The sequence below is a fragment of the Aeromonas sp. LsrichE-8G genome (assembly GCF_022869435.1).
In the GTDB taxonomy this organism is placed as follows: domain Bacteria; phylum Pseudomonadota; class Gammaproteobacteria; order Enterobacterales; family Aeromonadaceae; genus Aeromonas; species Aeromonas caviae.
In genome coordinates, this window is sequence record NZ_JALIHH010000028.1 from 1 (window position 1) to 41,011 (window position 41,011).

A 41,011-nucleotide genomic window follows, 5' to 3' on the forward strand; every position below is an offset into this window, starting at 1 on the left:
GTATTTATCCAAAAACGGCAAAAAGAGTAGGCAGAGAAAATCCAAGCAAAACAACACGTTAGACGGTATTATTAATTCGCTTGCCGCTTAAGGTTCTGTACATGAGTGTCTGGATGTATGGAGTTAAATCCGATCACATCGTAAGTCAATTTTTAATAAAGATTCATATGGTAATGCCGATAGTAATTGAAGACTAGATTGAATCTTAGACTCTGCGGCAAGGACACTATGTTACTCTCAATTCGCACCAATAGTACTGCAATAGCTGCACAACGTAATCTTAGTAGTCTGATGGGGTCTTTTGACTCATCTCTCAAGCGTTTATCTTCGGGCTTGCGTATCAACAGCGCAGCAGATGATGCTGCGGGACTTCAGATCAGTAATCGTCTGACAAGCGAAATCAATGGTAGCAATGGAGCGATTCGAAATATCAATGATGCCATCTCCGTTATCAATGTTGCTGATGGGGCAATGGACGAGTCGATGAATCTCATGCAGCGTATGCGTACACTTGCTCTGCAGGCTGGTAGTGGCATCAATTCGGCAGATGACCGGGCAGCACTCAATATGGAGTTCCAGCAGATGCGTTTGGAAATGGATCGGATCGCAACCAAGACAACTTTTGCTGGACAGAGCCTATTGGCCGGGACATATGAAGGGGTGTTTTCTATAGGAGCTTATGCTGGTCAAAACATGGTCATCACAGATATGAATGCGCAAACCAAAAACCTTGGAGAAATGGTTTGGCAGTCTCGCAGTCCAACCAGCAGTAAACCTGGTGCTCACAGCATTGATGGTCTTCAGTTAGGTGCCCAACCTATCACACTCAACGGCGTGACGTTCGACACAAACTATCCAACGCTAGAAGCGTTTGTTGCTGACATCAATAGCACTAGCTTCCCAAATAACCAGAGCCCGATAGAAGCTGTACAGCACCCATTCTCGGTAAGATCGTCAATCGATCTGTCCACTCTTCCTTCCTATATCGATATCGAAGGACAGACGGTGGATTTGACAACGGGCATCGACATGACTGGCTGGGATCCTGTGAACCCCACGTCGGAAAATAGTTGGTTGATGGCAACGGTCGTCCATCGGATCAACATTGCGGCACAATCTGCAGGTCTTGGATTTTCCGTCAGTGGTTCGTATAACAACAACCCTGCTAATAATCAGCTTACGATATATAGCTCTCAAGGAAATAGCCTTACTCTGGCAAATGGCAGCATTCATCCACCCCGGGAATTCAGATAATAAGTGCGACACTCATGGATGAATGGCGAGAGGTGGCCAACTGCTGATTGGTGGTACCCTTCTGCTCGCCAAAGTAAAAGCAGTATCACCATGAGCTATCAGCAGTTGACCGAGGGGCAACGATACCAGTTATCGGTGCTTCGCGCACAGGGGATGTCCATCCTTGCCACCGCACGCGCCATTGGCGTTCATCGCTCCACCCTCTACCGGGAGCTGCGTCGTAACGCCGGGCCGCAGGGCTACCAGCCAGACAATGCGCATCAGCACGCCACCCACCGACGGGCCAGTGCGGCCAAATCTCGGCTATCTGCCGATGTCATCCAGTTTGTCGAGCTGACACTCGCCTGGTGGTGGAGCCCGGAGCAGATAAGCGCGGTGGGCAAGCAGATAGGCCTCATGGTGAGTCACGAGTGGATATACCGCCATGTGGCCGCCGACAAAGCCCGGGGTGGCCAGTTGTACCGCCATCTGCGCCAGGGCCACAAGCGCTACCGCAAGGGGGCGAGCAGCCTGCGTTCTCCCATCAAGGAAGCCCGCTCTATTGATGAACGGCCGGCTATCGTCGATAGCCGGGAGCGGCTCGGTGATTGGGAGGCGGACACGGTGCTGGGCAAGCAAGGCACAGGTGCACTGGTCACCCTGGTGGAGCGCAAGAGCCGGCTCTATCTGGTCAAGCGGGTCGCGAGCAAACAGGCTGGGGTGGTGCGGGATGCGATAATCGAGATGTTAACGCCCTACATCGAGCAGGTGCATACCATCACCTTTGACAACGGCGGCGAGTTTGCCGAACACAAGGCGATAGAGGAAGCGCTGGGTGCCGAGACTTACTTTGCGCACCCTTACTCTTCGTGGGAGCGCGGTCTGAACGAGAACAGCAATGGGCTGTTGAGGCAGTTTATCCCAAAGGGAACAGACCTGAGAGAGGTCACGGACGAGGATGTCAGGAGAGCGGAGCAGTGGCTCAACCTACGACCTCGGAAATGTCTCGGATTCAGGCAGCCTGTCAAGGTATTCGAAGAGTACCGTCAGGCGGCATAGGCGAGTGTCGCACTTCGAAGTTGAATTCGCGTTCTTCTCCTATTGCCTTCCCAAGAAACGGTACAACGATGTTAATGATCATAACAAATACGAAATAGAAAGGGAGCCGGTTAGGCTCCCTTTGGTACGCTGATATCATTATGGCTGAGGCGGATACGCAGCCGGACCATTCACGGCCAAGGGCATGTGGCCAGTGCGCCCCTTATCGATTGGTCGCGGCCTTCATCCCTTCCACAAACTCCTTCAGACGGGTGAGCATATGCTCCGGGTTCTGGTGGTGGGTCTCGATGATCTTCACCACTGCCGAACCCGAGATGGCGCCGGCGGCGCCAGCCTTGATGGCATCGCGTACCTGGGCCGGTTCGCTGATGCCAAAGCCGAGCAAGGCGGGGGGGGCGTTGAACTCGCGCAGGGAGTTGATGAGGCCCTCCACCGGCATGCCGGCCTTGGTCTCGGCACCGGTCACGCCAGCACGGCTCACCAGATAGGTGTAACCGTTACCCAGCTCCGCCACCTGCTTCAGGGTTTCGGCGTCGCCATTGGGCGGGGCGATAAAGATGCTGTCGATGCCGAACTTGTCGGCCGCCGCCTTGTAGGGGGCGCACATCTGCACCGGCACGTCGGCCACCAGCACCGAATCCACCCCCGCCTGCTGGCACTTCTCGTAGAAGCCGTCGATGTGGCGCACATAGACCAGGTTCGCGTAGACCAGGAGGCCAATGGGGAGCTGCGGGTACTTGGCGCGGATGCGGGCGAGCAGGCCGAAGCAGTCGTCCGGGGTGGTGTGGCTGGCAAAGGCACGCAGGGCGGCACCCTGAATGGTGGGGCCGTCCGCCACCGGATCGGAGAAGGGAATACCGAGCTCGAGGGCGTCGGCGCCCCCTTGGACCAGGGCATCGACGATGGCCAGGGACAGTTCGGGGGTGGGGTCACCCAGCATCACGAAGGGCACGAAGGCGCCCTGATTGGCCTTGTCCAGACGGGAGAAGAGTTGAGCGTAACGGTTCATGACAAGGTTCCTTCTTTTTCAAAGATGTCGGCAACGGTGAAGATGTCTTTGTCGCCACGGCCGGAGAGGTTGACGATGAGCACCTGCTCTTTTTCCGGTTCACTGCGGGCCATCTTGAGGGCATGAGCCAGGGCGTGAGAGGACTCCAGCGCCGGGATGATCCCTTCGGATTTGGCCAGCTCCTGGAAGGCGTCCAGTGCCTCCTTGTCGGTCACCGAGGGGTACTCGGCGCGGCCGATGGCGGCCAGGTGGGCGTGCTGGGGGCCGACGGAGGGGAAGTCCAGCCCCGCCGAGACGGAGTAGGACTCCTGGATCTGGCCCTGGTTGTCCTGCATCAGGAAGGAGTGCATGCCAAAGAAGACCCCCTTGCTGCCGTGACCCAGCGGCGCGCCGTGCTCGCCGCTCTCGATGCCGTGACCACCGGGTTCGACCCCGATAAGGCGCACTTCAGGGTTGTCGATAAAGTCCGCAAACATGCCGATGGCATTCGAGCCGCCGCCGACGCAGGCGATCACCGCATCCGGCAGGCGCTCCTCCTTCTCGAAGCACTGGGCCTTGGCCTCTTCCCCGATCATCTTCTGGAACTCCCGCACGATAGTGGGGAAGGGGTGGGGGCCGGCGGCGGTACCGAGCAGGTAGTGGGCGGTTTCATAGTTGGCAGCCCAGTCGCGCAGTGCCTCGTTGCAGGCATCTTTGAGGGTGCTGGAGCCGGAGTGCACCGGGATGACGGTGGCGCCCATCAGCTTCATGCGAAATACGTTGGGCTTCTGGCGCTCGCAATCCTTGGCGCCCATATAGACCCGGCACTTGAGGCCGAGCAGGGCACAAGCCAGGGCAGTGGCGACGCCGTGCTGACCGGCGCCGGTCTCGGCGATGATCTCGTGCTTGCCCATGCGCTTGGCAAGCAGGGCCTGACCCAGCACCTGGTTGGTCTTGTGGGCGCCGCCGTGCAGCAGATCTTCACGCTTGAGGTAGAGGCGGGTCTTGGTGCCCTTGGTCAAATTGCGGGTGAGGGTGAGCGGTGTCGGGCGACCGGCGTACTCGGTCAGGAGCGCCTGAAACTCGGCGACGAAGGCCGGATCATCCTTGGCATCGACAAAGGCCTTCTCCAGCTGGAGCAGGGCGGGGATGAGGATCTGGGGCACATACATACCACCAAATTCACCGAAAAACGGATTGAGCAGGGTCATACATTATTCCTTGTGCTTATGGGCAAACGCAGTTCATTAATTCGTTGAATGAGTCACGGGGCGCTCACAGTTGGCGCAGGGCACCAAAGGCGGCCGCCAGCTTGTGGGCATCCTTCCTGCCCGGGGCACTCTCCACCCCGGAGTTGAAATCAAGGCCCACACAGCCCACCCGGGCGGCCTCGAGGGCGTTGTCGGGGTTGAGCCCCCCTGCCAGCATCAGTTTGCTCTTGTCGAGCCCGGCCAGCAGAGTCCAGTCGAACGCCTGACCGGTGCCGCCGCTCTGGCTGCCGACTTTCGTATCCAGCAGCAGGCGATCCGCCGGGTAGTCGAGGGCGGGCAGGGGCTCGCCACTTGTGACTCCAACCGCTTTCCAGATCTGGCAGCCTGCCGGCAGCAGCGCGCGCAGTGCCTCGACATAGGCGGCATCTTCATCCCCGTGCAGTTGCACGGCGGCGAGCCCCAGCGCATCCACCGTCTTGGCGATGGTGGCGGGCTGGGCATTGCGAAACACCCCGACGTAAGAGAGCGGCGCACCCGCCATCACGGCGCGGGCGGCGGGAATGTCCACGTAGCGCGGGCTTTTCGCCACAAAGATAAGGCCGCCGAACACGGCGCCCGCCTGATGGGCGGCGGCGGCGTGCTCGGGACGAGTCAGGCCGCACACCTTGTTCTGGCCGAGCACGAGCTTGCGCACCGCGGCCTCCAGATCCGGCTCCGCCATGAGGGAAGAGCCCACCAGGAAGCCCTTGGCGTGGTGGCGCAGGGCCGCCACCTGGGCGCGGTGGTTGATGCCGGATTCGCTGATCACCACCCGATCCCCCGGGATCCTGGCCGCCAGCTGCCGGGTGCGGGCGAGATCGACGCTCAAATCCCGCAGATCCCGGTTGTTGATGCCAATCACCGGGGCGCCGAGGTCGATGGCGCGGGTCAGCTCCTCCTCGTTGCTCACCTCGGTGAGCACTCCGAGGCCCAATTCTTTCGCCACTTTGAACAGGGCGCGATACCCCTCGTCGGTGAGCACGGAGAGCATCAGGAGGATGGCGTCCGCCTGATAGTGGCGGGCCAGATAGACCTGATAGGGGTCAATCATGAAGTCCTTGCAGAGCACCGGCTGCTGGACGCGGCCCCGTACCCGGGGCAGGAAGGCGAAATCCCCCTGGAAGAACTTCTCGTCCGTCAGCACCGAGATGGCGGTGGCGTAGTGGCCATAGATGTCGGCGATGGCCTCCGGGCTGAAGTCGTTGCGGATCAAGCCCTTGGAGGGGGAGGCCTTCTTGCACTCCAGAATGAAGCGGGTGGAGCCTTGGCGCAGATCCCCCTCGAAGTCCCGATCGCTCGGGGTGAGCGCGTCCTGGAAGCTCGCCAGGGGCTGGCTCTCCTTGCGGGCGGCGACCCACTCCTGCTTGGCCGCCACGATCTTGCCGAGAATGGTCTGGCTGATGGAGGCCATGTTCAGAAAGGCGTGGGGAGCAATGACATCTGACATCTCGTTATCCTTGCGAAGCTGGCTGTTGCCCGTCGGGCGTTCTGGGTGAGTGCCCCTGGGGCACGCTGTGGTGGTGGCTGACATCATGCCTCCTGATGGCTCAGGGTGGCGAGATCCCGGGCGAGGAGGGCGGCCTGGCCGCTTGCCAGCACCGCCAGCACCCGGGCGGCGGCCTGCCGAAAGTCCGGGGCCTCGCCCGCCATGACCAGGAGCGGCGCCACGTTGGCGGCGATGGCGGCGTTGTGGGCCGGGCTGCCGCGCCCTTCCAGGATGGCGGCGGTGATGGCGCGGTTCTCCTCGGGCTCACCGCCCTGGATGGCGCTGACCGGGTAGGTGTCGAGGCCAAAGTCCGCCGGGGTGAGCAAGTACTCGCGAATTTCGCCGTCGCGGATCTCCGCCACCTGGGTCGGGCCGTGGATGGCAATCTCGTCGAGACCGGCGCCGTGCACCACCATACCGGTTTTCAGGCCGAGTGCCAGCAGGGTTTCGGCGATGGGGCGCACCAGCTCGGGGGCATAGACCCCCATCAGCTGATAGCTGGGGCGGGCGGGGTTGATAAGCGGCCCCAAGACGTTGAATAGCGTCCTGGTTTTCAAGGCCTGACGCACCGGCATGGCGTGGCGCACCCCGGCGTGGTACTGGGGGGCGAACAGGAAGCAGACCCCGAGCTCGTCCAGGCAGCGGCGGGCCTGGGCCGGGCTCATGTCGAGCTTGATGCCCATTTTATCGAGCAGATCGCTCGACCCCGACTTACTCGAGACCGAGCGGTTGCCGTGCTTGGCCACTTTCAGGCCGCAGGCGGCGGCCACCAGGGCCGAGGTGGTGGAGACGTTGATGGTGTTGAGGCCGTCTCCCCCGGTGCCGACGATGTCGCAGAAGGCATAGTCCGGGCGCGGGAAGTCGCGGGCTTCGGCCAACAGCGCCTCGGCGGCGCCGGCGATCTCCTCCGGGGTCTCCCCCTTGATCTTGAGGGCGGTCAAAAGGCTCGCGAGCACGATGGGATCCACTTCACCACGAACCACCTGGCCGAAGGCGTCGCGGGCGGCGTCGCGGGTGAGAGACTGACCCTGATAGAGGGTGTTGAGATGTTGATGCATGGTCTCTTCCTTACCGCACGTGGCTTTCTGGACGGGTGACATGGGCGAGGGCCTGGGTGAGCAGGCGGGCCCCTTCGCTGGTCATGATGGATTCCGGGTGGAACTGGAAGCCCAGCACCCGCTCGTCACGCTGCTCGATGGCCATGGGCATGCCCTGATAGTGGGCAATCACCTGCAACTCTTGTGGCACATAGGTGGCCACCAGGGAGTGGTAGCGGGCCACCGGCAAGGGGCTCGGCAGCCCCGCGAAGGCGCCATGGCCGTTGTGCTCGATGAGGGAGCGCTTGCCGTGGACGATTTCCCCCGCCGCCCCGACGGTGCCGCCGTAGGCTTCGCACAGGGCCTGATGACCGAGGCAGATGCCGAGGATGGGCACCCGGCCCCGGGCCAGCTTGATGAGGTCGATGAGGCAGCCCGCCTCATGGGGCGCGCCCGGCCCCGGGGAGAGCACCAGGACGGCGTCCCCTTCGCAGGCGTCGATCTCACTCATGATGCGGCTCGCCTGCAGGCTGTTGCGGTAGATGCGCACCGGGTAGCCCAGGGTGCGGAACTGGTCGACGAGGTTGTAGGTAAACGAGTCGAAGTTGTCGAGCAGGAAGATGTTAGTCATGGCTCACGTCCTTGTGTTGTTCCTGCTGGGCGCTGAGGGCCTGCAGGGAGGTGCCATGGCTGGCAGCGATGGCGGCCAGCACGGCCGCCGCCTTGGCACGGGTCTCGTCCGCCTCGGCCTGGGGTTTGGAGTCATAGACCACCCCGGCGCCGGCCTGGACATGGGCTACCCCCTCTTTCACGAAGGCGGAGCGGATGACGATGCAGGTGTCCATCTCCCCCGCGCCGTTCAGGTAACCCACGGCGCCGCCGTAGCTGCCGCGACGCTTGCCTTCCACCATGCGGATAAGCTCGCTGGCGCGCAGCTTGGGGGCACCGGTCAGGGTGCCCATGTTCATGCAGGCCTGGTAGGCGTGCAGGGCGTCAAGGTCGGCGCGAAGGGTGCCCACCACCCGGGAGACCAGGTGCATGACGTGGCTGTAGCGATCCACTTTCAGCAGATCCTTGACGTAGCGGGTACCGGGGGCGGAGATGCGGGCGATGTCGTTGCGACCCAGATCCACCAGCATCAGGTGCTCGGCCACCTCTTTCTCGTCCTGGCGCAGCTCCAGCTCGATGCGGCCGTCCAGATCCAGGTTGATGCTGCCGTCCGGGTTGAGGCCACGGCGGCGGGTGCCGGCGATGGGGTACATCTCCACCTGGCGGCTGTTGGCGCAGAACTTGACCGCGCTCTCGGGGGAGGCGCCAAACAGGGTGAAGCCCTCGTCCTGCACGTAGAACATGTAGGGGCTGGGGTTGGTCTGCTTGAGGCGGCGATAGGCGGCGACGGGATCCGGGCAGGGGAGGGAGAAGCTGCGGGACGGCACCACCTGGAAGATGTCACCACGGCGGATGAAGCCCTTGAGCTTCTCGACCTCGGCGCAGAACTGCTTGTCCCCCTTGTCGACGGCCAGGACGCCGGTCAGCGGCGCCGAGCCCTGCGGCGCAGGCAGCGGCTGCTGACAGGCCTGCTTGAAGGACTCGAGGCGAGCGGTCAGGCGGGCGTAGCGCGCGTCCAGCTGCTCATCCTCTTCGCCGCCGAACAGGCAGGCCAGCAACTGGGTACTCTGCTTGATGTGGTCGATGGTGATCAGGGTCTCGGCCACATAGAAGCAGTAGTCAGGGCAGTCGTTGCTCCCCTCTGGCACCTCGGGCAAGTCTTCAAAGGAGGCGATGAGGTCGTAGGCGAAGCTGCCCGCCATGAAGAGGGCCTCTTTGCCCTGCTGGCATTGCAGCTCCCGCTGCAGGGTGCGCAGCACGTCCAGCACGCTGCTGCCCTTGAGGCGGCTGTCTTCGTCAAGCTCCCGATCGGACGCCGGGAAGTCGAGGTGCAGCTCGTCCGCCACCCGGGTCTGGGTGATGACGGCGGGCAGGCGCTGCTCCAGCAGGCGCAGCAGGGCGGCGCCGTTGTCGCCGAGGGGGCGCACCTGCACGGCGCGGCCGCGGCACTCGATGCGCAGGCAGGCATCCACCAGCAGCAGGCTCTGGGTACCGGCCTTGGAGTCGATCTCCACCGATTCGAGCAGCAGGTTGTTGGGTCTGTCCTGGCAGAGTCGGGTATAGAGTGCCAGGGGGTCTGTCACATAGGGGGCATTGAGCCGGATGGTATCGAATTCGCCCAGGGGCAAACGGGTCTTGTTGCCTGTCATAATGCCTTCCCTTGCATGTGTTGTGTGTCACCGATGGTCATGGCGCTGTCTCTCTTGAAAATGGGTCGGGTTCGGGTCACGTCAGCGAGTTCGCCATCGCCATGTCAGTGTGCTTCTCTGAATTGTCGGTTTCATCACAGGTCCATTTGCCGGATAATAAAAAAGCCCGCTGGGGTCAGCGGGCTTTTTCTTTGGGTTCTTAACTTGCTGTCAGATTACAGGTACAGCAACGACCACACGCCCGCATGTCAGGGAGTGTGCCACCACCAGATGGTCAGGATGGAAGTCGCTTGCATGAGATTGAGTCCTGTAAAAAGATGTTTGCAATGAAGTGCCTACAGAAAACGATAAAGCCGCGGCCAAGTCAAGTCGCTTTTTTGCCGGCCTTTTCCAGGCAGGTCCCAAACAAGAGCGAAACACGCCGATGAGATTCGATCTGCATTGCCACACCACCGCCTCGGACGGGGTGCTGAGCCCCGCCGATCTGGTGCGCCGCGCCGCCGAAAAAGGGGTGGAGGTGTTAGCGGTCACTGACCACGATACCCTCGACGGGCTTGAGGAGGTGCGCCAGACCATCTCGGCCGACCAGTTGCCACTGCGCCTGGTGAGCGGGGTGGAGATCTCCACCGGGTGGGAGCATCACGAGATCCACATCGTGGCCCTCGGGGTGGACGAGAAAAATCCCCAGTTGCTCGCCTTTCTGGCAGGGCAGCGAGCCCGCCGGGAGGCGCGCGCCGAGGAGATCGGGCGTCGTCTGGAGAAGTGCCTCATCCCGGGCACCTATGAAGAGGCCAAGCAGCTCGCCGGTGACGCCGCCGTGACTCGGGCCCACTTTGCCCGGGTGCTGGTGGCGCGCGGGGTGGCCGACAATATGCAGAAGGTGTTCAAGAAGTACCTGAGCCGGGGCAACAAGGGCTATGTGCCCGCCGAGTGGCCCGGGATGGGGGAGGCCATCGAGGCCATCCACGCCGCAGGCGGGCTGGCGGTGCTGGCCCACCCGAGCCGCTACAATCTCACCGCCAAGTGGATCAAGCGGCTGCTGGTGGCCTTCAAGGCCGTCGGGGGGGATGCCATGGAGGTCTCCCTGCCCCAGCAGAGCCCACAGGAGCGGGCGAATCTCGGCCAGTGGGCCAGGGAGCACGATCTCTATATTTCGGTGGGGTCCGATTTTCACTTCCCCTCCAACTGGACCGAGCTTGGCCGCCACCTCTGGCTCCCCAAGGAGGGGATGCCGCTGTGGCTCGGTCACCCCGGTCATTTCGGGCTCACCCCCGAGGAGCATGCGGGCCTGCTGGCCAGCCGCTGACCCCCCGGGCCGGCATCTTTGATGCAGGCGAGTCTGCGTCAAACAGGTTAAGGTAGTGTCATGGGCCAAGGGGCCCTTGACCATGAAGCGGGCAACGAGCGTGCCCCCTATCGCGAGAAGAGCATATGAGTCAGCATTTTTACGTACATCCCGACAATCCCCAGGTTCGCCTCATCAGCCAGGCGGTGCAGATCCTGCAAAACGGCGGCGTCATCGTCTATCCCACCGACTCCGGCTACGCCCTGGGCTGCCAGATGGGCAACAAGGATGCCCTGGAGCGCATCTGCCGCATCCGTCGCATCGAGCCGAACCACGACTTCACCCTGGTGTGCCGGGATCTCTCGGAGATCTCCACCTATGCCAAGGTGGACAACACCGCCTTCCGGCTGGTCAAGAACAACACCCCCGGACCCTACACCTTCATCTTCAAGGCCACCAAGGAGGTGCCGCGTCGCCTCATGAACGAGAAGAAGAAGACCATCGGCATCCGGGTCCCGGCCAACAACATCGCGCTGGCCTTGCTCGAGGCCCTCGGTGAACCGCTGCTCTCCACCACCCTGATCCTGCCGGGCTCCGAGATGGCGGAGTTCGACCCCGAGGAGATCGCCGACAAGCTCGGCAAGCAGCTGGATCTGGTGGTCAACGGCGGGTATCTGGGCGAGCAGCCCACCACTGTGGTGGACTTCTCCGACGACGAGCCCGTGCTGCGTCGCCGCGGTGCCGGGGATCCGACGCCGTTTGAGTGATCTTGCCGACCCCGTGCCCGCGCTGACAACCCCCGCGGGCACGACGGGGGAGGCTTCCCTTCCCCCGCCCATCGCCACCGTGCTGGGGCAGCCCTACCATGAGCTGCCCCAGGACTTGTTCATCCCCCCCGATGCGCTGGAGGTGTTTCTCGACACCTTCGAGGGGCCGCTGGATCTCTTGCTCTACCTCATCCGGCGCCAGCAGCTCGACATCCTCAACCTGCCCATCCTGCAGATCACCGCCCAGTACATGGAGTACGTGGATCTGATGCAGGGTCTCAACCTCGAGCTGGCGGCGGAATACCTGCTGATGGCGGCCTGGCTCGCGGAGATAAAGTCCCGCCTGCTGCTGCCCAAGGCCCCGGAGCTGGAAGACGAGGAGGAGGGAGAAGACCCTCGCGTCACCCTCATTCGTCGCCTGCAGGAGTACGAGCGCTACAAGCTGGGGGCGGAGCGGGTCAATGCCCTGCCGAGGGTGGAGCGGGAGATCTTCGTCGCCGCCGCCATGGCGCCGGATTTTGGTGCCTTGAAGCCATTGGCGCCCGATGTTTCTCTGGTTGAACTCGCCCTTTACATGCAAAGTGTGGTAAAACGCGCGACTCATTTTGAACATCACCAGATCCGCCGCGAGCAGATCCCGACCCGGGTACGGATGGCGGAGATCCTCGCCATGCTCTCCCTGGGCCAGACCCTGCGCCTGGAGCAGGTGCTGCGGGCCGAGGAGGGGCGCATGGGGGTGCTGGTGACCTTCCTGGCCCTGCTGGAGCTGTGCAAGGAGCAATTGATCTGGATCTTGCAGGCGGAGCCCCTGGGCCCCATCCATTTTGCCCTGGCGAGTCAGGGGAAAGGGGAGGAGCATGAGCATCTACACTGAGCGAGGGGCGGCGCCAGGGGCGCGGACCCAGGAGGTCCACCGTGGCGCTGCCTGCTGAACGATTGAAGACCCTGATCGAGGCGGCGATCTTCGTGGCGGGGCGTCCCCTCACGGTGAGCGAAATCAAGGGCAGCGTGCTCTCGGACTACCCGGTCACCGGCCGCTATGTCCAGCTGCTGCTGGCAGAGCTCAGACAGGATTACAGCGAGCGGGGGGTCGAGCTCAAAGAGGTCGCCTCCGGCTGGCGTTTCCAGGCCCGCCAGGAGTATGCCGAGGAGCTGTCTCGCCTGTGGAGCGAGCGGGCGCCCCGTTATTCCCGCGCCGTGTTGGAAACCCTGACCCTGATTGCCTATCGTCAGCCCATCACCCGGGCAGAGATAGAAGCCATCCGCGGGGTGGCGGTGTCGAGCCAGATCGTCAACACCTTGAAAGAGCGCGGCTGGGTGCGCAGCATAGGACACAAGGAGGTGGCGGGTCGCCCCGAGCTGCTCGCCACCACCCGCGAATTTCTGGACTATTTCAATCTGCAGAGTCTGGAGCAGCTCCCCGAGCTGGATCCCGAACTGCCCCATCCCTTGTCGCTCATGCCGGACGAGGGAGGCGATGGGCGGCCCGCCGCGGGCCGTCTTGCGCATGAACATGGTGAGGATGCCCGCGGGGCGGCCTCACAGACATCCATGCTGTCCGCGATGTCGGCGGGCAGCGATCAACAATCAGGTAAACCCGATGAGTGAAAAACTGCAAAAAGTATTGGCCCGCGCGGGTCAAGGCTCCCGTCGTGAGATGGAGGCCCTGATCACCGCAGGTCGGGTCAGCGTGGATGGCAAGGTCGCCACGCTGGGGGATCGCGTCGAAGTGAACGCCGTGATCCGGGTGGATGGCCACCAGGTCAAGACCCGCGCCGCAGAGGAAGTGATCTGCCGCGTGCTGGCCTACCACAAGCCCGAAGGGGAGATGTGCACCCGCCACGATCCGGAAGGACGTCCCACCGTGTTTGATCGTCTGCCCAAGATGGATGGCGCCCGCTGGATTGCGGTCGGCCGCCTCGACGTCAACACCTCAGGTCTTTTGCTGTTCACCACCGACGGCGAGCTGGCGAACCGGCTGATGCACCCGAGCCACGAAGTGGAGCGGGAATACGCGGTGCGCGTCTTTGGCGAGATCACCGAAGCCATGCTGCAGCGCCTGCGCAAGGGCGTGCAGCTGGAAGACGGCATGGCCAAGTTCAACAAGATCAAGCCGGCCGGCGGTGAAGGGCTGAACCAGTGGTTCAACGTCACCCTGACCGAGGGCCGCAACCGGGAAGTGCGCCGCCTGTGGGAATCCCAGGAAGTGCAGGTGAGCCGCCTGATGCGTATCCGCTACGGCGACGTCAAGCTGGATCGCGGCATCCCCCGCGGTGGCTGGCAGGAGCTGAAACTCCCCGAGGTGAACTACCTGCGCGGCCTGGTCAACCTGCCCAACGAGACCGAGTCCAAGGTCGACCTGCAGCAGGATGGCAAGAGCACCCGCCACAAGCAGGCCGCCCAGATCCGTCGCGCCGTCAAGCGCCACAAGGAGATGCAGGGCAAGGAGCCGCGCGCCCGTGCCACCACCGCCCGTCGCAAGCCGACCTCCTCCACCCGCAATTCCGGCACCGGCAGCAAGTAAGCCGCCGCCACGGGTCGCTCGCCCCGGACACGCCACAAGCCCGCACCTCAAGGTGCGGGCTTTTTTGTTTTCTGCTCCTGCCGGGCTCCTTGAGACTGAATCGCACAGGGGAGAGAAAGGGCCAGACAAGCTCCTCCCCCTTTTGAAGGGGGAGGCTGGGAGGGGGTGAGTAGTTGTTATGCTGACAGGGGTCATAGTCGGAGGAATACTGTCATGAACGAGAAGCCAGTGCGTGTTTTCAACCGCGAGGCCACGCTGGATAAACGGCGTGAACAGCGAAACAATCCAACAGAGCCTGAACGGCGATTGTGGCAGACGCTTCGGGCTGGGCAACTCGGAGTCAAGTTTCGCCGTCAGCAAGGTATAGGCCCATACATTGCGGATTTTTACTGCCCCGGGCGGTTGTTGGTCATTGAGGTTGATGGCGACAGCCATTTCGACATGCGGGGTTTGCGTCATGACAAGCGACGGGATGCCTACATGGCGGCCCTGTCGCTGACGGTACTGAGATTTAGCAACAGGGAGGTGATGGAAAATCTACCCGGGGTGGTTGTCTCTATTCGGGCATGGCTTGATCGCGTCTGACCCCACCCCAGCCCTCCCCTTGCCAGGGGAGGGGGCCAGAGTGCCCTCTGTACGGGCTGGAAAGCGTCATACACTTCCCTTTTTTGAAGGGGAGGTGGTTGCAGACGGGGATGTGCATCAGGATGGTTGCCCTGTCGGGACGGGCTTGTTAGCCTTTCGCGCACAAAGACAGGAGAAACCAATGAGCAAGGTACTGGATGAGCTGCTGGCGTTGCTGGCGCTCGAAAAGATCGAGGAGGGCCTGTTTCGGGGCCAGAGCCAGGATCTCGGGTTGCGATCCGTGTTTGGCGGACAGGTGATGGGGCAGGCCTTGTCAGCCGCCAAGCAGACGGTGGCAAGCGACCGCCAGGTCCACAGTTTCCACTCCTACTTCCTGCGCCCCGGGGATGCCAACAAGCCCATCGTCTACGACGTGGAGAACATCCGCGACGGCCAGACCGTCTCCACCCGCCGGGTAAAGGCCATCCAGAATGGCAAGCCCATCTTCTACCTCAACGCCTCCTTCCAGGTGGAGGCCGAGGGCTTCGAGCACCAGGCGAAGATGCCGGCCGGCATCACGCCCCCGGGGCAGCTCAAGAGCGAGCTGGAGCTGGTGCGTCCCTACGAGCAGATGATCCCGGCGGCCCTGCGGGACAAGATCCTGTGCGAGAAGCCCATCGAAATTCGCCCCGTGACCCTGGTGGACCCCATCCGCCCGGATGTTCACGAGCCCCTTCGCTACACCTGGTTCAAGGCCAATGGCCCGGTGCCGGATGATCAGCGGGTCCACAACTACCTGCTGGCCTATGCCTCCGACTTCCACTTCCTGTTCGCCGCCCTGCAGCCCCACGGGGTCTCCTACTGGGAGCCGGACATGCAGGTGGCCACCATCGATCACTCCATGTGGTTCCACCGGGAGTTCCGGCTGGACGACTGGCTGCTCTACGTGGTGGACAGCCCGAGCGCCAGCGGCGGTCGGGGTCTGGTGCGCGGCCAGTTCTTCACCCGGGATGGGGTATTGGTGGCGAGCACCATGCAGGAAGGGGTGATCCGCCGCCGGGGCTGAGACGCCCCCTTGCGCCAATAAAAAACGGGAGCCGATGGCTCCCGTTTTTTATTGCCTGCGCTATCAGGCTGCGTCCTGCTCGGTGCTGAGTGCTGGCTCGCCCCGGGCGAAGCGGTCGGCCCACAGGGCGATGACGCCGTCACCGGTGACGTTGCAGGCGGTGCCGAAGCTGTCCTGAGCCAGGTAGAGGGCGATCATCAGGGCGATGGAGGCCTCACCGAAGCCGAGCATGGAAGTGAGCAGGCCGAGCGCGGACATGACACCGCCACCCGGTGCGCCCGGCGCGGCAATCATGATGACGCCCAGCATCATGATGAAGGGCACCATGGTGCCGTAGCCCGGAATGGCCAGGTGTTCGGAGAGGAACATCACCGCCGTGGCGCAGGTCACCAGGGTGATGGTGGAGCCGCACAGGTGGATGGTGGCGCACAGGGGCACGGTGAAGTTGGCGATGCCGTCGCTCACGCCGTTGCGCTTGCTGGCTTGCAGGGCCACCGGAATGGTGGCGGCGCTGGACATGGTGCCAAGGGCGGTGAAGTAGGCGGGCAGCATGTTCTTGATGAGCATGACGGGGGAGCGCCCTTGGGCGAGGCCGGTGCCGACGAACAGGACGCAGAGCCAGATCCAGTGCATGACGATGGCCATCACCAGCACTACCCCGAAGGTCTTGAGGGTGGCGAAGACGGTGCCTTCCACCGTCATCTCGACGAAGACGCCGGCGATGTAGAAGGGGAGCAGGGGAATGATCACGTGTGCCAGCAGGCGGTCGATGATGTCACGGCCCTGATCGGCGACCCGGCGCAGGTCGGTGGCCTGGGTGGCGCTGATGCCGATGCCGAACACGAAGGCGGCGGCCAGGGCCGACATCACCCCGAACAGGGGCGGGATCTCGAGGTTGATGTAGGAAGTGAGCTTGGTGGCAGCCTCGGCGGTGGGTTCGGCGGCCGTGGTCAGGTGCGGGATCAAGTGGCTCGCCACGGTGAAGGCGAACAGGCCCGCCAGTATGGTGGAGCAGTAGGAGAGCCCCACCGTCTTGCCCAGCAGCTTGCCGGAGTTCTTCGGCAGGCTGGCGATGCCGCTCATGATGAAGAAGAGGATGATGAGCGGGATGGTGAAGGTGATGAGCTGGCCTATCACCGTCTTGGCGGTGAACAGCACGCGGGCGACCCATTCGGGGGCATAGAGACCGAGCAGCAGGCCGGCGAGGATACCGGCAACCAGATTGAGAACGAGTTTCATGGGGGAATCCAGGTGTTGGTGTCTGATTTGTTATTTAATTTTGATTTTAATGCCGCTTTTTAACACAAACGCCGCATCTTGTCTGCTTTATGGTGGTTAACTCAGGGTTAAATATTGTTAATGGGCTGAATGCCGTGAGGTGTCACTGTCCCCGGGGGCTTTCGCGGATCAGCACCGCACCAGCAAGGCGTGCAGCCAGGGGCCGTTCACCTCATCTTCCCCCACCCAGCCATGGTGCAGGGTGAAGGGGAGGGGAGCGATCAGGCGTCGCAGCCCCGCCTCGTCGAGCCGGGTCTGCAGGGGATATTCCCCCGACCGTGGCAGCGGTTCGCCCTTCCCGTGGGGGAAGGAGGCGTAGAGGGGGCCCCCGGCCTTGAGCAGGGTGGCCAGATGACCGAGCGCCGGGGCTATCTCGTGCTCGGGCAGACAGGGGAGGGAGCCGCTGACCCAGATGCCGTCATAGGGAACGACGCTTTGCATCTGCTCGACGCGGCAGACCCGCACCGGCTGGCCACACAGGCGCGAGGCGGCGGCGGCCTGCGCCCGGCTCGCATCGAAGGCGGTCACGGTGAGGCCTTGCTGGCGAAAGAGGCGCAGATCCTCTCCTGCCCCGCAACCGGCCTCCAGCAGATGACGGCCGTTGCCCAGCAGGGCCAGGAAGGGGGCATGGGCGCCTGCCACGAGGGCGGGGCGAGGGGCGGCGTCGTGCGCCGGCGCGGGGGCGTGTGGCAAGGGTGTCGGGCTCATCGTGGTGGGGGGGCGTTACTCTAGCAGGTTTGCCCCCGGCTGTTGAGCATTGGCGGGGGCGGCGCGTCTTGCTGACTCAGGGGTGGCGGCGAAGGGTGGGGCTCGCGATGAGGGTGAACAGGGTATCGAGGAGGAAGTCCGACTCCTCCATCAGATCGATGCGATCCGGGAAGTGCAGCCAGTTGATGATGTAGCCGTCCAGGGTGCAGTGGAGCAGGGTGGCGGCGCGGCGCAGATCCAGCCCCTCGGGCAGTTGGCCGCGACGCACGGCATTGGCCAGGGTGATCTCCAGATCCCGGAAGAAATTCATGGATTGCAGGTGCATGTGCTCGCGCATGACGGCGGCCTCTCCCTCCATGGATTCCAGATTGAACATGATGGTGAACATCTGCTGGTGGGCGGGCTCGGTGCTGATCTTGAGCATCACCTCCTTGAGAAAGCTGCGCAGCTTGCCCAGGGGATCCGGCTCCGCCTCGTCGACGCAGGCATCGAGCTGGTGGGAGAGGGGGGCACACAGCTCCTCCCACAGGGTGACGAACAGCTCTTCTTTATTCTTGAAGTGCCAGTAGATGGCGCCCCGGGTGAGGTCCGTCGCCTTGGCGATATCGGTCAGGCTGGTGCGTGCCAGCCCCTGTTGGCAGAAGAGATCCAGGGCCGTGCTCATGATGTTGCAGCGGGTTTGCTGCGCCTCTTCTTTGGTGCGTCTGGCCATTGACTCCGGTCCTGTTTAAAAGTGAAAAAAGTTTCTTACATACATACATTCATGAATGTATGTATATTGCCTCATCTTCGCCGTTTTACCAACAGGGGCCTTATAAACCCTGTGGTTTTGTCACTTCTTTTTGATTGAAACTGAGGTTCAGAGACTTGATGCATAAACATATTCTCGCACGTTCGGTCGGCCTTGCCTTGCTGGCAAGCGGCCTGCTGGCTGGCTGTGGTGACAAGGACGGGGCCCAGCAGGCCATGGGGGAGATGCCTCCCGCCGCCGTGGACGTGGTCACCCTCCATACGGCCCCCCTGCAACTGTTGTCCGAGCTCACCGGCCGCACCGCCCCCCTGCGGGTGGCCGAGGTGCGTCCCCAGGTGAACGGCATCATCCTCAAGCGCCTGTTCACCGAGGGGAGCGACGTCAAGGCCGGTCAGCTGCTCTATCAGATTGATCCCGCCGTCTATCAGGCCCAAGTGGCTTCCGCCAAGGCCAACCTCGCCAAGGCCGAGGCCAACGAGCGCAGCGCCCGTCTCAAGGCCCAGCGCTACGCCGAGCTGGTGAAGGTGAAAGCCATCAGCAGCCAGGAGTATGACGACGCCGACGCGGCCTGGAAACAGCAGCTGGCCGAGATCGGGGCCGCCAAGGCCGCATTGCAGACCGCCAACATCAACCTGGCCTACACCCGCATCACGGCCCCCATCAGCGGCCGCATCGGCAAATCGGCGGTGACCGAGGGTGCCCTGGTCACCGCCCAGCAGGCGGACAGCCTCACCTCCATCTCCCAGCTCGACCCCATGTACGTGGACGTGCGCCAGTCCACCGCCGACCTGCTGCGCCTCAAGCGCCTGGTGGCCGAGGGCAAGCTGACCCAGGGGGAGAAGGACGGGGCCGGTGTCAGCTTCCAGCTGGAAGATGGCAGCCAGTATGGCGAGAAAGGGGCCCTCCAGTTCTCCGACGTGACCGTGGACGAGGCGACCGGCATGGTGACCCTGCGGGTGATCGTGCCCAACCCGGATCAACTGCTGCTGCCCGGCATGTTCATGCGTGCCACCTTGCAGGAGGGCGAGCGCCCGCAAGGCCTGCTGGTGCCCCAGACTGCCGTGACCCGTACCCCCAAGGGCGGTGCCACCGTCATGGTGGTGACGGCGGACAACAAGGTGGAACTGCGTGAAGTGCAGGTCGGCCGCATGTCCGGCGACAGCTGGGTGGTGGAGTCCGGTCTCAAGGCTGGCGAGAAGGTGATCGTCGCCGGTCTGCAGAAAGTCAAACCCGGGGTCGTGGTGGCGCCCACTGAACGTGCCGGCAACAGCGCACAACAGACCCCGGCAACCAAGCAGTAGGATGGAGTAGTCGCCTCATGGCACGTTTTTTCATAGATAGACCCATTTTCGCCTGGGTGATCGCCCTGGTGATCATGCTGGCCGGGGCCATGGCCATCATCGGCCTGCCGGTGGCCCAGTACCCGACCATCGCCCCGCCGGCGGTTGGCATCTCCGCCAGCTACCCGGGGGCCTCCGCCAAGACGGTGGAAGACTCGGTGACCCAGATCATCGAGCAGAACATGACCGGGCTGGATCACCTGCTCTACATGTCGGCGCAATCCGACTCGTCAGGGAACGTCAGCGTGACCCTCACCTTCAAGCCGGGCACGGATCCCGACATCGCCCAGGTGCAGGTGCAAAACAAGCTGCAACAGGCCATGTCGCTCCTGCCCCAAGAGGTGCAGCAACAGGGCGTGCGGGTCCAGAAGACCTCCAGCAGCTTCCTGATGGTGGCCGCCTTCATCTCCACCGATGGCGCCATGACCAACGATGACCTGGCGGACTATGTGGTAGCCAACATCAAGGAGCCCCTGAGCCGTCTGGACGGGGTCGGTGACATCACCTTGTTCGGCAGCCAGTACTCCATGCGTGTCTGGCTCGATCCCCACAAGCTCAACCGGGTGCAGATGACCCCGGCCGACATTCAGGCCGCCATCAAGGCCCAGAACGCCCAGGTTGCCTTTGGCAAGCTGGGGGGGACCCCTGCGGTGAGCGATCAGCAATTTACCGCCACCATCATGGGCCAGACCCGGCTCTCCACCGTGGAGGAGTTCAACAACATCCTGCTGCGGGTGAACCAGGACGGCTCCAAGGTCCAGCTCAAGGACGTGGCCCGGGTCGAGCTTGCCGGTGAAAACTACGACGCGACCGCGCTCTACAACGGCCAGGCCACCGCCGCCGTCGCCATCAAGCTGGCGACCGGTGCCAACGCCTTGGACACCGCCGAGCACGTGCGGACCAAGCTGGGTGAACTCTCCGAGTACTTCCCGGCCAACATGGAGATCGTCTATCCCTACGACACCACGCCGTTCGTGAAGATCTCCATCGAGGAGGTGGTGCAGACCCTGATCGAGGCGATCTTCCTGGTCTTCTGCGTCATGTATCTGTTCTTGCAGAACTTCCGGGCAACCCTGATTCCGACCATCGCGGTGCCCGTGGTCCTGCTCGGCACCTTCGGGGTGATGGCGGCCTTCGGCTTCTCCATCAACACCCTGACCATGTTCGGTCTGGTGCTCGCCATCGGCCTCTTGGTGGATGACGCCATCGTGGTGGTGGAGAACGTGGAGCGTCTGATGAGCGAGGAGGATCTCTCCCCCCTCGAGGCGACCCGCAAGTCCATGACCCAGATCACCGGCGCCCTGGTGGGCATCGCCCTGGTGCTGTCGGCGGTGTTCGTGCCCATGGCCTTCTTCGGTGGCTCTACCGGTGCCATCTATCGCCAGTTCTCCCTCACCATCGTCTCGGCCATGGTGCTCTCGGTGCTGGTGGCCCTGATCCTGACCCCGGCCCTGTGCGCCACCCTGCTCAAACCCATGAAGCACGGTGAATTCGGCGCCCAGCGCGGCTTCTTCGGCTGGTTCAACCGCTTCTTCGACACCAACGCCAACCGTTACCAGAACGGCGTGCGCAAGGTGATCAAGCAGGGCACCCGCTACGGCATCATCTATCTGGCCATGCTGGCGGTGCTGGCGGTGCTCTTCATGCGCATGCCCACCTCCTTCCTGCCGGAAGAGGATCAGGGGGTCATCATGTCCATGGTGCAGCTCCCGGTGGGGGCGACCAAGGAGCGGACCGAGGTGGTGCTCGGGGAGATGCGCGACTACTTCCTCGAGAACGAGAAGGAGAACGTGGACTCCGTGCTGACGGTGGCGGGCTTCAGCTTCGCCGGTAGCGGTCAGAACAGCGGCATGGCCTTCATCAAGCTCAAGGACTGGAGCGAGCGCAAGGGAGAAGAGCGCAGCGCCAATGCCATCATCGGCCGCGCCATGGGGTTCCTGTTCAGCATCAAGGAAGCCCAGGTCTTCGCCTTCAACCTGCCCCCCATTCCGGAACTCGGCACGGCCACCGGCTTCGACTTCTTCCTGCAGGACCGCGGCGGTCTGGGTCACGAGAAGCTGATGCAGGCGCGCAACCAGTTGCTCGGCATGGCGTCGCAGGATCCCAACCTGGTGCGGGTACGCCCGAACGGGATGGAAGACACGCCCCAGCTCGACATCAAGATCGATTACGAGAAGGCGCTGGCCCAGGGGCTCTCCATCACCGACATCAACAACACCCTGTCGGCGGCCTGGGGCTCCTCCTATGTGAACGACTTCGTCGACAGAGGCCGGGTCAAGAAGGTCTATCTGCAGGCGGATGCCCCTTTCCGGATGAACCCGGAAGATCTGAAGCTGTGGTACGTGCGCAACAGCGCGGGCCAGATGGTGCCCTTCTCCGCCTTTGCCAGCACGGAGTGGAGCTTCGGCTCGCCCCGTCTTGAGCGCTACAACGGTGTCTCCGCCATGGAGATCGTCGGTGAGGCGGCCCCGGGCAAGAGTACGGGTGATGCCATGGCGGCCATCGAGGAGATGGTGAAACAGTTGCCGGAAGGGATCGGTATCGAGTGGACCGGCCTCTCCTTCCAGGAGCGTCAGGCAGGCTCCCAGGCGCCGGCCCTGTACGCCATCTCGCTCCTGGTGGTCTTCCTCTGTCTGGCGGCCCTCTACGAGAGCTGGAGCATTCCGTTCTCGGTCATGCTGGTGGTGCCGCTCGGGGTGCTGGGGGCCATTTTGGCCGCGACCCTGCGCGGGCTTGAGAATGACGTCTACTTCCAGGTGGGCCTGCTCACCACGATCGGGCTGTCGGCCAAGAACGCCATCCTCATCGTCGAGTTCGCCAAGGAGCTGCACGACAAGGGGATGAGGCTCGGGGATGCGGTGGTGGAGGCCTCGCGTCAGCGCCTGCGCCCCATCCTGATGACCTCGCTCGCCTTCATCCTGGGGGTACTGCCCCTGGTGATCAGCACCGGGGCGGGCGCCAGCAGCCGAAACGCCATCGGGACCGGCGTGATGGGGGGGATGATCAGTGCCACCGTGCTCGCCATCTTCTTCGTGCCGCTGTTCTTTGTGCTGGTGATGCGCTATTTCACCGAACGCAAGCATGCCGGGGAAGAGAGTGTCCACACCAAGGAGATCAACCATGACTAAGACCCTGATCGCCCTGGGCGTGACCCTGATGCTGGGGGGCTGCTCCATGGCCCCCGACTACCAGCGCCCCGAGCTGCCCCAAGGCGCCTCCTGGCAAGCTGACCTGGCCGCCAAGGGGGAACTTGCCCCCTGGCGCCAGCAGTTCCAGGACCCGGCCCTGCAGACGCTGATCGGCACCGCCCTTGAGAGCAACCGGGATCTGCGCCTGGCAGCCCTCAACGTCGAGGCCTACGAGGCGAAATACCGTATCCAGCGGGCGGCCCAGTTGCCGACCCTGGCCGCCAGTGGCAGCGGTACCCGCCAGCAGGGATCGGACGATCTCAGTAGTACGGGGCAGGGCACCATCAGCAGCCAGTACGGCGCCAACATCGGCATCACCGCCTATGAGCTGGATCTGTTTGGCCGGATCCAGAGCCTGAAAGATCAGGCCCTTGAGACCTATCTGGCGCAAATCGAGACCCAGCGCAGCACCCAGATTGCGCTGGTGGCCTCGGTGGCGAATGCCTACTTCACCCTGCTGGCGGATCAGGAGTTGCTGGCCCTGAGCCAGGCGACCCTCGCCACCGAGCAGGAGAGCTATGCCCTGACCGAGCACAAATACCGCCTGGGCGCCGCCTCCGAGATGGAGCTGGCCCAGGGGCGCACGGCACTGGAAAACGCCAAGGTCAGCCAGGCGCAATACCAGCGTCTGGTGAAGCAGGACAGAAACGGTCTGGCCCTGCTGCTTGGCACCGATATCCCGGTGCTGGCGGCACAACCGGCTACCCTGGCCGAGGTGAAACTGGCGCCGATCCCGGTGGGGGCTCCCTCCAGCCTGTTGCAGCAACGCCCGGACATCCTGGCGGCGGAGCACAACCTGAAGGCGGCCAACGCCAACATAGGGGCGGCCCGCGCCGCCTTCTTCCCGACCATCTCGCTCACCGCGACGGCGGGCACCGCCAGCAACCAGCTGAGCGGTCTGTTTGACGGCGGCACCGGCACCTGGACCTTCATGCCCCAGATCAATCTGCCCATCTTCGATGGCGGCAAGCGCGTTGCGGATCTGGACGTGGCCGAGGTGGGGACCAGACAGGCGGTGGCGAGCTACGAGAAGAGCATCCAGACCGCCTTCAAGGAGGTCGCGGATACCCTCGGTGCCCAGGCTGACTACGCGCAGCAGCTGCAGGCGCAACAGGCGCTGGTGGATGCCAACCAGACCTACTTCAGGCTGGCGGAGGTGCGTTACGAGCAAGGGGTGGACAGCTACCTGACCCGCCTCGATGCCCAGCGCTCCCTGTTCAGCGCCAAGCAGGGGCTCATCAGCACCCGGCTCGCCCAGCTGAGTAACCAGGTCGCCCTCTACAAGGCCGTCGGTGGCGGCTGGCAGGCGCCGAAGGACGCAGAGCCGCCATCAGACAAACAGGGTTGACCCCTCGGGGTTGACGTAAAAAGCATCAGGGGTGAACCACTAGGTTCGCCCCGTTTTTTATCTGTCATGTCGAGAAGCCACATCGAGGCAGATGACAACGGCGCTCCCTGCCCGGGGCAGGGAGCGGGCAGGAGGTGCCCCACGTTCATGGGCGCCGCCCTCGGCAACCATCATGACCCGCCTGGAGGTGACCACCTCATCGCCGTCATCCGTTGCGACGGACCCAGGCGATGCCATTTATCGCATAAGCTGTGCCGTAATTATTCTTTCAAAGAATAAATGGTCGACTCTTATAGTCAGTCACTCGCCCCTCATTCCAAGGATGTGAAATGAAACGACTCGTGCCCGCCACCCTGCTTATTGCAGGACTGGCTCTCGCCCCGCTGGCCCAGGCGGCCACCCTGCTCAACGCCTCCTATGACGTGATGCGCGATTTTTACAAGGAGTACAACGGAGCCTTCCTGAAGCACTGGCAGGCAGAAGGCGGGGAGCCACTGCAGATCAACATGTCCCACGGCGGATCGAGCAAGCAGGCGCGCGCCGTCATCGACGGCCTGCCCGCCGATGTCATCACCATGAACATGGCCACCGACATCAACGCCCTCGCCGAGCATGGGGGCCTGGTGCCCAAGGGGTGGGCGGATCGCCTGCCGGATCACAGCGCCCCCTTCACCTCGGCCACCGTGTTCATCGTGCGAAAGGGCAACCCCAAGGGGTTGAAGGATTGGCCTGATCTGCTCAAGGAGGGGGTACAGGTCATCGTGCCCAACCCCAAGACCTCGGGGAACGGCCGCTACACCTACCTGTCTGCCTGGGGGTATGTGCTGGAGCAGGGGGGCGATGAAGATGCGGCCAGGGCATTTGTCGGGAAGCTGTTCAAGCAGGTTCCCGTGCTCGACACCGGCGGCCGCGCCGCCACCACCACCTTCATCCAGAACCGCATAGGCGACGTGCTGGTCACCTTCGAGAACGAAGCCGAGATGATCGCCCGCGAGTTCGGCCGTGGCAGCTTCGAGGTGGTCTATCCGAGCGTCACTGCCGTGGCCGAACTGCCGGTGTCAGTGGTGGACAAGGTGGTCGACAAGCAGGGTACCCGCAAGGAGGCCGAAGCCTATCTGGCCTATCTCTGGTCCGACGAAGGCCAACGCATTGCTGCCAGCAACTATCTACGCCCGCGCAACCCGGCGATCCTCGCCGAGTTTGCAGACCGTTTCCCGAACGCCACCTTCCTCGACGTGGTGAAGACCTTCGGCGAGTGGCCTGTGATCCAGCGCACTCACTTCAAGGAGGGCGGGGTGTTCGACCAGATCTATGCCCAGCGCTGAGGGGCCCCGGGATAACGATGCTCACCCAGGTGCAGCTGGGGCGTGGCTGCCTGGCTGCCCTCTCTGATGGTGGGGCCAGGTTGGTGCGTCAGGCTCTGAAAGATGAACAGGACCGTCGCGGATGGTGGTGTCCTGGAAGGGGAGGGTGTTCTGGCGCAGTTACACCGGCGTCTTGGCCCGAGACCCGGGACAAAAAGCACGAAGGGTTGGCCTCGCACTGAGGCCAACCCTTCGTCTGTCTGGTGCCGGTAATAGGAGTCGAACCTACGACCTTCGCATTACGAATGCGCTGCTCTACCAACTGAGCTATACCGGCGGTTTGATGTTCAGAGTCGTGAAAAAAGCCGGACAAGTCAATTGAGCCAACTCGATTTTATGAGTTGGCTCATGATGTTAAGGCATATCAGAGGTCAATGAACTCCGGGATGTGAGCACGGCCGCGGCTCTCGAGAAAATCGAGCAGTGCGCGGGGGGAGCGGGCCAGGATCCGCTCATGTGGGAAGTTGGCTTCGGTGACCAGCCGATGGCAGTGATCAAAGTCGCCGAGGCTGAATGCCACGTGGGAGTCGGAGCCGAAAGTGAGGTAGGCACCCAGATCGCGCGCCGCCTCGACGATGGCGCGGCAGTTGCTTTCACTGCCTGCACGGGAGTGACTGAACGAGGAGTTGTTGACCTCCAGCGCCACTCGATACTCTGCCGCTGCCTTGACCACCGCCTGGATATCGATGGGGAAGGCGGGATTGCCGGGGTGGCTTATCATGTCGACCCGACCACTTCGAATGGCGTTGATCATGGCCTGGGTGTGGGTCGCCTGATCGCAGGGGGGAAACACCGGTTCGTGAAAGCCCGCCATGATCATGTCGAGCCGCGATTCGTAGCGCTCAGGGAAGTCTATTTCACCGTCGATATTCTTGATGTTGGCTTCGATGCCGCGCAGGATGCCGACCCCGTCCACGACCCTGGGCAACACGTGCAGATTGACGAAATGCCAGTAATGCGGGGCATCTGCCATGTCCGGGCCATGGTCCGTGGTGGCGAACAGCTTGATTCCCTTGGCTTTGGCGATGGGCAGGTAATCGTGAATGGTGCTGTAGGCGTGGGTGCTGGCGACGGTGTGCGTGTGGGTATCGACCGTATACTTCATCTTCTCTCCCCTCTGGCATGAGGCGACAGCATAGCAAGATTGGCGAAGCCGGGCCATGTGGCTGGTTGCCATACTTTGTCACAATTTGGGTCTGTGCTGACAAAGTCTGATGACGTTTCACTGCGAGGATGGCGACATCGATGCAAGCCTGAACACCCATCGATGGGTCGACACTGGATGGTCAGACCCGTTTTCCCCGCCGTCGCCCCTGCGACGGTTTTTTTTGGTTCTCTGTCGGCGCATCGGGTGACGGCAGGGTAAAAAAATGCCCAACTAGCATGACGCAGGTTGGGCGAGACTTAATGTTTAATTGCAGTGGCATAGATATAGAGTGCCGTCTCGCCGCGAAGTTCCCGCCATCTTCCCTCTTTTTTGATTAAAAACATTTAGCCAACACTTGTTCACATTCTCTTGACATGGGTGGGCGTGAAACGTACTTTTTAAACATTCGTTTAAGTGAGGTGTCCAGTGAGTAAAATCGATACCAAGAACCGTATTCTCGATGCCGCCGAGGTGCTGTTTGCCGAGCGGGGGTTCGCCGATACCTCGTTGCGTCTGATCACCAGCGAGGCCGATGTGAACCTGGCTTCGGTCAATTATCACTTCGGCTCCAAGAAGGAGCTTATCCAGGCGGTACTCGACCGTTATCTGAGCCTCTTCATGCCGGCACTGGACGGGCGGTTGCAGACGTTGATGGCGCAGGATCAGCTGACCCTGTTGCAGGTGTTCGAGAGCTTTGTCGAACCCCTGATGAAACTGTCGGCCGTCAGGGCGAATGGCCCGGCGCTTTTCATGCAGTTGCTGGGGCGCGGCTATATCGACAGTCAGGGTCACCTGCGCCGCTTTATTACCACCCATTATGGGGCGACCCTGCACGGGATCACCCAGGCCATCTCCAAGGCCAATCCGGATTTGTCGCCAGCGGATCTGTTCTGGCGCCTGCACTTCACCCTGGGCACCGTCGTCTTCACCATGGCCTCTGCGGATGCCCTGCGTGACATCGCCCAGGCCGATTTTGGCCAGCAGCTCGATGTGGAAGGGCTGGTGCGCAACGTCATTCCTTATCTGGCGTCCGGTGTCGGGGCGCCCGTGGAGTCGACCAGGCTCTCCCTGGCCGTGTAACACCTAACAATAATCAACGGAAACAGTGAAATAGAAGGAACTTCGGTATGATCACATTGCTTGTCCTGCTGGTGCTGGCGATAGCCGTGGTGCTCGGTGTCCCCGCCATCCGTAAAAAGGTGGTGACCCGCCCCGTGTTCGGCATCTTCAAGAAGATACTGCCGCCCCTGTCGGCCACCGAGCGGGAGGCCATGGAGGCCGGCTCCGTCTGGTGGGACGGGGAGCTGTTTCGCGGCAACCCGGACTGGAAGAAACTGCACGGCTACGGCAAGGCCGAGCTGAGCGCAGAAGAGCAGGCCTTTATCGACAACCAGGTCGAAACCCTGCTCGCCATGGTGGACGACTTCAAGATCGTCAACGAGACCAAGGACCTGCCGGAGCCGGTGTGGGACTATCTGAAGAAAGAAGGCTTCTTCTCCCTGATCATCCCGAAATCCTACGGCGGCCGCGAGTTCTCGGCGATTGCCAACTCCACCATCGTCACCCGTATCGCCACCAAGAGCCTGAGCGTCGCGGTCACCGTCATGGTGCCCAACTCCCTCGGCCCGGGCGAGCTGCTGATGCATTACGGCACCCAGGCCCAGAAAGATTTCTGGCTGCCGGGGCTGGCCAACGGCAAGGAGGTACCCTGCTTCGCCCTGACCGGGCCGGAAGCGGGCTCCGATGCGGGCGCTATCCCGGACAAGGGGATCGTCTGCAAGGGGATGCACAAGGGTGAAGAGGTGCTGGGCATTCGCCTGAACTGGAACAAGCGCTACATCACCCTGGCGCCGCGCGCCACCGTGCTGGGGCTGGCGTTCAAGCTCTATGACCCGGAAAAACTGCTGGGTGACAAGGAAGAGATCGGCATCACCTGTGCGCTGATCCCGACCAGTCACCCAGGCGTGCGCGTCGGCGATCGCCACTACCCCATGGGGCTGGCGTTCCTGAACGGCCCGACCTTCGGCAAGGATGTGTTCATTCCGCTCGACTGGATCATCGGCGGCCCGGATTACGCCGGCCGCGGCTGGCGCATGCTGGTGGAGTGCCTCTCCGCCGGTCGCGGCATCTCGCTGCCTGCCCTTGGCACCGCCTGTGGTCACATGGCGAGCCGCACCGTGGGCGCCTACTCCTACGTGCGCAAACAGTTCGGCATGTCCATCGGCAAGTTTGAAGGGGTGCAGGAAGCGCTGGCCCGCATTGGCGGCCTCACCTATCAGCTGGAAGGGGCTCGTCGCATGACCGCAGGTTCCCTGGATTTGGGTCAGGCACCGGCCATCGTCACCGCGATCTCCAAGTACCACATGACCGAGATGGCCCGCCAGGTGATGGATGACTCCATGGACATCCACGCCGGTCGCGCCATCCAGCTGGGCCCGAAAAACTACACCGGCTACGCCTACATGGGCATCCCGGTAGCCATCACGGTGGAAGGGGCCAACATACTGACCCGCAACCTGATGATCTTCGGGCAAGGGGCCACCCGCTGCCATCCGTATGTGTTTGCCGAGCTGGAAGCGGCGGCCGACACCGATGTGGAGCGCGGTCTCGAGAAGTTTGACGCCCTGTTGATGAAACACATCGCCTTCGGTACCGGCAACTTCTTCGGTGCCCTGTTCCAGGGGCTGACCCTGGGCCAGTTCAACAGCGCGCCGGTAGCTGGCGAAACCGCCCGCTACTACAAGCAGCTCTCTCGCATGAGCAAGGGTCTGGCCCTGTGCGCCGACGTCTCCATGCTGATGCTGGGCGGGGATCTCAAGCGCAAGGAGATGATCTCCGCCCGTCTGGGTGACGTGCTGAGCCACCTCTACCTGGCCTCCGCCACCCTCAAGCATTACGAGGATCAGGGCCGCATGGTCTCTGACCTGCCGTTCGTGCAGTACGCGGTGGAGCGCAACCTCTACCTGATTGGCAAGGCGTTCGAGGGCTTCTTCCAGAACTTCCCGAACAAGGTGGTGGGTGCCGTACTCAAGCGGGTGGTGTTCCCGTTCGGCGTCGGTTACAAGATGCCGGCGGACGATCGCTGCCATGCCATCTGTCTGGCCATGATGACGCCGGGCGAGTTCCGGGATCGTCTGACCGCGCTCTGTTATGTGGGCAAGGACGAGGCGGATCCGGTGGGGCTGATGGAGCGTGCCTTCCAGGCCATGGTCTCGGTGCAGCCCATCGAGAAGAAGCTGGTGCAGGCCCAGAAAGAGGGCAGACTGCCCCGCAAGCTGGCGCTGCCTGAGCTGGTGGCTGCGGCCCTGTCCCAGTCCATCCTCGGCAAGGAGGAGGCGGACAAGCTGCTGGCCGCCGATGCCCTGCGCTACGAGGCTATCCAGGTGGACAACTTCGCTCCTGGCGAGCTGGAAGGTTTGCCTCAAACGAGCCCGGTCGAGCATGCAGCCTGACCTCGAGCATAAACCGACAACCGGCCCTAGTGGCCGGTTTTTTGTTGTTTAACCAGGCATTTACAAGGTCGATTAATTCCAGTTTAATGCAATGGCCCCCACCCTTGGGGCAGGAAGCAAGGCCATCGGAATGGCCGATAACAACAACTCAGGAAGAGTGAATGAACCTCGCCAAAACGGCGATCGAACGCCCCATCTGGGTGGCGGTCTCGGTCGTGCTGATTTTTTTGCTGGGCCTGCTCAGCATCCGGGGACTGCCCGTCCAGCTGTTCCCCGACATAGACCGTCCTCACCTCAACATCACGGTGGACTGGCGCTCGGCCTCGCCCCAGGAGATGGAGTCGGAGATAACCGATCCCATCGAGCAGGAGATGCAGGGGGTACAGGGGCTCAAGAGCCTCAGCAGCAACAGCTACCCCGGCTTCACCGAAATCGACATGGAGTTTGCCCTCGGCACCGACATGCAGCGGGCCCAGCTTGATGTCATCTCCCGCCTGAACCGGGTCTCGGGACTGCCGGACAACATCGGTGGCCCTTACGTCAACAACTACAGCAGCAACGACACCCTGACCTTCTTCTTCATCCAGCAACTGCCCGGCGCCAAGGGGGAGATAGACGATCACCAGGCGCTGATCGAGGCGAGGGTCAAGCCCGAGCTGGAGCGGATCCCCGGGGTGTCCACGGTCGACATCGAGGGGATCAACGAGCGCCAGATCCAGATCCGTTTCGACCCTTACCGCGCCGCCGAGCTGGGGGTGGAGATCCCGGTGCTCGCCAGCCGGGCAACGACGGGCTGGGATGTGTCGGCCGGCACCCTCGACATCGGCCGCTGGGAGTACAAGCTGCGCTTTGCCGGTCGCTATGACGTGGCGGCCCTGGGGGACAAGGTGGTGGACTGGCGTGACGGCCTGCCCATCTATCTGCGGGACGTTGCCGAGATCAGAGTGGCCCGGGAGGAGAACCCGGTGCTGCGCATCCAGAACGGCAACACCGCCATCGCGGCGCAGATCTTCAAGGAGAGCGGTGCCAATGCCCTGGCGGCGCTCGAGGGGATCAAGGCCAAGGTCGGGGAGCTCAACCGGGAGGTGCTGGAGCCGGTTGGCCTGCACATGGAGCAGTCGTTTGACGCTTCTCTCTACATCAACCGGGCGGTGAGCATGGTGACCGCCAACCTGGGGCTAGGAGTGCTGCTCTCCTGCGCCATCCTCTGGGTCTTTCTGCGCCAGCTCAAGGCGACCCTGATGATCGCGATCGCCATCCCCATCAGCATCATGCTCACCTTCTGCTTGCTCAAGGTGATGGGGCGAACCCTCAATATCATCTCCCTGGCGGGCATTGCGTTTGCGGTCGGCATGGTGCTCGACGCCGCCATCGTGGTGCTGGAGAGCATCTACCGGCGCCATGAGCGGGGTGATATCAGCAAGGGAGAGGCGGCGCTGGAGGGCACCCGCCGGGTGTGGACCGCTCTGGTGGCGTCCACCCTGACCACGGTCGCCATCTTCCTGCCGGTGCTCCTGCTCAACGATGTGGAAGGGCAGTTGTTTGCCGATCTTGCGCTCACCATCGCCTGCGCGGTGACCGTCTCCATGGTGGTGGCGGTCACGGTGTTGCCTTCGGTGGCGGCGCGCTGGATGGGGCACGAGCGGCTGATTGATCCCTTTGAGCGCCTGTGGTGCCGCGCCACTCGCCATGTGATCCGCTGGACTGCCACCGCCCCCAGGCGCTGGGCCATCATCGTCCTGATGATGACGGGGCCTGTGCTGGCGAGCTGGCTGCTGCTGCCCAAGATGAACTACCTGCCGGATGTGAAGCGGGACGCCATCGACGTCTGGATGAGTTTCACCCCCGGGGTCAATCTCAAGGCCCAGCGGGAGGAGGTGATCGATACCCTGATTGCCCGCCTCGACCCCTATATGAAAGGGGAGAAGGAGCCTGTCCTCAAGAACTACTACATCCTGCGCTACCCGGGCGGTGCCCAGATCGGGGTGCGGCCAAAGGAGGATAACCAGATCAAGGTGCTGGAGCAGCTCTTGATGAAGCAATTGCTGGTGGGCATTCCCGACACCCGGGTGTTTGGCGGTCAGGGGTCCCTGTTTGGCGGTTTTGACAGTGAAAACAGCATCTCCCTGCTGATCCAGGGGGGCGGGCTGCCCGAACTCTATCAGGCGGCCCGGGAGAGCATGACCATAGTGCAGCGGGACTTGCCCGGCGCCCAGGTCAGGCCAGAGCCCGGACTCGATTTCACCGCTCCCGAGCTTCGGCTGGTGCCCCAGGACAGGCGCCTGGCCGAGGTGGGCTGGGATCGCTCCCCCATGCCCGCCATCATCCAGACCTTTGGCGATGGTCTGCGGGTCGGCGAATATTTCGACGGGGATGAGCGGCTCGACATCCTGCTGATGGGGCAGGCCTCCGCCAACCCGGACGAGCTTAAGGCGGTGCCGCTTGCTACCCCGTCCGGGCGCATCGTTCCCCTTGGGGAACTGCTGCGGGTGGAGCCGCAACTCGGGCCTGAGAGCATCTTCCGATCCGATGGGCGGCGCAGCATCAGTCTGCAGATTTCGCCCCCTGCGGGGATGAGCATGGAGCAGGTACTCGACACCCTGCAGCACAAGAGCTTTGCCGCCATCCGGCCGTTGCTGCCAGCCGGGGGGGAGCTGCGGGTCGCCGGCAATGCCGACAGCCTGCAGCAGGCGCTCGGCAACCTCGGCAGCATCTTCCTGTTCGCCGTGATGATATTGCTCATTCTGCTGTGGGGGGTCTTTGCCTCCCTCAAGGATGCCGTGCTGGTGCTGCTCACCTTGCCGCTCGCCACCGTAGGCGGTGTGCTGGCGCTGCACCTGAGCGGTCTGGTGGCGCCGCTGCCGATGGACTTGCTCACCATCATCGGCTTCGTCATCCTGCTCGGGTTGGTGGTCAACAACGCCATTCTGCTGGTGCACCAGACCAGGATGGCCGAGCGGGAGGGGATGAGCCGACAGTCGGCAGTCACCGATGCTCTGCAAAGCCGGATGCGTCCCATCGCCATGACCAGCCTCACCAGCATCTTCGGCATGCTGCCCCTGATGCTGAGTCCGAGCGAGGGGAGCGAAATCTACCGGGGGCTGGCCACCGTCATCGTCGGCGGCATGAGCTGCAGCACCCTCTTCACCCTGATCCTGTTGCCCGCCTTCCTGCGGTTGGGGGGGCAGACCGACATACCGCACGCCCTTCGGCAGCGTGCCTGAGCAAGGAGCTCATCGATGACACAAGGTTTCACAAGGATAGTGGTGGGGGCCCTGCTGCTGGCTGGCGGGCTGCCTGCGCTTGCACAAAGCAAGATGGTGACGCTGGCGGAGGTGGCCCAGGGAGAGGCGGGGGCCAGCATCTGGGTCAGCGGCACGGTGGCGAGCCGCCAGCAGGCGGCGCTCAGCGCCGAAGTGAGCGGTCGGGTGGAGTGGATAGCCGAGTTTGGCAGCCGGGTGAAGGCGGGGGACGAGTTGCTGCGCCTGGACAGCGCGACCTTGCGCCTCTCGCTGGAGCAGGCGAGGGCGGAACAAGCCAGAGAGGGGAGCAATCTGCGTTACGCTCGCGCCGAGTTCCAGCGCCTGGATCGTTTGCACCAGCAAAAGAGTGCCTCCCAGAGCCAGTATGACAAGGCGCGCTATGACGTGGAGCAGGCTGAGCTGGCCGAGCAGCTGGCGCGGGTGCAGGTGCGCCAGATTGAGGAGCAGCTGCGCAGAAGCCGCATCTTTGCCCCGTTTGACGGAGTGGTGAATGAACACTTCATCCAGCCGGGGGAGCATGTGGATGCGGGCGAACAGGCGCTTGAGCTGGTCAATCCGGACCAGCCGGACATCCGGTTGCGTGCGCCTATCGCCTGGGCCCGGCAACTGGTCACCCAGACCCGGTTGCGGGTGGAAGGGGAGCAGCTCAGCAGCCACGCCATCTATTACCAGCGGGCGGCGAGCGCCGATCCCAAGTCCCGGCTCATCGAGCTGCGCCTCAAGCCGGAAGCGGGCACGTTCATCATCGGCTCGCCAGTGCGGGTGGCGCTGCCAATGGGAGAGCAGCACACCATGCTGCTGCCACGGGATGCCCTGGTGCTCGGCACCGAGGGAAGCGTGGTCTATCAGGTGGAGCAGCGCGGCGAGGCGCTCACGGTGAACCGGGTGCCGGTCACCGTGCTCTTTGGGGACAGCCGGGAGGTGGCGGTGAGCGGCGCTCTCAAGCAGGGAGACAAGGTGGTGGTGCGCGGCGCCGGCAGCCTGCAGGATGGAGACAAGGTGGAGCTGTTTCGCGGTTGAACCTGGGCTGGCCCCATAAAAAACGGCTCCCGCGGGAGCCGTTTTTGTTTCAGGGAGAAGGGGCGATTACTCGACCATCATCACCTTGCAGGTGTTGGTGCTGCCGACGGTCTCCATCTTGTCGCCGTGGGTGAGCAATACCATGTCGCCGCTTTGCAGCAGTCCCTTGGCCTTGAGCACGTCCAGCGCGTCGCGGCACACCTCGTAGACCGGCTTGGTCTCGTCGCCATCAAACAGCACGGGAGTGACGCCGCGGTAGAGGTTGGCCCAGGCCAGGGTCTTGTTGTGAGGAGACATGGCGAAGATGGGCAGGCCGGAGCTGATGCGGGACATCAGCAGCGGGGTGGTGCCCGACTCGGTCAGCGCCACGATCGCCTTGACTCCTTCCAGGTGGTTGGCCGCATACATGGTGGACATGGCCACCGCCTCTTCCACCGAGGTGAAGGTGTAGCTCATGCGGTGGTTGGAGACGTTCAGGCTCGGGTGCTTCTCGGCGCCCACACAGACGCTGGCCATGGAGGTCACGGTCTCGATGGGGAACTGGCCGGCGGCGGTCTCGGCGGAGAGCATCACCGCATCGGTACCGTCAAGCACGGCGTTGGCCACGTCCATGACTTCGGCACGGGTCGGGAGCGGCGCGTTGATCATGGACTCCATCATCTGGGTCGCGGTGATGACCACGCGATTCAGGCGGCGGGAGTGGCGAATGAGCTTCTTCTGCACACCCACCAGTTCGGGGTCGCCGATTTCGACGCCGAGATCGCCACGGGCCACCATGACGGCATCGGAGCCGAGGATGATGTCTTCCATCGCCTCGTCGCTGGCGACGGTCTCGGCGCGCTCGACCTTGGCCACGATCTTGGCGTTGGAGCCAGCTTCGCGGGCCAGTTCGCGGGCGTAGCGCAGATCATCGCCGCTGCGGGGGAAGGAGACCGCCAGGTAGTCCACGTTCATGCGGGCGGCGGTCTTGATGTCTTCCTTGTCCTTCTCGGTCAGGGCGGGGGCGGAGAGGCCGCCACCCTTCTTGTTGATGCCCTTGTTGTTGGAGAGCGGGCCGGCCACGGTCACCGTGGTGTGGATGCGGGTGCCTTCGACCTGCTCGACCTTCAGTTGCACGCGGCCATCGTCCAGCAGCAGGATGTCACCGGATACCACGTCCTGCGGCAGGCTCTTGTAGTCGATGCCAACCTGTTCCTGGCAGCCTTCTCCCTTGCCGAGGGCGGCATCGAGAATGAACTTGTCACCGATGGCGAGGTAGATCTTGCCATCCTTGAAGGTGGAGACGCGGATCTTGGGGCCTTGCAGATCGCCCATGATGGCCACGTGGCGGCCCAGCTTGGCGGCGATGTCACGCACCTGGTTGGCGCGCTGGATATGATCTTCAGGAGTGCCGTGGGAGAAGTTCATCCGCACCATGTCGGCACCGGCGCGAATGATCCCCTCGAGAATGCCGTCGCGATCGGTCGCCGGACCGAGTGTGGTAACAATCTTTGTACGTCTTGGCATGAAAGACTCCAATGTGAAGTTGATATGACTTGAAATACTGCCCCGTCAAGCATGTGGCATGGCGCCAACTGGCAGGCCATCTGGGTGGCCTTGTTTGATTGAATTTCGATACTACACCAAGCCCGTTGGCATAGACAGTCGGGGGCGGACCCCCGAATGATCAGGAGGAGTGCGGGGTATCAAAGCGGGATTCGCGCAAACCTTCTTTGACTTTCTTCAGGTTTTCGCGAAATTTCATGCCACGGCGCAGGGTGAAACCGGTGGCCAGCACGTCCACCAGGGCGAGCTGGGCGATGCGCGAGGCCATGGGCATGTAGACGTCGGTGTCTTCCGGCACGTCCATGGAGAGCACCAGGTTGCATTCGCGGGCCAGGGGAGAGTCCTTGGCGGTCATGCCGATGACGGTGGCATCGTTTTCCCGGGCCAGCGCGGCAATTTCCACCAATGCCTTGGTGCGGCCTGTGTGGGAGATGAGGACAACCACGTCCCCTTCGCTGCTGTTGATGCAGCTCATGCGCATCATGACGATGTCATCGAAGCTCACCACGGGGATGTTGAAGCGGAAGAACTTGTTCTGGGCATCCCGGGCGACGGCGGAGGAGGCGCCCAGACCAAAGAAGCTGATCTTCTTGGACTGGGTCAGAATGTCGACGCAGCGGTTGATGGCCGAGATGTCCAGGCTGTTCTTGGCGGCATCGAGGCAGGCCATGGTGGATTCGAAGATCTTGGCGGTATAGGTGTCCGGGCCGTCTTCCGCTTCCACGTGGCGGTTCACATAAGGGGTGCCGTTGGCCAGACTCTGGGCCAGGTGCAGCTTGAAATCGGGAAAACCCTTGGTATCGAGGCGACGGCAGAAACGGTTGACGGTCGGTTCGCTCACATCGGCCAGCTTGGCCAGGGTAGCAATGCTGGAGTGAATGGCGGTCTGGGGTGAGGCCAGGATCACTTCAGCCACCTTACGCTCTGATTTACTGAAACTTTCCAGATTGTTCGTAATTTTATCGAGGGTATTCATCATTACCACCAGGCATTTTTGTAATTTAACTTCAGTGTCTGTGCACTAAATTCACAGCTCAAGCAGGTTTCCAATCTCCGCGATGACTATACAAGACAAGCGCTTATCGGAACTAATCTCGGCCCTGCAAAGTATGACTCATGTCTAATTATTTCGTGTTTTTAGTTGCAAACTTCCATTTGCGTCTTGAAAACGCTTACAAATGTTGCAAAGCAACAACACTGTGAGCGGGCGCACACTTGTCTGCATAAATCGCGCAGCCCGGCTGCGGGCTCGAGTAGTATTGCAGCCAAATAATAATGTCGGGACGGTAAGGGCCGCCCCGAGTCGGTAACGAAGGAGTTTGTTATGCAGCATACCCATGCGCTGGTGGGCGACGTTGGCGGTACCAATGCCCGGCTGGCCCTCTGCGAACTGGCGACGGGCGCCATTTCCCAGGCAAAAACCTATTCGGGGCTGGCCCACCCCAGCCTGGAGGCCGTGGTACGCCTCTATCTCGAAGAGCACGATGCCACCGTGGGCGAGGCGTGCATCGCCATCGCCTGTCCCATCAACGGTGACTGGGTCGCCATGACCAACCACAGCTGGGAGTTCTCCATCCGCGAGATGCAGGCCAATCTCGGCCTTGCGCGCCTGCAGGTGATCAACGATTTCACAGCCGTCTCCATGGCGGTGCCCGTGCTCGGCGAGAGCGATCGCATCCAGCTCGGGGGCGCGGCCCCGGTAGCCGGCAAGCCCATCGCCATTTATGGCGCAGGGACCGGCCTTGGCGTCGCCCACCTGGTGCAGGCCGGTGAGCAGTGGCTGAGCCTGCCGGGTGAGGGCGGTCACGTGGACTTCGCCGCCAACACGGAAGAGGAAGATGCGGTGCTGCAGGTGATGCGCGGCGAGCTGGGCCATGTGTCGGCGGAGCGTTTCCTCTCGGGCCCCGGGCTCGTCAATCTCTATCGCGGCCTAGTCAAATCCGATGGCCGCGAGCCCGAACCTTTTGCCCCCAAGGACATCACCGAGCGCGCGCTGGCGGGGGATTGCCTCGATTGCCGTCGCACCTTGAGCCTGTTCTGCGTGCTCATGGGCCGCTTTGCCGGCAACCTGGCCCTCAACATGGGCACCTTCGGCGGTGTCTACATCGCCGGTGGCATCGTGCCGCGTTTCCAGGAGTTCTTCATCGGATCGGGCTTTCGGGTCGCCTTCGAGGACAAGGGGCGCTTCAAGCCTTATCTCAAAGACATTCCGGTCTTCCTTATCACCCATGAAGGACCGGGGCTGCTCGGGGCAGGGGCTTATCTGCGCCAGTCGCTCGGGATCCGTCTCTGACAGGCTAGAGAAACAATTTTATTGCGGTTCAGCCCTGATTCAGTGGCCCTAGCGTAGAGTAGGCCCACGTACTCAAGAGGACGGGGCTTCATAGGGATGTGAAACCGGTCTTCATCCGCTGGGTGCGCATTGTCACCTGACAAGCCTGAACTGTTTTACCGGCCCTCGCGGCCGGTTTTTTTTATCTGCGCGATCCCGCTTTGTACTTTCGTGACCGCCCCGAGAGCCCGACTGTCGCCATCTGCCTGTTGTGGAAGGAGAGGGGATTTGGCTAGGCGTTGTCGTCATAAGATGATTGCAAGAACCCCACCCCGGCCCTCCCCTTGGTAAGGGGAGGGAGCAAAACAGTCAGCCATCATCCCAAATGGCTCTGACCAACAGGTAAAACGGACAACCTTAAAAAGCGGACAGGAATGCTCCTCCCCCTTAAGAAGGGGGAGGTTGGGAGGGGGTTGCTCTGCATTATCGCCAGGTTGCATGGCTTTTCCGTGTCACCACTCATGACGACAGCCACTACTCGAACAGGGAGAAATGACAGCTGGGTGATGGGCAATCAGGAGTGAGCAGAGGGGAGGGAAGGGCGTCATGAGCCCTTCCCTCATCAGGGGTTAGGGAAGGGTCATCTGGAAGCGGGCGCCGCCGAGGGGAGACTCATCCACCCGGATCTTGCCGCCGTAGCTGTGAACGATTTCGGTCACCACGGCGAGGCCAATCCCCTGGCCGGGGGAGCTGTCAGCTCGCACGCCGCGCTGGAAGATCTGCTGCGATTTGCCGGGATCGATGCCGGGACCGTCGTCTTCCACCACGATGAGCAGACCGCTCTCCCGGTGGCGGACATGAACCCGGATCTCGCTGATGGCGAACTTGCAGGCGTTGTCCAGCAGGTTGCCCATCAGCTCCATCAGATCGCCCTGCTCGCCGTGGAAGAAGACATCGTCGTCAAACTGGAAGCTGGTCTGCAGCTTCTTGTGGCGATAGACCTTGGCGAGACTGGCCAGCAGCTTCTCGATGAGGGGAACCGGTTCGGTGCCCTTGCTTGCGAGGCGCTTTCGCCCGGTGACGGCGCGGCGCAGCTGGTACTGGATGATCTGATCCATGGTGGTGATCTGTTCATTGATGTTGTCATGGATGTCGTGGCCGAGCTTGAGCTCCTGGGCGGTGATCTGGATGAGCGCCAGCCGGGTTTTCAGGCTGTGGGCGAGATCGTTGAGGGCGTGCTGGTAGCGCTGGGTCTGCTGGCGTTCGTTCTCCAGCAACTGGTTGACCGAGCCGGTCAGGGGGGTCAGCTCACGCTCGTAGTCGTTTGACAGCGCCTCTCGCGTACCAGCGCGGATCTCGTCAATCTGGCGCGCCATGGTGCGCAGGGAGGAGAGGCTCCAGAAACTGGTGAGCAGCAACAGAGCGCCCAGCAGACAGTAGGCGAGCAGCGCCTGGCGAATGCACCGGTAGAGATAGTCCCGGGTCTGGGCCTGGTAGCGCTTGGCGGAATCGACCATCACCACGTAGTAGGTCGTGGGGCCGTCGCCGTGGTTGCGCAGGAAGCGCAGGCTGTAGATGAAGTAGCTCTCGCCATTCTTGATGGTGTGCAGCTTGAAGAAATAGTCCTGATCCAGGCCCCCAAGGTACTTCATCAAATCCCGGCAGATGGTCTCCTTGATGGTGATCACCTCGGGCATGTGCAGGCTGGACCAGCTCAGCTCTCCATCGGAGCGGCAGATGAGGGTGTCGAGATTGGGGTCGATGGCATCCGGGGTGAGCTTGCCAAGATCCGTCATGGCATGGGGCTCCGGCTGCTTGGACGAGAACAGCTTGGAGAGGTTCTCCTGCATGCGGACACTGGCTTTCTGGGCCTGCTCCTCGGCGTGGCCGAGGTAGAGGATATAGACGGAGAAGGCCATGATGAGCGCGATGACCAGCATGGCGCTCAGCATCAGCTTGAGGTGCAGTGAGCGACGGATCAGTGTCATGGGGTGCAGCATGGCAAGGGGCATCAACTGCAGGAGAGGTTGAAGATGTAACCCTGGCGCCGGATGGTGGAAATGGGCTGGATAAGCCCCTCCGGATCCAGTTTCTTGCGCAGTCGGCTCACCATCACCTCTATGGTGTTGGGATCCCCTTCGCCATCCCCGTAGAGCTGGTCCAGCAGTTGCTGCTTGGAAACCACCTGGCGGGCGTTGCGCATCAGGTACTCCAGGATCAGATACTCGAAGCTGGTAAGTACGGTGACTTCGCCGGCGATGGTCAGCTCCTTGCGGGAGAGATCCAGCTCGTAGTCACCCGCCTTCACCCTGGGGGAGATGAAACCGGCGCTGCGTCGTACCAGCGCATTGAGGCGGGCCAGCAGCTCGTCCTTCTGGAAGGGCTTGACCAGATAGTCGTCCGCCCCGGCCTCCAGTCCTTCCACCTTGTCCTGCCAGTTGCCTCTGGCCGTCAGCACAATGATGGGAAAGGGGATCTGCTGCTCGCGCAGGCGGGTGATGAGCTGAAGGCCATCCATGTCAGGCAGGCCCAGATCGATGATGGCGACATCGATGGGGTAGTCGGTCGCATAGTGCAGCGCCACCTGGGCGTTGTCCGTGCTGTGAACCTGATTCTGGGCCTCGGTCAGCAGCGTGGTGAGGTGGTGATTGAGCAGCTTGTCGTCTTCGACCAAAAGGATTTTCATAAGATGCATGATGATAAGGGTCCAGGCTGTCAATTAGAGGGTGTCTAAAGGGGAGAGTCAACGAGGATCCTACATAACCCCCCTGTATCGGGACTGAATCGAGCCTGTCTTTGTTTCCGGCCCTTATTTTTG

The 41,011-nt window shown here is 62.5% G+C and carries 32 protein-coding genes and 1 tRNA gene; 18 read left to right on the top strand and 15 right to left on the bottom strand.

What is annotated here, in order from left to right; all coding sequences use genetic code 11:
• Nucleotides 1-228 precede the first annotated feature (228 nt).
• Nucleotides 229-1,254, top strand: coding sequence for a flagellin (locus tag MUW49_RS06020; protein ID WP_244812519.1), 1,026 nt, complete (start codon nt 229-231; stop codon nt 1,252-1,254).
• A 90-nt stretch (nt 1,255-1,344) separates the two neighbouring features.
• The gene (locus MUW49_RS06025) at nt 1,345-2,292 is read left to right on the top strand and encodes an IS30-like element ISAs2 family transposase (RefSeq protein WP_019706001.1); all 948 of its coding nucleotides are present in this window, start codon (nt 1,345-1,347) and stop codon (nt 2,290-2,292) included.
• 202 nt (nt 2,293-2,494) lie between these two features.
• On the opposite strand, the gene trpA is transcribed toward MUW49_RS06025, so the two are convergent.
• The 6 genes from trpA to MUW49_RS06055 all read right to left on the bottom strand — a co-directional run bounded on the left by trpA (nt 2,495) and on the right by MUW49_RS06055 (nt 9,311).
• The gene (gene trpA, locus MUW49_RS06030) at nt 2,495-3,301 is read right to left on the bottom strand and encodes a tryptophan synthase subunit alpha (RefSeq protein ID WP_041213215.1); all 807 of its coding nucleotides are present in this window, start codon (nt 3,299-3,301) and stop codon (nt 2,495-2,497) included.
• On the bottom strand, nt 3,298-4,491 hold the full coding sequence (trpB, locus tag MUW49_RS06035) for a tryptophan synthase subunit beta (protein WP_041213214.1): 1,194 nt from the start codon (nt 4,489-4,491) through the stop codon (nt 3,298-3,300). Before trpB ends, trpA begins: the two co-directional genes overlap by 4 nt.
• Nucleotides 4,492-4,555: 64 nt before the next feature.
• Nucleotides 4,556-6,061 (bottom strand): bifunctional indole-3-glycerol-phosphate synthase TrpC/phosphoribosylanthranilate isomerase TrpF, encoded by a 1,506-nt coding sequence (gene trpCF / locus MUW49_RS06040; RefSeq protein WP_244812520.1) that lies wholly within the window; start codon nt 6,059-6,061, stop codon nt 4,556-4,558.
• Complete coding sequence (gene trpD / locus MUW49_RS06045) at nt 6,061-7,074, bottom strand: anthranilate phosphoribosyltransferase (protein WP_160837483.1); 1,014 nt, start codon at nt 7,072-7,074, stop codon at nt 6,061-6,063. The genes trpCF and trpD overlap by 1 nt, the downstream gene beginning before the upstream one ends.
• 10 nt (nt 7,075-7,084) lie before the next feature.
• Nucleotides 7,085-7,684 (bottom strand): aminodeoxychorismate/anthranilate synthase component II, encoded by a 600-nt coding sequence (locus tag MUW49_RS06050; RefSeq protein WP_069785302.1) that lies wholly within the window; start codon nt 7,682-7,684, stop codon nt 7,085-7,087.
• Complete coding sequence (locus MUW49_RS06055) at nt 7,677-9,311, bottom strand: anthranilate synthase component 1 (RefSeq protein ID WP_103859105.1); 1,635 nt, start codon at nt 9,309-9,311, stop codon at nt 7,677-7,679. Before MUW49_RS06055 ends, MUW49_RS06050 begins: the two co-directional genes overlap by 8 nt.
• Before the next feature lie 424 nt (nt 9,312-9,735).
• On the opposite strand from MUW49_RS06055, the gene MUW49_RS06060 reads away from it, so the two are divergent.
• The 7 genes from MUW49_RS06060 (at nt 9,736) to tesB (ending at nt 15,517) form a co-directional block, all read left to right on the top strand.
• Nucleotides 9,736-10,617, top strand: coding sequence for a PHP domain-containing protein (locus MUW49_RS06060; protein ID WP_039039192.1), 882 nt, complete (start codon nt 9,736-9,738; stop codon nt 10,615-10,617).
• Nucleotides 10,618-10,742: 125 nt separating this feature from the next.
• The gene (locus MUW49_RS06065; protein ID WP_010673702.1) at nt 10,743-11,363 is read left to right on the top strand and encodes an L-threonylcarbamoyladenylate synthase; all 621 of its coding nucleotides are present in this window, start codon (nt 10,743-10,745) and stop codon (nt 11,361-11,363) included.
• On the top strand, nt 11,356-12,237 hold the full coding sequence (locus MUW49_RS06070; RefSeq protein WP_010673703.1) for a ScpA family protein: 882 nt from the start codon (nt 11,356-11,358) through the stop codon (nt 12,235-12,237). Before MUW49_RS06065 ends, MUW49_RS06070 begins: the two co-directional genes overlap by 8 nt.
• A 41-nt stretch (nt 12,238-12,278) precedes the next feature.
• Nucleotides 12,279-12,971, top strand: coding sequence for an SMC-Scp complex subunit ScpB (scpB, locus tag MUW49_RS06075; RefSeq protein ID WP_244812521.1), 693 nt, complete (start codon nt 12,279-12,281; stop codon nt 12,969-12,971).
• Nucleotides 12,964-13,887, top strand: a complete 924-nt coding sequence (gene rluB, locus MUW49_RS06080) for a 23S rRNA pseudouridine(2605) synthase RluB (protein WP_039039190.1) — start codon at nt 12,964-12,966, stop codon at nt 13,885-13,887. Before scpB ends, rluB begins: the two co-directional genes overlap by 8 nt.
• Nucleotides 13,888-14,100: 213 nt before the next feature.
• Entirely contained in the window at nt 14,101-14,472 is a 372-nt protein-coding gene (locus tag MUW49_RS06085) for an endonuclease domain-containing protein (protein ID WP_045524070.1), read from the top strand.
• A gap of 181 nt (nt 14,473-14,653) precedes the next feature.
• Complete coding sequence (gene tesB / locus MUW49_RS06090; RefSeq protein WP_244812522.1) at nt 14,654-15,517, top strand: acyl-CoA thioesterase II; 864 nt, start codon at nt 14,654-14,656, stop codon at nt 15,515-15,517.
• Nucleotides 15,518-15,580: 63 nt separating this feature from the next.
• Here the strand turns inward: tesB and MUW49_RS06095 are convergent, their stop codons facing one another.
• From MUW49_RS06095 to MUW49_RS06105, 3 genes are all read right to left on the bottom strand, one after another.
• Nucleotides 15,581-16,756 carry a dicarboxylate/amino acid:cation symporter gene (locus tag MUW49_RS06095; RefSeq protein WP_010673707.1) on the bottom strand — a complete coding sequence of 392 codons (1,176 nt, stop codon included), beginning with the start codon at nt 16,754-16,756 and terminating at the stop codon, nt 15,581-15,583.
• A 168-nt stretch (nt 16,757-16,924) separates the two neighbouring features.
• Entirely contained in the window at nt 16,925-17,488 is a 564-nt protein-coding gene (locus MUW49_RS06100) for a methyltransferase (RefSeq protein ID WP_244812523.1), read from the bottom strand.
• A 91-nt stretch (nt 17,489-17,579) separates the two neighbouring features.
• Complete coding sequence (locus MUW49_RS06105) at nt 17,580-18,215, bottom strand: TetR family transcriptional regulator (protein ID WP_052815707.1); 636 nt, start codon at nt 18,213-18,215, stop codon at nt 17,580-17,582.
• A 158-nt stretch (nt 18,216-18,373) separates the two neighbouring features.
• Between MUW49_RS06105 and MUW49_RS06110 the strand changes: the two genes are divergently transcribed.
• The 4 genes from MUW49_RS06110 to MUW49_RS06125 all read left to right on the top strand — a co-directional run bounded on the left by MUW49_RS06110 (nt 18,374) and on the right by MUW49_RS06125 (nt 25,455).
• Complete coding sequence (locus MUW49_RS06110; protein WP_114522902.1) at nt 18,374-19,555, top strand: efflux RND transporter periplasmic adaptor subunit; 1,182 nt, start codon at nt 18,374-18,376, stop codon at nt 19,553-19,555.
• Between the two features lie 17 nt (nt 19,556-19,572).
• Nucleotides 19,573-22,722 carry an efflux RND transporter permease subunit gene (locus MUW49_RS06115; protein ID WP_010673711.1) on the top strand — a complete coding sequence of 1,050 codons (3,150 nt, stop codon included), beginning with the start codon at nt 19,573-19,575 and terminating at the stop codon, nt 22,720-22,722.
• The gene (locus MUW49_RS06120) at nt 22,715-24,130 is read left to right on the top strand and encodes an efflux transporter outer membrane subunit (RefSeq protein ID WP_244812524.1); all 1,416 of its coding nucleotides are present in this window, start codon (nt 22,715-22,717) and stop codon (nt 24,128-24,130) included. Before MUW49_RS06115 ends, MUW49_RS06120 begins: the two co-directional genes overlap by 8 nt.
• A gap of 329 nt (nt 24,131-24,459) precedes the next feature.
• Nucleotides 24,460-25,455: a sulfate ABC transporter substrate-binding protein gene (locus MUW49_RS06125; protein WP_128271500.1), complete on the top strand. Its 996-nt coding sequence runs from the start codon at nt 24,460-24,462 to the stop codon at nt 25,453-25,455.
• A 240-nt stretch (nt 25,456-25,695) separates the two neighbouring features.
• Here MUW49_RS06125 and MUW49_RS06130 read toward each other — a convergent pair.
• Nucleotides 25,696-25,771, bottom strand: a tRNA-Thr gene (locus MUW49_RS06130).
• Between the two features lie 87 nt (nt 25,772-25,858).
• Nucleotides 25,859-26,599 (bottom strand): phosphatase, encoded by a 741-nt coding sequence (locus tag MUW49_RS06135; RefSeq protein WP_039041236.1) that lies wholly within the window; start codon nt 26,597-26,599, stop codon nt 25,859-25,861.
• 468 nt (nt 26,600-27,067) lie between these two features.
• Here MUW49_RS06135 and MUW49_RS06140 point away from each other — a divergent pair, with 468 nt between their 5' ends.
• The 4 genes from MUW49_RS06140 (at nt 27,068) to MUW49_RS06155 (ending at nt 34,376) form a co-directional block, all read left to right on the top strand.
• A complete protein-coding gene (locus tag MUW49_RS06140) occupies nt 27,068-27,721 on the top strand; it encodes a TetR/AcrR family transcriptional regulator (protein WP_005324182.1) in 654 nt (217 codons plus the stop codon).
• A 47-nt stretch (nt 27,722-27,768) separates the two neighbouring features.
• Nucleotides 27,769-30,093 carry an acyl-CoA dehydrogenase gene (locus MUW49_RS06145; RefSeq protein ID WP_053288307.1) on the top strand — a complete coding sequence of 775 codons (2,325 nt, stop codon included), beginning with the start codon at nt 27,769-27,771 and terminating at the stop codon, nt 30,091-30,093.
• A gap of 161 nt (nt 30,094-30,254) precedes the next feature.
• Nucleotides 30,255-33,317 (top strand): efflux RND transporter permease subunit, encoded by a 3,063-nt coding sequence (locus MUW49_RS06150; RefSeq protein ID WP_244812525.1) that lies wholly within the window; start codon nt 30,255-30,257, stop codon nt 33,315-33,317.
• 15 nt (nt 33,318-33,332) lie between these two features.
• Entirely contained in the window at nt 33,333-34,376 is a 1,044-nt protein-coding gene (locus MUW49_RS06155; protein ID WP_244812526.1) for an efflux RND transporter periplasmic adaptor subunit, read from the top strand.
• A gap of 66 nt (nt 34,377-34,442) precedes the next feature.
• On the opposite strand, the gene pyk is transcribed toward MUW49_RS06155, so the two are convergent.
• Nucleotides 34,443-35,882 carry a pyruvate kinase gene (gene pyk, locus MUW49_RS06160; protein WP_041214849.1) on the bottom strand — a complete coding sequence of 480 codons (1,440 nt, stop codon included), beginning with the start codon at nt 35,880-35,882 and terminating at the stop codon, nt 34,443-34,445.
• A gap of 160 nt (nt 35,883-36,042) precedes the next feature.
• Nucleotides 36,043-36,897, bottom strand: a complete 855-nt coding sequence (locus tag MUW49_RS06165; RefSeq protein WP_029314760.1) for a MurR/RpiR family transcriptional regulator — start codon at nt 36,895-36,897, stop codon at nt 36,043-36,045.
• A 348-nt stretch (nt 36,898-37,245) separates the two neighbouring features.
• On the opposite strand from MUW49_RS06165, the gene glk reads away from it, so the two are divergent.
• The gene (gene glk, locus MUW49_RS06170) at nt 37,246-38,214 is read left to right on the top strand and encodes a glucokinase (RefSeq protein ID WP_039041241.1); all 969 of its coding nucleotides are present in this window, start codon (nt 37,246-37,248) and stop codon (nt 38,212-38,214) included.
• A gap of 608 nt (nt 38,215-38,822) precedes the next feature.
• Here glk and MUW49_RS06175 read toward each other — a convergent pair.
• On the bottom strand, nt 38,823-40,205 hold the full coding sequence (locus MUW49_RS06175; RefSeq protein ID WP_244812527.1) for an ATP-binding protein: 1,383 nt from the start codon (nt 40,203-40,205) through the stop codon (nt 38,823-38,825).
• Nucleotides 40,205-40,879, bottom strand: coding sequence for a response regulator (locus MUW49_RS06180; protein WP_244812528.1), 675 nt, complete (start codon nt 40,877-40,879; stop codon nt 40,205-40,207). Before MUW49_RS06180 ends, MUW49_RS06175 begins: the two co-directional genes overlap by 1 nt.
• Between the last annotated feature and the right edge of the window lie 132 nt (nt 40,880-41,011).

What these genes read in the sequence shown, in the direction of transcription:
- MUW49_RS06020 (WP_244812519.1), top strand. Translation starts at nt 229, where the DNA reads ATGTTACTCTCAATTCGCACCAATAGTACTGCAATAGCTGCACAACGT.
- MUW49_RS06025 (WP_019706001.1), top strand. Translation starts at nt 1,345, where the DNA reads ATGAGCTATCAGCAGTTGACCGAGGGGCAACGATACCAGTTATCGGTG.
- trpA (WP_041213215.1), bottom strand. Translation starts at nt 3,301, where the DNA reads ATGAACCGTTACGCTCAACTCTTCTCCCGTCTGGACAAGGCCAATCAG.
- trpB (WP_041213214.1), bottom strand. Translation starts at nt 4,491, where the DNA reads ATGACCCTGCTCAATCCGTTTTTCGGTGAATTTGGTGGTATGTATGTG.
- trpCF (WP_244812520.1), bottom strand. Translation starts at nt 6,061, where the DNA reads ATGTCAGCCACCACCACAGCGTGCCCCAGGGGCACTCACCCAGAACGC.
- trpD (WP_160837483.1), bottom strand. Translation starts at nt 7,074, where the DNA reads ATGCATCAACATCTCAACACCCTCTATCAGGGTCAGTCTCTCACCCGC.
- MUW49_RS06050 (WP_069785302.1), bottom strand. Translation starts at nt 7,684, where the DNA reads ATGACTAACATCTTCCTGCTCGACAACTTCGACTCGTTTACCTACAAC.
- MUW49_RS06055 (WP_103859105.1), bottom strand. Translation starts at nt 9,311, where the DNA reads ATGACAGGCAACAAGACCCGTTTGCCCCTGGGCGAATTCGATACCATC.
- MUW49_RS06060 (WP_039039192.1), top strand. Translation starts at nt 9,736, where the DNA reads ATGAGATTCGATCTGCATTGCCACACCACCGCCTCGGACGGGGTGCTG.
- MUW49_RS06065 (WP_010673702.1), top strand. Translation starts at nt 10,743, where the DNA reads ATGAGTCAGCATTTTTACGTACATCCCGACAATCCCCAGGTTCGCCTC.
- rluB (WP_039039190.1), top strand. Translation starts at nt 12,964, where the DNA reads ATGAGTGAAAAACTGCAAAAAGTATTGGCCCGCGCGGGTCAAGGCTCC.
- MUW49_RS06085 (WP_045524070.1), top strand. Translation starts at nt 14,101, where the DNA reads ATGAACGAGAAGCCAGTGCGTGTTTTCAACCGCGAGGCCACGCTGGAT.
- tesB (WP_244812522.1), top strand. Translation starts at nt 14,654, where the DNA reads ATGAGCAAGGTACTGGATGAGCTGCTGGCGTTGCTGGCGCTCGAAAAG.
- MUW49_RS06095 (WP_010673707.1), bottom strand. Translation starts at nt 16,756, where the DNA reads ATGAAACTCGTTCTCAATCTGGTTGCCGGTATCCTCGCCGGCCTGCTG.
- MUW49_RS06105 (WP_052815707.1), bottom strand. Translation starts at nt 18,215, where the DNA reads ATGGCCAGACGCACCAAAGAAGAGGCGCAGCAAACCCGCTGCAACATC.
- MUW49_RS06110 (WP_114522902.1), top strand. Translation starts at nt 18,374, where the DNA reads ATGCATAAACATATTCTCGCACGTTCGGTCGGCCTTGCCTTGCTGGCA.
- MUW49_RS06115 (WP_010673711.1), top strand. Translation starts at nt 19,573, where the DNA reads ATGGCACGTTTTTTCATAGATAGACCCATTTTCGCCTGGGTGATCGCC.
- MUW49_RS06120 (WP_244812524.1), top strand. Translation starts at nt 22,715, where the DNA reads ATGACTAAGACCCTGATCGCCCTGGGCGTGACCCTGATGCTGGGGGGC.
- MUW49_RS06125 (WP_128271500.1), top strand. Translation starts at nt 24,460, where the DNA reads ATGAAACGACTCGTGCCCGCCACCCTGCTTATTGCAGGACTGGCTCTC.
- MUW49_RS06135 (WP_039041236.1), bottom strand. Translation starts at nt 26,599, where the DNA reads ATGAAGTATACGGTCGATACCCACACGCACACCGTCGCCAGCACCCAC.
- MUW49_RS06145 (WP_053288307.1), top strand. Translation starts at nt 27,769, where the DNA reads ATGATCACATTGCTTGTCCTGCTGGTGCTGGCGATAGCCGTGGTGCTC.
- MUW49_RS06150 (WP_244812525.1), top strand. Translation starts at nt 30,255, where the DNA reads ATGAACCTCGCCAAAACGGCGATCGAACGCCCCATCTGGGTGGCGGTC.
- MUW49_RS06155 (WP_244812526.1), top strand. Translation starts at nt 33,333, where the DNA reads ATGACACAAGGTTTCACAAGGATAGTGGTGGGGGCCCTGCTGCTGGCT.
- pyk (WP_041214849.1), bottom strand. Translation starts at nt 35,882, where the DNA reads ATGCCAAGACGTACAAAGATTGTTACCACACTCGGTCCGGCGACCGAT.
- MUW49_RS06165 (WP_029314760.1), bottom strand. Translation starts at nt 36,897, where the DNA reads ATGAATACCCTCGATAAAATTACGAACAATCTGGAAAGTTTCAGTAAA.
- glk (WP_039041241.1), top strand. Translation starts at nt 37,246, where the DNA reads ATGCAGCATACCCATGCGCTGGTGGGCGACGTTGGCGGTACCAATGCC.
- MUW49_RS06175 (WP_244812527.1), bottom strand. Translation starts at nt 40,205, where the DNA reads ATGCCCCTTGCCATGCTGCACCCCATGACACTGATCCGTCGCTCACTG.
- MUW49_RS06180 (WP_244812528.1), bottom strand. Translation starts at nt 40,879, where the DNA reads ATGAAAATCCTTTTGGTCGAAGACGACAAGCTGCTCAATCACCACCTC.